Source organism: Rhodoblastus acidophilus (assembly GCF_009720655.1).
GTDB lineage: Bacteria > Pseudomonadota > Alphaproteobacteria > Rhizobiales > Beijerinckiaceae > Rhodoblastus > Rhodoblastus acidophilus_A.
In genome coordinates, this window is sequence record NZ_WNKS01000018.1 from 1 (window position 1) to 55,789 (window position 55,789).

General features: G+C 64.5%; 52 protein-coding genes and 1 riboswitch (1 of these 53 cut by a window edge). Of the genes, 21 read left to right on the forward strand and 31 right to left on the reverse strand.

Going from position 1 to position 55,789, the window contains the following annotated elements:
• Both GJ654_RS21700 and GJ654_RS16120 read left to right on the forward strand, forming a co-directional pair.
• Window positions 1-60: light-harvesting protein (locus GJ654_RS21700; protein WP_155447274.1), on the forward strand; the 60-nt coding region annotated here is incomplete at its 5' end.
• A gap of 12 nt (window positions 61-72) precedes the next feature.
• Window positions 73-255, forward strand: coding sequence for a light-harvesting protein (locus GJ654_RS16120; RefSeq protein WP_155447205.1), 183 nt, complete (start codon window positions 73-75; stop codon window positions 253-255).
• Between the two features lie 453 nt (window positions 256-708).
• Here GJ654_RS16120 and GJ654_RS16125 read toward each other — a convergent pair whose 3' ends face one another.
• A complete protein-coding gene (locus GJ654_RS16125) occupies window positions 709-1,983 on the reverse strand; it encodes a DUF2336 domain-containing protein (RefSeq protein WP_155447206.1) in 1,275 nt (424 codons plus the stop codon).
• A 111-nt stretch (window positions 1,984-2,094) separates the two neighbouring features.
• On the opposite strand from GJ654_RS16125, the gene GJ654_RS16130 reads away from it, so the two are divergent.
• Both GJ654_RS16130 and GJ654_RS16135 read left to right on the forward strand, forming a co-directional pair.
• On the forward strand, window positions 2,095-2,742 hold the full coding sequence (locus tag GJ654_RS16130) for an aldolase (RefSeq protein ID WP_155447207.1): 648 nt from the start codon (window positions 2,095-2,097) through the stop codon (window positions 2,740-2,742).
• Window positions 2,743-2,849: 107 nt separating this feature from the next.
• Complete coding sequence (locus GJ654_RS16135; RefSeq protein WP_196305587.1) at window positions 2,850-3,479, forward strand: outer membrane protein; 630 nt, start codon at window positions 2,850-2,852, stop codon at window positions 3,477-3,479.
• 4 nt (window positions 3,480-3,483) lie between these two features.
• On the opposite strand, the gene GJ654_RS16140 is transcribed toward GJ654_RS16135, so the two are convergent.
• The 5 genes from GJ654_RS16140 to GJ654_RS16160 all read right to left on the reverse strand — a co-directional run bounded on the left by GJ654_RS16140 (window position 3,484) and on the right by GJ654_RS16160 (window position 8,042).
• A complete protein-coding gene (locus GJ654_RS16140; protein WP_155447209.1) occupies window positions 3,484-3,909 on the reverse strand; it encodes an HIT family protein in 426 nt (141 codons plus the stop codon).
• Between the two features lie 71 nt (window positions 3,910-3,980).
• A complete protein-coding gene (locus GJ654_RS16145) occupies window positions 3,981-5,153 on the reverse strand; it encodes a GNAT family N-acetyltransferase (RefSeq protein WP_155447210.1) in 1,173 nt (390 codons plus the stop codon).
• An 80-nt stretch (window positions 5,154-5,233) separates the two neighbouring features.
• Complete coding sequence (locus tag GJ654_RS16150; protein ID WP_155447211.1) at window positions 5,234-5,782, reverse strand: hypothetical protein; 549 nt, start codon at window positions 5,780-5,782, stop codon at window positions 5,234-5,236.
• 17 nt (window positions 5,783-5,799) lie between these two features.
• Window positions 5,800-6,600 carry a DUF2092 domain-containing protein gene (locus tag GJ654_RS16155; protein ID WP_196305588.1) on the reverse strand — a complete coding sequence of 267 codons (801 nt, stop codon included), beginning with the start codon at window positions 6,598-6,600 and terminating at the stop codon, window positions 5,800-5,802.
• 773 nt (window positions 6,601-7,373) lie between these two features.
• Complete coding sequence (locus GJ654_RS16160; RefSeq protein WP_155447213.1) at window positions 7,374-8,042, reverse strand: hypothetical protein; 669 nt, start codon at window positions 8,040-8,042, stop codon at window positions 7,374-7,376.
• A gap of 405 nt (window positions 8,043-8,447) precedes the next feature.
• Here GJ654_RS16160 and GJ654_RS16165 point away from each other — a divergent pair, with 405 nt between their 5' ends.
• Window positions 8,448-9,524 (forward strand): helix-turn-helix transcriptional regulator, encoded by a 1,077-nt coding sequence (locus GJ654_RS16165; protein ID WP_155447214.1) that lies wholly within the window; start codon window positions 8,448-8,450, stop codon window positions 9,522-9,524.
• Between the two features lie 104 nt (window positions 9,525-9,628).
• Here the strand turns inward: GJ654_RS16165 and GJ654_RS16170 are convergent, their stop codons facing one another.
• Window positions 9,629-11,011, reverse strand: coding sequence for a PleD family two-component system response regulator (locus tag GJ654_RS16170; RefSeq protein ID WP_155447215.1), 1,383 nt, complete (start codon window positions 11,009-11,011; stop codon window positions 9,629-9,631).
• A 4-nt stretch (window positions 11,012-11,015) separates the two neighbouring features.
• A complete protein-coding gene (locus GJ654_RS16175; RefSeq protein WP_155447216.1) occupies window positions 11,016-11,384 on the reverse strand; it encodes a response regulator in 369 nt (122 codons plus the stop codon).
• Between the two features lie 165 nt (window positions 11,385-11,549).
• On the opposite strand from GJ654_RS16175, the gene GJ654_RS16180 reads away from it, so the two are divergent.
• Complete coding sequence (locus tag GJ654_RS16180; RefSeq protein ID WP_155447217.1) at window positions 11,550-11,819, forward strand: DUF3572 domain-containing protein; 270 nt, start codon at window positions 11,550-11,552, stop codon at window positions 11,817-11,819.
• A 66-nt stretch (window positions 11,820-11,885) separates the two neighbouring features.
• Complete coding sequence (locus tag GJ654_RS16185; RefSeq protein WP_155447218.1) at window positions 11,886-12,206, forward strand: 2Fe-2S iron-sulfur cluster-binding protein; 321 nt, start codon at window positions 11,886-11,888, stop codon at window positions 12,204-12,206.
• A gap of 137 nt (window positions 12,207-12,343) precedes the next feature.
• Here GJ654_RS16185 and GJ654_RS20860 read toward each other — a convergent pair whose 3' ends face one another.
• Window positions 12,344-12,835: a hypothetical protein gene (locus GJ654_RS20860; RefSeq protein WP_196305589.1), complete on the reverse strand. Its 492-nt coding sequence runs from the start codon at window positions 12,833-12,835 to the stop codon at window positions 12,344-12,346.
• Between the two features lie 246 nt (window positions 12,836-13,081).
• Window positions 13,082-14,476, reverse strand: a complete 1,395-nt coding sequence (locus tag GJ654_RS16195; protein ID WP_155447220.1) for a hypothetical protein — start codon at window positions 14,474-14,476, stop codon at window positions 13,082-13,084.
• On the opposite strand from GJ654_RS16195, the gene GJ654_RS16200 reads away from it, so the two are divergent.
• Window positions 14,466-15,497 carry a linear amide C-N hydrolase gene (locus GJ654_RS16200; protein WP_155447275.1) on the forward strand — a complete coding sequence of 344 codons (1,032 nt, stop codon included), beginning with the start codon at window positions 14,466-14,468 and terminating at the stop codon, window positions 15,495-15,497. The two genes, GJ654_RS16195 and GJ654_RS16200, sit on opposite strands and share 11 nt — an antisense overlap.
• Before the next feature lie 19 nt (window positions 15,498-15,516).
• On the opposite strand, the gene GJ654_RS16205 is transcribed toward GJ654_RS16200, so the two are convergent.
• Entirely contained in the window at window positions 15,517-15,729 is a 213-nt protein-coding gene (locus GJ654_RS16205; RefSeq protein WP_155447221.1) for a hypothetical protein, read from the reverse strand.
• Between the two features lie 183 nt (window positions 15,730-15,912).
• Here GJ654_RS16205 and GJ654_RS16210 point away from each other — a divergent pair, with 183 nt between their 5' ends.
• Window positions 15,913-16,332, forward strand: coding sequence for a hypothetical protein (locus GJ654_RS16210; RefSeq protein WP_155447222.1), 420 nt, complete (start codon window positions 15,913-15,915; stop codon window positions 16,330-16,332).
• 376 nt (window positions 16,333-16,708) lie between these two features.
• On the opposite strand, the gene GJ654_RS16215 is transcribed toward GJ654_RS16210, so the two are convergent.
• The 3 genes from GJ654_RS16215 to GJ654_RS16225 are packed head-to-tail and all read right to left on the reverse strand — an operon-like array spanning window position 16,709 to window position 19,792.
• Window positions 16,709-17,788: a YcjF family protein gene (locus GJ654_RS16215; protein WP_155447223.1), complete on the reverse strand. Its 1,080-nt coding sequence runs from the start codon at window positions 17,786-17,788 to the stop codon at window positions 16,709-16,711.
• Window positions 17,785-19,242 (reverse strand): YcjX family protein, encoded by a 1,458-nt coding sequence (locus GJ654_RS16220; RefSeq protein WP_155447224.1) that lies wholly within the window; start codon window positions 19,240-19,242, stop codon window positions 17,785-17,787. Before GJ654_RS16220 ends, GJ654_RS16215 begins: the two co-directional genes overlap by 4 nt.
• A 55-nt stretch (window positions 19,243-19,297) precedes the next feature.
• A complete protein-coding gene (locus GJ654_RS16225) occupies window positions 19,298-19,792 on the reverse strand; it encodes a SixA phosphatase family protein (protein WP_155447225.1) in 495 nt (164 codons plus the stop codon).
• Window positions 19,793-20,077: 285 nt separating this feature from the next.
• On the opposite strand from GJ654_RS16225, the gene GJ654_RS16230 reads away from it, so the two are divergent.
• Entirely contained in the window at window positions 20,078-20,980 is a 903-nt protein-coding gene (locus GJ654_RS16230) for a hypothetical protein (RefSeq protein ID WP_155447226.1), read from the forward strand.
• 86 nt (window positions 20,981-21,066) lie between these two features.
• Here the strand turns inward: GJ654_RS16230 and GJ654_RS16235 are convergent, their stop codons facing one another.
• The 4 genes from GJ654_RS16235 to GJ654_RS16250 are packed head-to-tail and all read right to left on the reverse strand — an operon-like array spanning window position 21,067 to window position 22,813.
• Window positions 21,067-21,288, reverse strand: coding sequence for a helix-turn-helix domain-containing protein (locus tag GJ654_RS16235; RefSeq protein ID WP_155447227.1), 222 nt, complete (start codon window positions 21,286-21,288; stop codon window positions 21,067-21,069).
• 3 nt (window positions 21,289-21,291) lie between these two features.
• Entirely contained in the window at window positions 21,292-21,573 is a 282-nt protein-coding gene (locus GJ654_RS16240) for a hypothetical protein (protein WP_155447228.1), read from the reverse strand.
• Between the two features lie 15 nt (window positions 21,574-21,588).
• Window positions 21,589-22,137: a DUF2975 domain-containing protein gene (locus GJ654_RS16245; RefSeq protein ID WP_196305591.1), complete on the reverse strand. Its 549-nt coding sequence runs from the start codon at window positions 22,135-22,137 to the stop codon at window positions 21,589-21,591.
• Window position 22,138: 1 nt separating this feature from the next.
• Window positions 22,139-22,813, reverse strand: coding sequence for a hypothetical protein (locus GJ654_RS16250; protein ID WP_155447230.1), 675 nt, complete (start codon window positions 22,811-22,813; stop codon window positions 22,139-22,141).
• Window positions 22,814-22,902: 89 nt separating this feature from the next.
• Here GJ654_RS16250 and GJ654_RS20865 point away from each other — a divergent pair, with 89 nt between their 5' ends.
• The 3 genes from GJ654_RS20865 to GJ654_RS16265 all read left to right on the forward strand — a co-directional run bounded on the left by GJ654_RS20865 (window position 22,903) and on the right by GJ654_RS16265 (window position 25,246).
• Window positions 22,903-23,493, forward strand: a complete 591-nt coding sequence (locus GJ654_RS20865; RefSeq protein WP_196305592.1) for a hypothetical protein — start codon at window positions 22,903-22,905, stop codon at window positions 23,491-23,493.
• A 178-nt stretch (window positions 23,494-23,671) separates the two neighbouring features.
• Window positions 23,672-24,796 (forward strand): tetratricopeptide repeat protein, encoded by a 1,125-nt coding sequence (locus GJ654_RS16260; protein ID WP_196305593.1) that lies wholly within the window; start codon window positions 23,672-23,674, stop codon window positions 24,794-24,796.
• Between the two features lie 252 nt (window positions 24,797-25,048).
• Window positions 25,049-25,246 carry a hypothetical protein gene (locus tag GJ654_RS16265; RefSeq protein WP_155447233.1) on the forward strand — a complete coding sequence of 66 codons (198 nt, stop codon included), beginning with the start codon at window positions 25,049-25,051 and terminating at the stop codon, window positions 25,244-25,246.
• Window positions 25,247-25,291: 45 nt separating this feature from the next.
• On the opposite strand, the gene GJ654_RS16270 is transcribed toward GJ654_RS16265, so the two are convergent.
• The 4 genes from GJ654_RS16270 to GJ654_RS16285 are packed head-to-tail and all read right to left on the reverse strand — an operon-like array spanning window position 25,292 to window position 30,506.
• A complete protein-coding gene (locus GJ654_RS16270; protein ID WP_246664790.1) occupies window positions 25,292-26,725 on the reverse strand; it encodes a DegQ family serine endoprotease in 1,434 nt (477 codons plus the stop codon).
• A gap of 8 nt (window positions 26,726-26,733) precedes the next feature.
• Window positions 26,734-27,624 (reverse strand): protease modulator HflC, encoded by an 891-nt coding sequence (gene hflC, locus GJ654_RS16275; RefSeq protein WP_155447235.1) that lies wholly within the window; start codon window positions 27,622-27,624, stop codon window positions 26,734-26,736.
• The gene (gene hflK / locus GJ654_RS16280; RefSeq protein ID WP_155447236.1) at window positions 27,624-28,838 is read right to left on the reverse strand and encodes an FtsH protease activity modulator HflK; all 1,215 of its coding nucleotides are present in this window, start codon (window positions 28,836-28,838) and stop codon (window positions 27,624-27,626) included. The genes hflC and hflK overlap by 1 nt, the downstream gene beginning before the upstream one ends.
• Before the next feature lie 60 nt (window positions 28,839-28,898).
• Window positions 28,899-30,506: a long-chain fatty acid--CoA ligase gene (locus GJ654_RS16285; RefSeq protein WP_155447237.1), complete on the reverse strand. Its 1,608-nt coding sequence runs from the start codon at window positions 30,504-30,506 to the stop codon at window positions 28,899-28,901.
• Between the two features lie 303 nt (window positions 30,507-30,809).
• On the opposite strand from GJ654_RS16285, the gene GJ654_RS16290 reads away from it, so the two are divergent.
• Complete coding sequence (locus GJ654_RS16290) at window positions 30,810-32,687, forward strand: alpha amylase C-terminal domain-containing protein (RefSeq protein ID WP_155447238.1); 1,878 nt, start codon at window positions 30,810-30,812, stop codon at window positions 32,685-32,687.
• A 22-nt stretch (window positions 32,688-32,709) separates the two neighbouring features.
• On the opposite strand, the gene uvrB is transcribed toward GJ654_RS16290, so the two are convergent.
• From uvrB to thrS, 3 genes are all read right to left on the reverse strand, one after another.
• The gene (uvrB, locus tag GJ654_RS16295) at window positions 32,710-35,259 is read right to left on the reverse strand and encodes an excinuclease ABC subunit UvrB (protein ID WP_155447239.1); all 2,550 of its coding nucleotides are present in this window, start codon (window positions 35,257-35,259) and stop codon (window positions 32,710-32,712) included.
• 54 nt (window positions 35,260-35,313) lie between these two features.
• Window positions 35,314-35,604, reverse strand: a complete 291-nt coding sequence (locus GJ654_RS16300) for a TM2 domain-containing protein (RefSeq protein ID WP_155447240.1) — start codon at window positions 35,602-35,604, stop codon at window positions 35,314-35,316.
• A gap of 187 nt (window positions 35,605-35,791) precedes the next feature.
• Window positions 35,792-37,720, reverse strand: coding sequence for a threonine--tRNA ligase (thrS, locus tag GJ654_RS16305; RefSeq protein ID WP_155447241.1), 1,929 nt, complete (start codon window positions 37,718-37,720; stop codon window positions 35,792-35,794).
• Between the two features lie 161 nt (window positions 37,721-37,881).
• Between thrS and GJ654_RS16310 the strand changes: the two genes are divergently transcribed.
• Entirely contained in the window at window positions 37,882-38,778 is an 897-nt protein-coding gene (locus GJ654_RS16310) for a hypothetical protein (RefSeq protein WP_155447242.1), read from the forward strand.
• Here GJ654_RS16310 and yidD read toward each other — a convergent pair.
• Entirely contained in the window at window positions 38,769-39,095 is a 327-nt protein-coding gene (gene yidD / locus GJ654_RS16315) for a membrane protein insertion efficiency factor YidD (RefSeq protein ID WP_155447243.1), read from the reverse strand. The two genes, GJ654_RS16310 and yidD, sit on opposite strands and share 10 nt — an antisense overlap.
• Before the next feature lie 124 nt (window positions 39,096-39,219).
• Here yidD and GJ654_RS16320 point away from each other — a divergent pair, with 124 nt between their 5' ends.
• Both GJ654_RS16320 and GJ654_RS16325 read left to right on the forward strand, forming a co-directional pair.
• Window positions 39,220-40,077, forward strand: coding sequence for a MipA/OmpV family protein (locus GJ654_RS16320; RefSeq protein ID WP_196305594.1), 858 nt, complete (start codon window positions 39,220-39,222; stop codon window positions 40,075-40,077).
• 390 nt (window positions 40,078-40,467) lie between these two features.
• Window positions 40,468-41,952 (forward strand): methyl-accepting chemotaxis protein, encoded by a 1,485-nt coding sequence (locus GJ654_RS16325; RefSeq protein ID WP_155447245.1) that lies wholly within the window; start codon window positions 40,468-40,470, stop codon window positions 41,950-41,952.
• Window positions 41,953-41,980: 28 nt separating this feature from the next.
• Here GJ654_RS16325 and GJ654_RS16330 read toward each other — a convergent pair whose 3' ends face one another.
• From GJ654_RS16330 to GJ654_RS16340, 3 genes are all read right to left on the reverse strand, one after another.
• Entirely contained in the window at window positions 41,981-42,829 is an 849-nt protein-coding gene (locus tag GJ654_RS16330; RefSeq protein WP_155447246.1) for a tetratricopeptide repeat protein, read from the reverse strand.
• 114 nt (window positions 42,830-42,943) lie between these two features.
• Window positions 42,944-43,504, reverse strand: a complete 561-nt coding sequence (locus GJ654_RS16335; RefSeq protein WP_281406415.1) for an EAL domain-containing protein — start codon at window positions 43,502-43,504, stop codon at window positions 42,944-42,946.
• Window positions 43,501-45,402: a sensor histidine kinase gene (locus tag GJ654_RS16340; protein ID WP_155447248.1), complete on the reverse strand. Its 1,902-nt coding sequence runs from the start codon at window positions 45,400-45,402 to the stop codon at window positions 43,501-43,503. Before GJ654_RS16340 ends, GJ654_RS16335 begins: the two co-directional genes overlap by 4 nt.
• 159 nt (window positions 45,403-45,561) lie before the next feature.
• Here GJ654_RS16340 and GJ654_RS16345 point away from each other — a divergent pair, with 159 nt between their 5' ends.
• Complete coding sequence (locus tag GJ654_RS16345; RefSeq protein WP_155447249.1) at window positions 45,562-46,041, forward strand: response regulator; 480 nt, start codon at window positions 45,562-45,564, stop codon at window positions 46,039-46,041.
• 7 nt (window positions 46,042-46,048) lie between these two features.
• Here the strand turns inward: GJ654_RS16345 and GJ654_RS16350 are convergent, their stop codons facing one another.
• On the reverse strand, window positions 46,049-48,823 hold the full coding sequence (locus tag GJ654_RS16350; RefSeq protein ID WP_155447250.1) for a valine--tRNA ligase: 2,775 nt from the start codon (window positions 48,821-48,823) through the stop codon (window positions 46,049-46,051).
• 177 nt (window positions 48,824-49,000) lie between these two features.
• Between GJ654_RS16350 and GJ654_RS16355 the strand changes: the two genes are divergently transcribed.
• From GJ654_RS16355 to metH, 3 genes are all read left to right on the forward strand, one after another.
• The gene (locus GJ654_RS16355; RefSeq protein ID WP_155447251.1) at window positions 49,001-49,960 is read left to right on the forward strand and encodes an ArsR/SmtB family transcription factor; all 960 of its coding nucleotides are present in this window, start codon (window positions 49,001-49,003) and stop codon (window positions 49,958-49,960) included.
• A 9-nt stretch (window positions 49,961-49,969) separates the two neighbouring features.
• Window positions 49,970-50,851: a methylenetetrahydrofolate reductase [NAD(P)H] gene (metF, locus tag GJ654_RS16360; RefSeq protein WP_155447252.1), complete on the forward strand. Its 882-nt coding sequence runs from the start codon at window positions 49,970-49,972 to the stop codon at window positions 50,849-50,851.
• A 139-nt stretch (window positions 50,852-50,990) separates the two neighbouring features.
• A complete protein-coding gene (gene metH / locus GJ654_RS16365) occupies window positions 50,991-54,704 on the forward strand; it encodes a methionine synthase (RefSeq protein WP_155447253.1) in 3,714 nt (1,237 codons plus the stop codon).
• 284 nt (window positions 54,705-54,988) lie between these two features.
• On the opposite strand, the gene bluB is transcribed toward metH, so the two are convergent.
• Window positions 54,989-55,729, reverse strand: coding sequence for a 5,6-dimethylbenzimidazole synthase (gene bluB, locus GJ654_RS16370; RefSeq protein ID WP_155447254.1), 741 nt, complete (start codon window positions 55,727-55,729; stop codon window positions 54,989-54,991).
• Between the two features lie 41 nt (window positions 55,730-55,770).
• Window positions 55,771-55,789: riboswitch (cobalamin riboswitch) on the reverse strand; it runs 168 nt beyond the window's last position.

The window sequence follows — 55,789 nt, forward strand, 5'->3', positions numbered from 1 at the left end:
CTCGGCATCGCCCTGGTCGCGCACTTCCTCGCTTTCTCGATGACCCCCTGGATGCACTAAGGAGCTCCGGTTATGAATCAAGGCAAAATCTGGACCGTCGTCAACCCGGCCATCGGCCTTCCGCTGATGCTCGGCGCTGTCGCCATCACCGCTCTGCTGGTGCACCTCGCCGTTCTGACCCACACCACCTGGTTCCCGGCTTATATGCAGGGCGGCCTCAAGAAGGCGGCGTCGATCGAGCACGTCGTCGGCTGATTGCGTAAAGCCGCTCGGCAGGCATGAGCGTGTGGGACGTCGGGCTCAAGGCCCGGCAGCGACCAGCTCCGAACGCGGACTGTCCACCCCGCAGCCAGGAGCCTGTCGAACGCATGGCTTCGCCATCCGGCGACGCTTCACCTCTTGACTGACGATGACAGGCGCCGGTCAAGACAGTGAAACGTAAGACGCGGCCCGTATCGTAACGATACCGGCCGCGTTTTTTTGCGCGTACCCTCGCCTTTGCGGTTAGAACTTTTTCACGTTTCATGGAGACAGAAAAAGCTCTAGAGTCTTGTTTTGACACATTGTCTTCGCGCAAACCGGCGTCCGCTTCGCTTGAAAATGCTCGAAGCAGGATATCCGAAAAGTGGCCCCCGGTTTTCGGATGAAAATCTTGCGAAAACAAAGGAACCTAAGCAAACATTCGTTGGGCGACCAACGAATGTTTGCTTAGGCCGCCAGCAGCTCCCGCTCCAGCGCGGCGAGGTCCACCACCACGCCGGTGTCTTCAGATCCCTCGGCGCGCGGCGTCAGCGTGGTCGGCAAGCCGAACAACATTGGCGAATCGTCCGCCGCCTGGCTGCGCACTTGGGCGGTCCGCACTTCGGCGATCTGGCGTCGCGCCTGCTCGCGCGTCGCGTCGAGTTCAAACCGGCGCAGCAGGGACATCACATTGCCCAAAGCGGGATCGCCGCTGGCGCAATCGGCGAGCACCGCCTGGATCAGCGGCAGGCGCAGCGCGCCCTCGTCCTCGTTCCCTGGCTTGAGCCGCGCCAGCGCCGCCAGCGCGGAACGAAAAACGATCAGCAGCCCTGCGGGAAAGCCGGCCTTGGCGTAGGCCGCCGCGAAGGCGTCGGACCAGGGTTCGCGCACCACGCCCGCGATCCGCTTGGCGCTCAAGCCCGTGAGTTCGGCAAGCGTCGCCTCGAACAGGCCCTTTTGCCCGCACAGCAGCGCGCGCAGGGCGACGCCGGGGGTGATCTGGCCGGCGACGCGCAGATAGGCGGCCAGCGCCGCCGTCTCTTCCGAATAGTCGGCGCAGCCCGAGGCGATGATCATGGTGGCGCGGTCGCGGTTATCCAGGGCGATCCGCGCGCCGCGCGGCGCGCTGAGCCATTGCCGGGAGACGACAAAGTCGGCCAGCGCCCGCGCGGTGACGTCGGCCAGATGCGCGCGCACCGTGGCCGGCAGCCAGGCGCGTCCGAGCAGGGCTTCGCGCACCTCGCCGTCGTCGCCGAAACGCTCGACCATGCGGCGCAGGGCGAAATCGGGAATGTTGGCGGATTCGTTGACCGCCAGCGCAATGGCCGCCTCGCGGCCGGCGATTTCGGCGAGCGAGGCGCAGACGGCGGGCGACAGATCGGCCCGCAGCGCGATGGCCGCCTGGGCGGCGCTGTCGCCGACCGCGGCGCAGTCGATCAGGTCGGCGTCGGCGAGCAGCGGCGAGCGGGTCAGCACCAGGGCCGAAACTTCGGACTGATCGCGGGCGAGCCCGTGAATCAGGGCGGGCGGCGCATCCGGCGACCCGGCGAAACATTCGGCCATGGCGCGGCGCGGCAGCGGCGAGGGGTCGTCGAGCAGGGCGTAAAGCGCGCTTTCGGCCTCGCGGCGTTCCTCTGGCGCCATTTCGCTGTAAAGATAGGCGCGGGCCAGCGCCGCGACGCCGTCGGCGCGCGCGGTGGCGGAGGTGCCCTGGGACCACTGGATGAACTTGCGGACGAGCATGCGCGAACCTGACTGAAGAGGGCGCCGTTTGGTTAAGGAATGATCTGAAATCAGGGTAAACACTGGCTTAACACGAAGGGTTGGCGCGCGAAAAATGGCGCCGGAGGCAAAATGCGATCGATTTTTCTCGTGCCGGCGGGGAACGCCGCGCTGTTCGACGAGGCCCTGGGAAGCGTCGCCCAGGCCGTCGCCATCGATGTGACCAGGGGCGCCGCTGCGGAGGCCGCGCCCATGCTTAAGATCTTGCGGGAGCGCGGCCGGCGGTCGCTGGCGCGCATCCACGCGCTGACCTCCGGCCTCGCCGATTCCGATCTGGACGCGGTGATGGCCAGCGCGCCCTGCGGGATCATTCTGCCGCAGGCCTGCGGCGGGCGCGACGTGCAGCATCTCGGCGCCAAGCTCGCGGTGCGCGAAGCCGAAAACGGGCTGGAAGACGGGTCCACACGCATTCTCGCCTCCGCCGCCGACCTCCCCGAAGCCATTTTCGCTTTGGGCTCCCTGGCCGGGGCGACCCGGCGGCTGCTCGGCCTGCTTTGGGACAGCGCCGCGCTGGCGGGGGCGCTTGGCGTCGGCGAGGACGCCGAAGTCCTGGCTGTTGCGCGTGCGCAAATCGTGTTCGCCGCCGCCGCCGCCGGCGCGCCGGCGCTGGCGGACGCCGCCACCGTGGGTGATTTTTCGAAGGCGCGGCGCGACGGCTTTGGCGGCGCGCTGGTGACCAGTCGCGCGGCGGCGGAGGCTTGCGAACGGATTTTTTCCTGAACCGAACCGCGTAACTCTTCATTCACCATGATCAATTAGGTTTTGCTTGTGTTTGTGAGGGATCGCGCAAGTCTTTGCGCGAGTCTTCTCTGTGCGAGGAAAGCCAATTGCGTTTTTTTCTTGCCATTGCGGCGGTCTTGCTCGCCGCTGGCGGCGGCGCTGGGGCCGCCGAGTTCGTGTCGACCAAGGCGGGCGGCCTTGTCGATCATGATTTTGGCGGCGCTTACGGCGGCCTGCAGGTCGGCGGCGCCTGGGGCGGGCTTCAGATCGACGCGCCCCCCTCGCTCTCTGTCGCGACCAACGCCGTCTTCGGCGGCGCTCATCTCGGCTATAACGTCGTTTCGGGGCATGTGGTCGCCGGCGTGGAGGCGGAGGTCAACGGCTCCAGCGCCTCCGGACGTTTTGTCTATGGCGCGCTGCCCGGCTCATACGCGCAAAACCTGTTCGGCTCCGCCGACGCCCGGCTGGGCTGGGTGTCCGGGCAGGCCATGGTCTTCGCGCTCGCGGGCTACGCCTGGTCCACGCTGGAGGGCCGCTATGCCGGCGCCGGCGTCAGCGCCAGCCGCAGCGGATATGACGTCGGCGGCGGCCTCGAATATGCGCTCACCGAACACTTCAGCTGGCGCGTCGAATACCGCTATTACGATTTTGGCCGCCAGGATTTCGGCCCCTTCGCCGCGCGCATCACCGACAATGTCGTGCGCGCCGGCGTGAGCTACAGGTTCGGCGGAATCTGAACCGTCAGTCCAGCGCCGCGCGGATTTTTGCCGCATGGGTCTCCAGCACGGCGGCCTCGGCCATGGCGCCGCCGTGCGGGCGCAGCGGTATCCCTTCCCAGCGCGGGATCACATGGAAATGCATGTGGAACACGCTCTGGCCGCCGGCGGGCTCGTTGAACTGGTGAATGGTCACCCCGTCCGCGCCGGTTCCGGTTTTGACCGCGCGGGCGATTTTTTGCACGCGCAGGATCAGGTCGGACAGGGCCTCTTCCGGCAGATCAAAAATGTTGCGCCCCGGGGTTTTGGAGACCACCAGCACATGGCCGTCGGCCCTGGGCATCACGTCCATGAAGGCGAAGGTTTTGTCGTCCTCGCGCACTTTTACGCACGGGATTTCGCCACGTAAAATTTTGGCGAAAATGTTTTGGGGATCATAAGCGACGGTCATTTCGGCCTCCGGTTTGGCGCGGAGAGTGGCGAAGTGAAAGGGTTGGGTCAATAGAGGCGCCCTCGTCGGGCTCAAGCTTGCGCCTTGCGGAACGGCGCCTGCGCCGCATATTCGGCGATCACTTCGTCCACCGCCTCGCCCTCGCGCGCGAAAAAATCTTCCGCCGCTACGGCCAGCCTGGGATCGCGGAATTCGTGCGCTGAAAAGGTGGCTACGGGTTCGTAGCCGCGCGCCAGCTTGTGCTCACCCTGCGCGCCGGCCTCCACGCGCTTCAGGCCCCGCGAAAGCGCGAAATCGATGGCTTGGTAATAACACAGTTCGAAATGCAGGCAGGGATGGTCCTCAACGCAGCCCCAGTTGCGGCCGTAGAGCGCGTCGTCGCCGATCAGATTCAGCGCGCCGGCGATCGGACGGCCGTTGCGCTTCGCCAGCACCAGCAGGACGCGGTCTGCGAGCTTTTCGCCAAGCACCGAGAAGAACGCGCGCGAAAGGTAGGGGCGGCCCCATTTGCGGTTGCCTGTGTCGATGTAGAAGGCGAAAAACGCGTCCCAATGCGCCTCCTTGATGTCGGCGCCGGTGAGCCATTCCACCTCGATCCCCGCCGAAAGCGCCTGTTCGCGCTCCTTGCGGATGCTTTTGCGCTTGCGCGAGGCGAGGGCGCCCAAAAAATCGTCGAACGTGGCGTAGCCGCGATTGAAAAAGTGGAACTGCTGGCCTTTTCGCGCGGAAAGATTTTGGGCGCGCAAAAAATCCATGTCGGGCGCATCGGCGAAATTGACGTGCAGCGACGACGACTCGGTTTTTGCCGCGAGCTGGCGCAGGCCGGCGAGCACAGCTTCGCGGGCGCCTTGCGGGGCGTCGGACGACACCAACAGGCGGCGGCCGTTCACTGGCGTGAACGGCGTGGCGCATAAAAGTTTGGGGTAATAGCGGCCGCCCGCCCGCGAAAAGGCGTCGGCGAGGGCGTGATCGAACACATATTCGCCCTGCGAATGACTTTTGAAATAGGCGGGGGCGCAGGCGAGCAGCTTTTTGTCGTCGCTCTCGATCAGGACATGGGCGGGGCTCCAGCCGGTGCGGCCGCCCACGCAGCCCGTCGTCTCCAGCGCGTGCAAAAAAGCGTGGGTGATGAACGGGTTGAAGCGCTCTCCGCCGTTGGCTCCCGGAGGATTGGCGCAGGCGTCCCAGGCTTCGGGCGCGATTTCGGCGAGGGTTGGCGCGATGCGCAGGCGGAATGTTGTCATGCCGCCAACATGGGAGCAAAAGCCGCGCCATTCCAGAGCGCGTGACGGACGACCGGTGGCGGTCGCCCGTCGCGTGTCGGTCAGAGCGGGGGAATGACGACGTAATGCACGCCGCTGCCGCCGTACTGCGGTTGCAGCCATTGGCCGCCGCAGACGTAATAGCCGGCGCCGTTGACGACCCGGTAGGCGCAGGCGGGCGGCAAGGTGGCGATCGTGGCGCCGATCGTCAGCGCGGCCGCGCCGACGGCGACTGCGCCAACGGCCGCCGCGCCGCAGCCGTAGCAGCCGCCGCCGTAATAGCTGTTGACCACCGCCGGGCCGTGATAGCCGTAGCCGCCGCCCCAGGCGCCGCCGGCATGGTAGCCGTCGGCGTGCCAGGTGCCGCCATTGCCGCTCACGCCCGCCGCGTGCCAGCCGCCCTCCGGGCCTCTGACGGCTGCGGCTTCGCCGCCGTCCGGGCCTCTGACGGCTGCGGCTCCGCCGCCATCGGGCCCCCGGAACCCGCCGCCCTCAAAACCGCCGCCGTGAAAACCGCCAAAACCGCCGCCGCGCCAGGCCAGGGCCGGGGTCAGGGCCATGGCCGACACCGAGGACGCGAGAATGACTGCCAAAAATTGACGCTTGATCATGGTCTTCCCCTTGCCGTTCACTTGCCCGAGGACGCTTCGGCGCCGGCGGGTTTGGCGAATTTGATCTTTCCGGCCTTGTCCGCCGCCGCCGGCCTGAACGATTCGGCGGCGACCGGCGCGTTCAGCCGCCAGTTGGAGAATTCGATCATGCTGCGCGGCTTTGCAGCGCCCTTGACCGGGTTGAGCCAGACCAGGCGCGGCAGCTTGTCCTGCGAGCCGATCCAGATCTGCGCCTGGATGTCCTTGCTGGCGATGGCGACGATGTCGGTCTCGACGCCGCCGACGACTTTCGATTTGCCCATCACGAAAGCCGATTTCAGGCCTTCGGTGATCGCGGCATAGGGATCCGCGACGATGAAATCGACGAAGGGAAAGTAAAGGCCGGCCTTGGTGTAGGCGGCTTCGAGCATGTCGTCGAGTTTCGGCGGCGCGATCTCGACCGCCAGAAGATTGGCGTCCGGCAGGAACACCGCCATTTCCTTGCCGTCGTAATAGAATTCGGACGCCGGTCCGTCACCCGGCGTAATGATTCTCAGCTTGTCGGGGCGGTGCAAGTCCACGTTGGACTGGATCGTGTAAAACAGCGGCTGGCCGTTCGCGGCGGGTTCATCGAAGGCGCGGCGCACGGTGAAGGAGATCGCGTTCGCCTTGGCCAGGGTCTCGCTCATGTCCTTGAGCAGAGTCAGGGCCTTGGGTTCGATCGTCGCCGCGGCGGTCTTGGCCGCGTGCTCCTCGGCGACCGCGGGCGCGACGGCGCACACGCCCGCGAGCGCCAGCGCCGACACGCAAACAGTTAAAAATCTCAATTTCTTGGCCATTCCAGATTCTCCAGGACTACAGCTCATAGAAGCTAAACCCATGCGGTTGAACACCAGGTCTCACAGGTCTGCGGAAAGGGGGGCGCGACGGCCTCGGTTAAAGGCGGATTGCCGAATCGCAAGCCTCGGCGCCCCTGGTGGGCCCGGCTTCCAGACGACATGTTCGTGGGGCAGGCGGTTGATTCGGTCGCTGCATCCGACTTCCCGAAAAATTTCAAATAAAGCCAATATCGCTCGTTCCCGCCGACTGCATATAGCTCTGGTTGCAAACCCGCGTGCGCTCTTATAGCGGAGGTTGAGGCAAGCCGGTGAATCTTTTGCGACGGCGGCGTTCACAATAATTTGATCCCTGAATCGCAGCGGGCGCGATGCAGAATCGCCAGCCCTTGCTCGCAGCCAATGATACGGTTTTCGCAAGATCGCTTCGCGATCCGCGAAAACGAAATGGCGCGGAAATCCTTCAGGCGAAGGGCGGATTTCCGCGCGAATGGAACACGATTTCCGAACGGATCGTTCGGAAATCGTATGACGGGAACTTGCAGCCATCCGGCCTAAGCAAACATTCGTTGGTCGCCCAACGAATGTTTGCTTAGGTTCCTTTGTTTTCGCAGGATTTTCATCCGAAAACCGGGGGCTGCTTTTCGGAAATCCTGCTTGAATTTCACGGCCGCGCCAGAGCATGCGCGCGGGCGAAACGAAGGAAGCCGCGCGCGGCGTGGGAGTCGTCGCGCGCGGCAATACCCGCTGGGGCGGGCGGTCCTGGCTCCTCCGATTCAGGTTCGCAGTTCGGAGCGCAGGGAGTGTTGCAGGAGCCCGCTCGCGGCGCTGGCCAGCGCGTCCCTCAAGGCCGGGCTCGCCGTCTGCTTCGCGCCAAGGTCCAGGGTGATGGCGATGACGGCGATATCCTCGCACGTCAGCTTGCCAAAGGGCCAGGGAAACGGCGGCTTTGGCGGAGGCGGGCACAGGTCGTCGGTCACGTCAAGGACAAAGCGTTTGACGGCGCCATGGTCGGCTTTTCCGGCGGTCACATCGATGACCGTCTGGATCAGTTGCGCCCGCGCGACGATTTCCTCGCCAATCGCGTGCATCAAGCCCGCGCGGCGCTCCGCCACGCGGGAGACCGGACCCAGGGGGCCGCCGCCGATCACCTCCCAAATTTCCGGATGTTGCCGCAACAGCGCCGCGAGCAACTCCCGCCACGGCTCCGGACGAGGGCCGAAGGCGCTCCCCGAAGGCGAATCCAGGTAGTCCGCCAGCCTCGTCCGCCATGGCTCCGGGGTCGGCTGGCCGAAGACGCTCACACGGTCGAGCGCGGCGCGGATCACCGGACCGGCAGGGCCGTACGGAATATGCGGATCGTCGTCGGAGGGGCGTTCAATTCCGGAAACGGCGTGGAGCAGGGCGAGGAGGCGTTCGGGCGAGAGGGCGGCAATATCGTCCATCTGTGATCTCCAGAAGCTGAAGGGTGCGCCGGGTCTCGTCGAGGCTCGCGGCGGGGAAAATGCAACGCTGGGAAGGGGCGATAATGTAACCCCGGCAGCCTGCGCGCCTTTTCGCGGCTGGTCGTCATGCGAATGATGGAGCGCCGGAGCAATTTGAGTTGGCCGACTTTGCGTCATTGCAATCGTTCAGGCTTCCAGTTCCGGCCGCGATCTTGGTCAAGACTTTTAAATGCGAGGTTTTTTGGCTGGCGGTCTTGCCGCGCGCCGCCGCGCTTTCGCCATCCGGCGGCGCGTCGAGGCGGGTTTGACCGAATTGAAAATATCAACACAATGACGCGTCGCTGTTTTCGATATTGAAATTGGTTTGATCCTGGCTTGGAAAGCCGCGCTTTCGGGGAGAAAGGCGTGACATCCGGTCTCTTGCCCAAATTGCTGGACTGCATCCATGCCGCCAGCCTCGACGTGACCCGCTGGCCGGACGCCCTTGGCGCCATCGCCGACGCGCTCGGCGCCCGCAGCGTTGGTCTGGCCGGCCTGAGCCAAAAACCCTCGGACTGCTGGGGCGTCATGGTCGGCGTCGATGCGGCGACGGTCGACGCCTACACGGGCTATTATCATGCCCGCAACCCCGCGTGGCTGGCTTCGGTCAACGCGCCTGTCGGCGTCATCCAGACGGACGGAATGGTCGTTCCGTCGCATGAGTTCGAGAAAACCGAATTCTACAACGACTTCCTGCTGCCCCAGGGCGTGACCACGATGGCGAGCGCGGTTCTCAAGGTCGAATCCGCGCGCCAGACGGTTCTCACAGTGCAAGGCGCTCGCGCGTTCGAAAACCGACAGCTTGACCTGATGCGGCGCATCGCCCCCCACCTGATGCGCGCCCTCGACGTCAATACCCGGCTGGCTCTGGCGACACACGCGCCGGTCGCCACGCTGGCGCATTTCGAACTGACGCATCAGGCCGCGCTGTTCGTCGACCGCGACGGCGACGTGCTGGACGCCAACGGCCCGGCGCGCGCCTTGCTGCTTGATGGCCTGCCGCTCGACAGGTGCGGCGTCTCGCGCGTGTTCGACGCCGACGATTCCGAAAGATTGCGCGCGGCGATCCGGCGATGTGAAGCCAAGCCGACCACGACCGAGTCTGTCGTTCTCCGCCGCGCCGGCCGGTCCGCGCTCACGGCGCTGGTCACCTCCATCGCTGTCGATCTGCCCTGGCGGCTGCCCTCATGGCCGACGGCGCTGGTCTTGATCGAAGCGAGGCCGGAACGCGGGAACGATTTCCCCTTTGGCTTCACCGCCGCGGAAGCCGCGCTGGCCCGGGAAATGCTGCGCGGCCATGGCGTGGCCGCCGCCGCGCAGCGTCTTGGCGTCGCGCGTTCGACAACGCGCACGCATCTCGCCCGTCTGTTCCAGAAGACGCACACGCACAGCCAGGCGGAGCTTGTTCTGGCGTTGCTTGGCAAGACAGGCGACGTCCGCTGACGCTCACGCGGAGGCCTGCGCCAGCGGCGCCGCAAACATCCGCGCGATGAACGGGCAGGCCGAACGCGGCGCTCGGCAAAGCGTTGTGGGCTCTGCGCTTTCGCTTACGCCGCCGCGGCGCTGCTGCCGTCGACCGTCACGCGGTTGCGGCCGCCCGACTTGGACAGGTAGAGCGCCTGGTCGGCGCGTCTGATCAGGGCGTCGGGGCTTTCGCCGCCATGCGATTCGGCCACGCCGATCGACACCGTGATGGTCAGCGTCTCCGCGCCGCCGCGAATCGGAAACGGCGACCCCGCCACTCTGGCGCGCACCCGCTCGGCGACGAGGCGGGCGGTGGACAGCCGGGTCTCCGGCATGACGATGACGAATTCCTCGCCGCCGAACCGGCACAAAAGATCGGCGCCGCGCACCACGCGCCGCACCCGCGATGCAAATCCTTTGAGAATTTCGTCGCCGACATCGTGGCCGTGGGCGTCGTTGACTTTTTTGAAATGGTCGATGTCGAGCACCATCGCCGAGAGCGGACGGCCCTTTTGCGCGCTCTGCTCCATCAGCCCGACGACATGGGTTTGCAGGTAGCGGCGGTTGTTCAGGCCGGTGAGCGGGTCCACCACGGCCATTTCCATCGCCGCCTGCACGTTGGAGCGCAGCGAATCCGCATAGCGCTTGCGGCGCACCTGGGTGCGCACCCGCGCGATGATCTCGTTGCTGTCGATGGGGCGGACCAGATAGTCGTTGACGCCGAGGTCGAGGCCGCGCAGCACGCGGGCGCGATCCTCGATGTCGGACAGCATCAGGATCGGGGTGTGGCGGGTGCGCTCGACCGAGCGCAACTGGCTGCACAGCCGCAAGCCGTCGTAATTGGCGAGCCCAAGGCTGACCATCACCAGTTCGTACGGCGTCTCCGTGGCCCGGAACAGGGCTTCCGTCGGGTCGGGCTCGATGTCGACCTCATAGCGGTCGCGCAGGGCGGACAGGATTTTTTCGCTGGAATTGACGCGGTCGTCGACCACCAGCACCTTGCCGCCAAGCCCGCCGTCGAGCCTGTGGTCCACCGCGTCGGTCACGCCGAGCGCCACGGAGGTTTCCGCGCGCGCCCGCAATTCGTCCACCGAGGTTTTCAGACGCGCCAGCGAGCGCACCCGGGCGATCAGGGCGATCTCGTCGATCGGCTTGGTGAGAAAATCGTCGGCGCCGGCTTCGAGCCCGCGGACCCGGTCGGAGGTCTGGTCGAGCGCCGTGACGATGATCACCGGCAAGTGCAGGGTTCCCGGATTGGCCTTGAGCTTGCGGCAGACTTCAAATCCGTCCATGCCCGGCATCATCACGTCGAGCAGGACGAGGTCGCACTCGCCGCGCTCGCAGATTTTCAGAGCCTCGAACCCGTTGGTGGCCGTCACCACGTCAAAATATTCGGCCGTGAGGCGCGCTTCGAGCAACTTGATGTTGGGGAGGAGGTCGTCGACCACCAGAACGCGCGCGGTCATGCCTTCAGTCTCCGATGAATTTTCGCACCGTCTCCAGGAACTTGACCACGGAAATCGGCTTCGACAGATAGGCTTCGCAGCCGCCCTGGAGAATCTTCTCCTCATCCCCCTTCATGGCGAAGGCGGTGATGGCGACCACGGGAATGTCGGCGAGATCAGGGTCATCCTTCAGCCATTGCGTGACCTGGAGGCCCGACACTTCGGGAAGCTGGATGTCCATCAGGATCAGGTCGGGATGGTGCGCGCGCGCCAGCGACACCGCTTCCACCCCGTTCCGGGTCTGCAGAGTCTGGTAGCCGTGCGCTTCCAACAGATCGTTGAAGAGCTTCATATTGAGTTCGTTGTCTTCAACGATCAGGACTTTTTTAACCATTGGGTTCCGCTTCGGGCGCGCCCGACCTTAGGAGTCTCGCGGACAAGCTAACCAACAGACATTGACGAATTGAAAATGCGCTTCACCCCAGGGTAGAACTTTAGGCAAATCGTTCCGTTGAAAAGAGAGTCGGTCTTGGTCCTCGGCGCCCCGCGAAAACCGAAGATGAACCGTGAAGCCGCCGAAGATATGGCGATCAAGGGTTTGAGCTTCCTTGCCGGCGATGACGAGCGTCTGTCGCGCTTTTTGGCCTTGAGCGGCCTCGACGCCGTCCATCTGCGTCAGGCTGCGGCGGAGCCGGGCTTTTTGGCCGGGGTGATGGCTTATTTGGCCTCCGACGAGGGTTTGCTGCTGGCGTTTGCCGCGCAGATCGGCGCGGCGCCTGAAGAAGTCGGCGCCGCCTGCGGTCTGCTGGCTGGGCCGGGCTTCGATTGAACTGGCCATTTTCGCCGATCCGCATTACAACAGCGCAAAAATTAGGCGCCAGCTCGGAAAGCACACATGGTCAAAGTCATTTTCATCAACGCCAAGGGCGAGAAGCGCGAGTTGGAGGGCCAGCCGGGCCAGACCGCGATGGAAATCGCCCGCAACGCGGGCGTCGAGGAAATTTATGCCGAATGCGGCGGCGCCTGCGCCTGCGCCACCTGCCATGTCTATGTCGACAAGGAATGGGCGGACAAGCTGCCGAAGCCCGAACCCATGGAAAGCGACATGCTCGACTTCGCCGTCGATCCGCGCCCGACCTCGCGGCTGTCGTGTCAGATCAAGCTGAGCGACGAACTGGACGGGCTGGTGCTGGAGTTGCCGAAGTCGCAGGGATAATCGGCTGGCGCGCCGCCCGCTTTTTTTTACGCGCGGCCGACGATCTGTTCGAGCCGGTTCGTCTTGCGCCGATCGCGCCGGCTTTTGCGAGAGCGTTTTCAAGCGAAGTGGATGCCGGAAGGCGTCGCTTGCAGCCGTCAGTTCCCTTCGCCGGGATTGGTGACGCGAAACCCCGTATCGATCCAGACCTTGCGATCCGCGACGCCCTTCCTGGCCGATCCGTCCGGATTGAGGGTGTGGATGCGGCGCTGCTCATCGTAGCAAACCCCGTTGATCCCGGTGAAATTGTGCTTGAGGCATTGCTGCGCGAGCGCGCGTTCGCTGGTTTCGGTATATTGCCCGTAAAGCGTAGTTCCGATCCATCCGGCGAAGCCGATCAAGACAAGCCCGGCCAGAATGATGCGCGTGGTGTCGCTTTGGGCGCAAACGGCGGCCGATTCCAGCATGGCGCCGACGGATTTTTCGGGCGCTTGTGGGTGGGTTCGTCTGAACCGTTGCGCGCAACGTTCGACGTATTCGCGTGTAAACTTCAAGCTTTCTGCGTATTCTTTCTTTTTTTGATTGACGTGTATGCGTTGCTTTAACGAGTCGCAATCGAACTTTACGTCATCGTTGGGATAGTTTGTCACGGCGTTGCTCGCTTTTGCTGGTCGCGGCAGTGTCCGGTTGGTGTCATTAATAAAATCTTATTGCAGCATGTCGCGGCGGGGTCGCCTCGGTGAGCGCTGACACGCGAAAAATGCTTAGCGTTTGTTTTTCCACATATTCGCGTTCCAGGTCAAACCCGTATCCGTATTTGCCGCAAACCGCTGTCGCCATGCGCGGGAGCGTGAGCGGTTCCTGGGGCGCGGCCAAAACTGTCCCTGGCGATGGCGTCAACCGCACGGTTTCGCGAGGGACGGCCGGATGTGGGGCGCGAGTTCGGGCGCCGAGCCAAAATCGGCGGCGGTGAAATAACCCGCGTCCGTCACGCTCGCGATCCCCTTGAACAATTCCGTGGGGTCGTCGACGCCCACGTCATCGGCGGCGCCCGGATCCATCGCGTTCATCCGCTCGGCGAGGTCCCAGTACATCTGGTCCTGCGGCAGCGCCGGCGCCTTGCCCACCCGCTTTTTCGCGGCGACGTCCCTGCGATATTTGGCGAGATAGAACGCAACCGCTTTCGTGATCTTCGCGCGTTCCGTGGCCTTGCAGAAGCGGCGCTGGTCCTCGGTCATCAGGCAGTTGAGGGCCAGGCCCGCCACCTCATATTCGAATTTCAAAATTGTGTTCGCCTCATCGAGCCCGCGATTGGTCCAGCCGGGGTGACGCCAGGGCCGAACCGCGTTGATGCGGGCGAAGCAGCGCGCGCTGGGCGAGGCGATGATCGCGAATTCGAAGGTGCGCCCGGCCTCTCCTTGATCCAGACGTTGCCGGACGGTCTCCATGGGCGAAAAGTCGGAGGTGACGGGCGGCGCCCGTTCCACCGCGGCGTCCACGGCGGCGCCCACGCGCGGGGGCTGGCTCGGCGTCTTCTTCAAATAAATGATCAGACAGACCGCCAATGCGATGAACCCCACGCCAAACAGGATGAAATCCACCAAACCCAGCGGCTCTTCCGACGCTGTCGCCCGTGGTTGGCGGGTCATGGGGGGCTCCGGCTCCTGATCGGGAGAGGGTGTCGGAGCGTGATCCAGAGGCGTGCTACGGTTTCCGCAAGATCGCTTCGCGATCCGCGAAAACGAAATCGCGCGGAAATCCTCCAGGCGAAGGGCGGATTTCCGCGCGAGCGTTATTCGATTTCCGAACTGATCGTTCGGAAATCGAATAACGCCTCGCTTGCCGAATGACATAATGAAAAAACCTCGGGCCCGGCCAAGTCTTAGGGAATTTTCAAGCGAAGCGGATGCCGGTTCGCGTGAAGAAAATGCGTCAAAACAATAACCTAGAGCTTTTTCATGGTTCCATGAAACGTGGAAAAGCTCTAAGCAAGCATTCGTTGGCCGCCCAACGAATGCTTGCTTAGATTCCTTTGTTTTCGCAGGATTTTTATCCGAAAACCGGGGGCCACTTTGCGGAAATCCTGCTGAGCAATATGCCGCAGCGCAACCGATGTGCGTTAACGATCGGTCGCCGCCGACCCGAACAAAACCGGCCTTCCGGTCGTGATTCTTTTGCTCAACCCCGCGAAAACGCGCGCATGAGGAGGGCGTTCCTTGACAGGACGATGGCCGCTTTTCAAGATCGGCTCGGTTGTGGATCGAGAGGCGGTGGGCAATGATGAAAAGCAAGCTCTTGATCGGGCTGGCCGTCTGCGCGGTCGCGCTGGGCGCGGCGAAGGCGCAGGCTTGCACCCGCATCCTGTATCAATCGGGAACCAAAGACTTCATTGTCGGACGGACAATGGACTGGATGGTCGACCCGCACACCGATCTCTGGACCTTCCCGAAGGGCATGGAGCGAGACGGCGGGGTCGGCCCGCGCTCGATCAAGTGGACGTCGAAATACCGCTCGGTGATTTCCTCGTTTTATGACGCGGCCACGGTCGACGGGATCAACGAGGCGGGCCTTGTCGCCAACACGCTCTATCTGGTGGAGACGGAGTACGGCGACGCCAACGCCACGAAAAAACCGCTGATCTCGGTGGGGGCCTGGACCCAATACGCCCTCGACAATTTCGCCACCGTGGCCGAGGCGGTGGACGCCCTGTCCAAGGAGCCGTTCGTGATCGTCGCGCCAGACCTGCCGGGCGGGCGCAAGGCGGCCGGACATTTGTCGCTTGCGGACGCGACGGGCGACAGCGCCATTTTCGAATATATCGACGGCAAGCTGGTGATCCACCACGGCCCGAATTATACGGTCATGACCAATTCGCCGCGCTACGACAAGCAGCTGACGCTCAACGCGTACTGGCAGGGCGTGGGCGGCTCGAAATTCCTGCCGGGAACCATTCAATCGCCGGACCGCTTCGTTCGGGCGAGCTATTTTTTAGGCGCGGCCCAACGCGTGGACGATCCTGTCCTCGCCGTCGCCACGGTCTTCTCGCTCGCCCGCGCCAGTTCGGTTCCGCTCGGAATCTCGGACCCGAACCAGCCGAACATCGCTTCGACGATCTGGCGCACGGTCTCCGACGCTGGCGCCCGGCGCTATTATTTCGAGTCCGCCTACACCCCCGCGATATTCTGGGTGGATCTGGACAAGCTGAAGCACGCCAAGCCGATGAAGCTCGACCTCTCCGGCCATCCCACCATCGCCGGCGAAGCCTCGGACAGGTTCGTTCCGGCGGAGCCGTTCACGTTTCTGTCGCACTGAGGGGCGTCGCGGGGCTCGCTCAGCGCCGGGGGCGCGCCGGTGCCGCATCCCTGTCGCGCATGGAGCGCAGGGCCGTCTCCACGCCCCACTGCGACAGGCGAAGCAGGACAATGACGCTGTCGGCCTTCTCGGCGCCGCGGAGGTCTTTGGCCGGCTTGTTGGCCCTGGCCTGTTCGAACCCCGCGAGCGCGTAACAGAGTTCGTACAGCGCTCGTTCGAGATGCTGCTTCATGTTGCCTCCGGGTTGTTCTTCCTCAAGGACCGGGACAGGAACGCATTGCGCCCTCAACGTGTCGCTTTGCGCGAGATGCGCCTGGACGCAATGCGATCCAGTCCCCTTGGCGGAACCTGCCGCAACAGCATGCGTCGCGACAGGTTGTAGGGGTTACGGAAGGGTCTGGCGCGGATATCGCTCATGTTTCAGTATGTTCAGCAAGGCGAGCGCGACGGCGTCGGCTTCGCCGCCGCACGCACTGAGTTGCGGGATCGTCGCCGCCTGCCATTCGATCCACTCGCCTTGGCTGGGGTGTTCCTCTTCAAGGGCCGGGGACAGGACCGCATTGCGCCCTCAACCTGTGATACGATTTCCGAACGATCAGTTCGGAAATCGTATTCCACTCGCGCGGAAATCCGCCCTTCGCCTGGAGGATTTCCGTGCGATTTCGTTTTCGCGGATCGCGAAGCGATCTTCCGGAAACCGTATGACTTTGTCCGAGATGCGCGTGGACGCCATGCGATCCAGTCCCCTTGCGCCGCCCTTTCGGCGTGGTCGCGGCCCCTCGGATTTCGCTCTTCGGGTTGTGGCGCCCGTGTTCAAGCCCGCAAAAAGCGGTGAAAATGGATGGATTTCGGTGGAATTTCGCGAAAAAAACGCGCGATTCCTGCTCATGCACGCGGTGGGTTGTGTACGACATCTGCTCAGGCGCGCGAGGAGCGTGAAACGCGGGTCAGGGGCGTGACGGCGGTTTTTGGTGTCGATTCAGTTGCTTGGTGGGATTCATGGGAAACAAGAGGTTTCACGTGAAACAAAACAAGAACAAAATCTTGTGTTTGTCGGGTTTTCACTCTTGAAGCCAACATGAACGCGCGTTGACGGCGTTTTCGTTTCGCCGATCAAGGTTGCGAATGTCTATCCTGACGACGCCCAGGCCAATGCCCCAGCCCCTCACCCGAACCCTCTCCTCGCAGGCGGGGAGAGGGAAAGGTCGCGCTCATCCGGCCGCCTTCTCCTTGTCGCCGCGCTTCAGCAGGAACGGCGCGACATCCGAGATGGACGGCGCCTTCTCCGCGATGAACGGCATCGGCCGGCACACCGCCATGGCCGACAGGCCGATGCGGGCGGTGAGCAGGCCATTCAAGACCCCTTCGCCCAGCCGGGACGAAATGCGCGAGGCCACGCTATGGCCGACGATTTGTTGCAGCAGCGAATCGCCGATGGCGACCGCGCCAGTCAGGGTCAGGTGCGTGCCCACCGCCCGCGCCAGCCGGAAGGCGCCGAGCATGCCGGGACGTCCGCCGTAGATCTCCGAAATGCGGCGGATCAGGCGCAGGGCCTGCGCCGCGACGAAAACCACGTCGATGATCGCGCGCGGCGCGATGGCGGTCACCAGCGACACCGCCTTGGCCGCCTTGGCGATTTCCGCGCGGGCGGCGGCGTCCAGCGCCGGCATCAGCGCCTTTTCCGCGATCTCCACCCGCGCCGCGCCGTCGATGATCTCGTTGCGCAATTCCTTGAGGCGTTTGCGCGCCACATCCATCTCTGGCTTGTCCGCATAGAGCGAGATCAGCTCCGCCACTTTCGCCTTGGCCATGCCGACATCGTCGTTCTCATGGGCGATGGCGAGCGAACGATGCAGCCGCGCGATGGCGCGCTGCTTGTAGAGCACGGCGATTTCGCGGGAGACCAGCACGCCGATCGCGACCAGGATCAGGCCCGCCAGCCCAACGCCGAGCACGCCCAAAGCCTTGCTCTTGGCGAACAGATCCTCGACCAGCGTATCCAGCCACAGGCCGATCGACAGCGAAACCAGCGCGCCGAGCGCCGAAAGCAGCACGCCGCCCCAGGTCCAGCCGCCTTTTTTCGGCGCAAACCCCTCGGCCTGCGCCTCCTCGGTGAGGCGCTCCTCCTTTTCGGCGGCGGCGGCGGTTTGCGCGGCGGCCTGCGCCGCCTCGACCTCGTAATAATCGGGCTGGGGCGCCACCATGTCCTCGCCGAGCTGGTCGAGGCGGAAGGCGCGCGGACGCGGGCGCTCGGGGCGGGGGGCCTCGGAGCTGGGATCAGTTTGGCTCATGGCATCCAATCTCCGAACAGGAATTGGCAGGCGCGGTCGAGCCGGATGTGCGGCGGCGGCGCGCCCTGCGGCGTTTGCGGCGGCCGGAACCGCACGAAGCGGACATCGGCCAAGTGTTCCGGCGTCGCCAGCATGTCGCCGCGGAACGCTTGCTTCGCGTCTTCGGGCAACTGGCCGGGGAAGACCGCGGCTTCCGTCTTGCCGTCGAACTTGTGCCCGTCAAGGCATTCGCCGGCGAGTGGGGCGCCGACGATGGCGTCAAGCATCTCCTTGCCATATTTGATCTGGGCTTCGCGGGTGGCGCGCACCGCGGCGAGCGCGACCACGTCCACCTGCGCGCCAAAATCCTCGGCGCGGGCGATGGAGCGCGACGCCAGCACGCGCAGGATCGCCTCGAGCCGGTCATGGCTGAGGTGATGCAGGTGGTCGGCCTTGGTCGCGGCGATCAGAATCTTGTCGATGCGCGGCCGGAACAGGGTGTTGAACCAGCTGTTATGGCCGGAGCGGAAGGCGGCGAGCACGTCGTTGAGGCCGCGTTGCAGGTCGCGCACCGCCTCGGCGCCGGAATTGAGCGCGGCGAGCGCGTCCACCAGCACGATCTGGCGGTCGAGCCGGGCGAAATGGTTCTGGAAGAACGGCTTGACCACAAAAGTTTTGTAGGCCTCGTAGCGGCGCTCCATCATCGCGGCGAGCGTGCCCGGCGCGGCGAAAAAGCCTTCCGGCAGGGGCAGGGGCGCGAAGGTGAGGGCGGGGGAGCCGTCGAGGTCGCCGGGCATGAGGAAGCGGCCGGGCGGCAGGGTGGACAGGGCGTAGGATTCGCTGCGCGAGGCGCGCAGATAAGCGGTGAATTTTTCCGCAGCCTTGCGCGCCACGCCCTCGTCTTCGGGGCCTGCGGGATCGAGCGATCGCGAAAAGGCGCGGAATTCGGCGGCGAGCGTGGCGCGGGCGGCGCCGGCGCTGGCGTCAAAGGTTTCGCGCGACCAGTCGGCATAGGTCTTTTGCAGCAGCGGCAGGTCCAGCAGCCATTCGCCGGGATAGTCGATGATGTCGATGGTCAGCGACGATCCGCCGGCCCGAAACCCCTCGCGGCGCTCGAAGTCGAGGCGCAGGCGCAATTGCGAGATCTGGCGGGTCGATTCCGGCCAATGGCGCTCCGGGCCGGAGAGGGCGGCGAGATGGTCCTCATAGGCGAAGCGCGGCACGTTGTCGTCGGGCTGCGGTTGCAGCTTGCCGCGAATGATGCGGCCCTCCTCGGCGACGCGGAAGGCGGGCAGGGCGTTTTTGCCGGACTTGCCGAGCAGGGTCAGGTGGCGGGTGAGGGCGGTGATGAACACGGTCTTGCCGGCGCGCGACAGGCCGGTGACGCCAAGACGAAGGCCTTTTCCACGGATCAGGTCGGACAGGTTGGCCGCGCCGTTGCGGGCTTCGGCGAGGAGTGTGTCGAGGATGGGCAAGCGGGTCTCCGGGCGGTCTAGTCTCAGATGGGCGCCCGACGCGACTTATACAGGGTCATGACAGAAACGCGAGCAATTGGCCGCCCTTCCATGACAATTCGTTCCAAGGCGCCTCGACCTTGAAGACGGCGAGCGCCGCTGGCGGAAAGAATCGGTTGAGGCGGTCGATGTCCGGCGTCGGGCCGCCATTGGCGAAGGCGACCGCGAATTCGGCGACGGCGGGATTGTGGCCGACGACCAGGACGTTGCGGATGTCGTCCGGCAGCGCGCGCAACAGCGCGGCGAGCTCGTCGCATTCCGCCTGGTAGATGCCCGGCTCCAGTTGCAGCTCGGGCGTCGCTCCGCAGGTCTTGAGCACGACGTCCAGGGTTTCGCGGGTGCGGGCGGCGTCCGAGCACAGCGCGATGTCGATGATGTCGCCGCGCGCGGCCATGGCGCGGCCGATATGGGCCGCCGCCTCGCGCCCGCCGACGGTGAGGGGACGGTCGTGGTCGCGATATTTTCCTGTGGGCGCGGCATGGGCGTGCCGGAGCAGATGGAGACGGCGCATGCGGGAAAGATATCATGAATCGCGCCGGCGTCATCAGACTGGCCCGGACTGCGACACTACGAAGCCGCAGCGATTCCGCTTCCCAGGCCAAGGGACGTTGCGGCGCCAAAATGGCGGCATCCAAAAAGATTCCAAATATATTGCGAAATTATGCCAATAAGAAACCTTCAATACAATAAAAAATCAAAAAAGACCAAAACAAAAAATAGAACATGTCAAAAATACAGTTTCGCACCAGTCTCTCCATGCATCGTTACGTTGTAAACTATGCTTCAGGAGACGATCGTGACCGTTTCAAGCCTCAATTCAAATTCTTACAGCCTTGCATTGCTTCAGCAGCAGCGCCACAAGACAGCCAGCGACGCGAGCGCCTCAAGCGACGCTTCAGCGTCGTCGTCAGCGCTCCAGTCCGGTTTTGTCGCCATGATGGCGCAACCGCCGCTCGGCGCGATCTCATCTGATTTCGGTGATTCCGGCGCCTCCGGAGGCGACGGCGAATCCGCGTTTGGCGGTTACGGCTATCTCGCCGGTTCCGATACCGCCGCGTCGTCGGGCGCCGCGTCTTCAACCTCCGGTTCGTCGGCCTCCAGTTCCGATTCGAGCTTTGGCGATCAGCTCAAGACCTTGCTGACGTCGATTCTCAACGGCGACACGGCCCAAGCGCAAAGCGCGGCGACGTCGCTCTCCACCGCCCTGTCGAGTTCATCCTCGTCCAGTGCGTCCGGCTCATCCGCCGATGGCGACTCCAGCCTTCTCAGCGATCTGAAAAACCTGCTCTCCGCCGTGGAATCGGGCGACATGACCACGGCGAAAAGTCTGGCGCAAACCATGCAAGACAAGCTGGACAATCCCCCGCCGCCGCCCCCGCCGCCGGCGGCTTCCTCAGGTTCGTCGGCGTCCCAGCTGGCGAGCGATCTCGCTGCGCTGCTTTCGTCCGTGCAATCGGGCGACACCTCGACTTCGCAGACCGCGGCGCAGTCGGTGTCCAGCGATCTCGCGAGTCTGGCGTCGTCAGACACGACCTCCACAAGTTCGGAATCGTCATCGGCCAGCGCCCAGGCGACGGTGCTGAAGGATTTGCAGGATCTGATTTCCCAGGCGAAATCGGGCGCATCCGCCTCGGCGCAGCAAAGCGCGGCGCAGACGCTTTACGAAGCGCTCGCGGCTTTAGGTTCGTCGCAAGGCTGATCTCCGGGACAACGGGAGAGTTCAACGGACCAAAGCTCAGGGGAGGCGAGCGCCAATCGGCTGTCGCTTCGCGCGACCTTCCCGCGTCAACCGCCGCCCGGCTCCTCCGGCCGAAACTCCAGCAAATCGCCGGGCTGGCAGTCCAGTTCGGCGCAAATTTTTTCCAGCGTGTCGAAGCGCACCCCCTTCACCTTGCCGGATTTCAGCAAGGAAAGATTCTGCTCGGCGATCCCGATCCGCGCGGCGAGATCGCGCGAGCGCATTTTGCGTTTGGCGAGCATGACGTCGAGGTTGACGATGATGGGCATGGGTCAGACGATCTGCGCGTGGTCTTCGGCAAGCTCCGCCGCCGTCTTGAAAATATAGGCCAGCGAGAACAGGAGGGTAACGAAAATGGCGTTGAGCAGGTCGCTGGGCTGAACGAACGGGGGGTGACGGCCGCTGGCGCCATGGCCGGCGACGATCAGATAAAGAATCCACCCCGACCATAGGATCACGGCGAAGCGGATGATCTGGCGCAGCCAACCGATCTTCTTGCGCAGGGCGGCGGCGAGCGGCGAGAGCGCGACCGGCGCCGAAGTTTCGATGCTCATCAATCTCTCCAAGTCTCAAACAATGGCGGCGTGGTCTTCGGCCATCTCCGCGGCGGCGATAAACACTTCGGCCATAGCGATGGCGATGGTTCCGGCAAGCAGGCCGAAAAAGAACAGCGGTGGAAATCCGATCGCCAGCAGCCGATGGCCGACGCCCAGGTTGAGCGACAGGATGGTCGCCTCCAAACTATTGTCGAGCACGGCGCAGGCCGCCGCCGCGATCAGGAAAAAGCCGGCGCGGCGTAGCCACAGCGCCGGCTCCACCTGGAAGACGCGGCCCGACAGGAAGACCCCGAACAGCCGCCACAGGCAATAGAGCGCGCCGAGTCCCGCGCCGGCGGGCAAAAGAGCCGAAGCGAAACCGGCGGCCAGTTGCGCGGCGGAAAAGTCGCCGAAATCCGCGCCCCAGATCAAATGGGCGTTCTCCGCGACGCGCGCTGGATGCGCCCAATGCCAAAGGGTCGCGCCGACGATCCACACGGCGCAGGCGGCGGTGAGCGCGCGCGCCAAGCGCGAAATACGGGCGATCCTTGCGAATGGCCGCGTGGCCGGGGCTTGAGTCATGTCAGGCTCCTTTCCTCGCGCAGTCCCGCGCGAAATTGTCCCAAAACGCCGCGACCGGCGCGCCATAGGCGGCGCGGAACGCGTTTTTGAATTCCTGGCCGGCATACAGTCCGTCGCGCAGGACCCCAAAAGCCTTTTTTTCGCGCGCGCGCCGAAAACCGACGAACATCCCGGCTGGGCGATAGGCCATGTGCGCGCCGGGCAGAGAATTTTCCAAGAAGCCGGCGGTTTCGACCGGGTTGATGCTCTGGCCGGCGGCGATGGCGCGCCGCGCCTCCTCCGGGCTGATCTGTTGAGCGCCGCCGCCGCCGGAGACCAGCACCGCAATCCCCTCGGTGAACCAGCTCGGCAGGCTGATCACGCTCAGCGAGGAAAAATAGCTGAGCAGATGGGCATGCGAGAATTCGTGGGTCCGATCGGCGTCGAAATCGGCATAGGCGACCACGGCCACCGGCCCGCCAAAGGGACGGCCTTGCAAGGGTTCGACCCGCGCCATGGGGCCGGGCGGCAGTTTGTCCACATTCGCCGCGAGCAGCTCGGCGCCGGGTTGGGCGGGCACGCGGCAATCATCGAAGAGACAGGGTTGCGCCTTGGGGTCGTGCGGCAAGGCGGAGGCGGGGCCGCGCCCCGCCAGGACCCCCAACAGGCTCAGGGCGCTCAACATTTGAAAATTCATGGGAAGGCCTCCAATCCACGCCCAGAGATTGACACGCGAAAAATTTAATGTCAAACATTAAAAAAATCACGATATAGGATTTAGTCTTCATGAAAAAGCTCCTGGTTCCGGCGCTCGCGCTGCTGCTGTCCGGCTGTTGGCATGTCCCGGTTTCCGCTTTGTGGCGGCTGAGTAAGGTCGATACGCTCGCCGTCGATCCCGCCGGCGTCAGGTTGGCCGGGCGGATTCCAGACTGGATCGACGTGCGATCGGGGCAGGCGCATATCAAACTGGTCAGCCATGAGGGCGAGCCGGACGCGCAGGAGCGCATCCTCGATCTCGTCCGCGACGAGTCCCCCAATCCTCGCGGCCTCGCTGACGAAGCCTGGGCGAAAACCCGTTTCGTCGTGTTCCGCGCCAGCGCCGCCGACGTGGCTTGGCTGCGCGCCTTGCAGGACCGCGCCCGCGCGGAAAAGGCGGCGGGCGAAAGCCACAAGGGAAGGCTCTTGCTCACGGCGGAGCCGTGCCGGCGCGTCGATTCGCCGCCGCCGGGACCAGCCCGCGTCGATCTCTATCTGCAACTCGGCGACAACGAGGATTTCTTCAAAATCTACGACGACGTCGATCTGCGTGATCCCGCCGTTTTGCCGAATTTCGACTCGGTCATTCCGCCCTGTGGCAAGATCGCGAAGCGCGCGTGATCCCGTCCCCTCCGCCTGGCGAAAAAACGGTCACCGCTTCGGCCGGGACAGCGCAGCATTTTGTCGCGCCGCGGGCAGCCGCTTCGCCGCAAATTGGCCGTTAAGTTTAGGCTTTTGCGCTTTCGGACGATGGTCTAACCCTTCGGGGTGCATAGCGAGTCGGCGCGGGAGAATGCCAATGAGGAGAGCGGTGTGGTTTGTCGCGGGCGCGTTGCTGGCGACCGGAGCGGCGCGCGCGGAAGATCAAGCGCCCGTGACCGATTTCGGCCGGACGTTTGGACCGCGCGTGATTCCGACGCCCGCCGCGCCCGGCTCAACGGCGAACCCGGCTGAAAAACCGACGCAGTCGCCCCAGGCGCTGGCCTGCGCCAACAGCGACGGCAAGGCGTCCCCGACGCGGCGCGACGAAGCCTGCTCGTTTGTGATCGACCAGCGCAAATGGACGGGCAAGGAAATTTCCTGGGCCTACGCCAACCGCTGCGCCGCCCGCTACAAGCTCAAGCAGCTCGACCGCGCGCTCGCCGATTGTTCCGAAGCCATCGACCAGGACCCAGACCAGGCGAACGCCTATCAACTGCGCGCGGAAATCCATCGCAAGCGCGACAACCGCGCCAAGGCGCTGGAGGATTACGACAAGGCCATAGCGCTCGGCGCCAAAAGCTCCGCCGTTTTCGCCGGACGCGGACTGCTTCACCTGCTCGATGGCGACGGCGCGAAGGCGCTGGAGGATTTCAACCAGGAGGTCGCCCTGGCCGGCGGTCTGGAGGACTCCTGGATGGATCGCGGCAGCGCCCGCCTGAGCCTCGGCGACAATGCCGAGGCCGAGCACGATTTCGCCAGGGCGACGGAACTGGCGCCGAAGAGCGCGCAGGCCTGGTTGAACCGGGGCATTGCGGCGCTGGGCATGGGCGAAAAGGCCAAGGCGGCCGAATTTTTCGGCGAGGCGCTCAAGCTCGATCCGGCGCAAGCCTATGCGGCGCTGTGGCGCTTCCTGGCGAGCGACGGCTCGCCGGCGGCCAAATCGGAACTACAGGCCTGGGCCGACAAGGCGACGAGCAAGGATTGGCCCTTCGTGGTGACGCAGCTCTATCTGGGCCGCGCCGAGACCGCTGAAGCGCTCGGGGCGCCCAAGGACGACGACCAGCAATGCGAAGCGCGCTTCTACGTCGCGGAGAACCAGTTGCGGCAGGGCGCGGCGCAGGAGGCGGCGACCGGGCTGAAGCGCGCGGTTGAAAGCTGCCCGAAGAATTTCATCGAATATTTCCGCGCCGTCGCCGATCTGAAGACGATCGAGACGAAGTGAATCGGGGGCGCGCTCGCAAGGGCGCGCCCCCTCTCGGGCGCCGCCCGGAGCGCTCGATCATTGAACCTGCAACAACACAGATTGTTCATCAGCGTTGGAATTGCATCCACCCGGGATGTTCGCGATACTTGTCCACGCCCCGTGTCGACGGAGCCCCCGAAAATCAGGATCGTCGCGTATCAGCCGGCGGTTCGGACCAAAGAACGTCACGGGGTCGGCCGCCATCCGGCGGCGGCAAAAAGGGAGAAGGACATGAAGACATTTCTGTTCGCCTTGGGTGTGGTCGCGCTTCTTGCCGAACCGGCGTTCGCCGGCGTCGCGATCCCCGCCCCGTCGCCCGCCGACGCCACCGTCGGCGTCGCGCCAACGCAGGTGGTGACGCGCGCGGGCGTCGCGCATCGCTCCTCCCGCCGCACGTCCCGCCGGGTCAACCGCAGGCACAGCTACTGAAATTTCGAAAGCCGCCTCCGCTTGCGGCGGAGGCGGCGCCCGCCTTCACTCCAACGGCAGCGCCACGAAGCGCGCCTGGCCCTGGCCATTGGCCACCAGCATCAGCGCCGTCTTCTTCTTTTCCGCCTTCAAAACCTTCAGCTGCGCCTGGACATCGTCGGGCCGGGCGACCGGCGTGCGGTTGATTTCGGTGATGACGTCGCCCGGCGCCATCTTCTGCTCGGCGGCGCGGCTATCGGGATCGACCCTGATCACCAGCGCGCCGGCCACGCCCTCCTTGATCTGGAATTTTCCGCGCGCCGCGTCGTCGAGCGGGGCGAGCTCCAGCCCGAACGCCTTGACGGTCGCGGCTGCGGCCGGCGGCGCCTGCGGCTTGTTCTCGCCCACTTTGCTCGGCTTGGCGCCGCGTTCGTCGAGCCGGCCAAGCGTGACCTTTTTCGTCACCTCCTTGCCCTCGCGCATCACCACCACGTCCACTTCCTTGCCGACCGGGGTCTGCGCCACGATCTTCGGCAGGTCATGGGCGGCCGGCACCGCCTTGCCGTCGAAGGAGACGATGACATCGCCCGCCTTGAGCCCGGCGCTCGCCGAGGGCCCCTTGTCCTCGACGCCGGACACGAGCGCCCCGCGCGGCTTGCCGAGCCCTAGGCTTTCGGCGATGCCCTCGTCGATCTTTTGAATGCGCACGCCCAGCCAGCCGCGCCGGGTCTCGCCGAATTTCAGCAATTGCTCGATCACCGGCTGCGCGGTGTCGGCGGGGGTCGCGAAACCGATGCCGATCGAGCCGCCCGAGGGCGAGAGAATGGCGGTGTTGATGCCGATCACCTCGCCGGCCATGTTGAACAGTGGGCCGCCGGAATTGCCCTTGTTGATGGCGGCGTCGGTCTGGATGAAGCTGTCGTAGGGCCCGCTGTCGATGTCGCGGTTCTTCGCCGAAATGATGCCGGCCGTGACCGAGCCGCCCAACGCGAACGGATTTCCGACCGCGAGCACCCAGTCGCCGACCCGCGCCTTGTCGCTGTCGCCGAATTTGACCGCGGCCAGCGGCTTTGGCGGTTTGACCCGCAACACGGCGACATCGACCTTGGCGTCCTTGCCGACCAGTTCGGCGCGCAGTTTCGAGCCGTCGTTGAAGATGACGTCGATTTCGTTGGCGTCGGCGATCACGTGATTGTTGGTGATGACGATGCCGCTGGAGTCGATCACAAAACCCGAGCCCAGCGAGGATGAGCGGCGCGGCTTGTCGCCGTTCGGCTGGCGATGGCGTTTTAAAAATTCCTCGAACATGTCGTCGAGCTGGCCGCCGGGCGGCAGTTTTTCCGCCTTGCGGTCCTCCACCTGGGTGGCGGAAATGTTCACCACCGCCGGCGTCACCTGCTCGGACAAGTCGGCAAACGAGTCCGGGGCCCCGCGCGCGGAAACAGAAGCCGGGACGGAAAGGGCGAGCAGGCCGGCGAACGCGACGGCGAGCAATTTCATAGAGGACCTCATTTGTTCGGGCTCGGGGCTTGCGCCTTGCCGGAGGCGGAATTGAAGAAGCGGAAGAAATCGGCGTTGGGCGACAGGACGAACCGCGACCCGCCCGCCTTCAGCGCCGTCTCATAGGCTTGCATCGAGCGGTAGAAGGCGAAAAAGTCGGTGTCCTGGCCAAAAGCGTCGGCGAAGATTTTGGCGCGCTCGGCGTCGCCGTCGCCGCGCAGGGTTTCGGCCTTCTGCCGCGCCTCCGCGACAATCACCGTGGCGTCGCGCTGGGCGCTGGCGGTGATCTGCGCCGCCTCCTGCTGGCCGAAGGCGCGATATTCCGCGGCCTCGCGGGCGCGCTCGGTGCGCATGCGATCGAAAACCTTTTCGGAGATCTGGCGCGGCAGGTCCACCCGGCGGATACGGGCGTCGACCACGGTCAATCCGAATTTTTGCGCTTCCGCGTCGACCTGCTCGCGGATTTTCGCGGTCAGCTCCAGGCGCTGGTCGCGCACGATGCGGGTCTGGTCGGCGTCGCCGAGCACGCGGCGCACGGCGGAATTGAGCACGGAGGCGAGCTGGTTGCCGGCGCCGGCGACGGTCCCGACGGTCTGGTAGAATTTGAGGGGATCGCTGATGCGATAGCGCACGAACGCGTCCACCTCCAGGCGCTGGTTGTCCGAGGCCAGCACTTCCTGCTGGGGCGATTCCAGGTCGAGGATGCGGTTGTCGATATAGACGACGGTCTCGATGAACGGCAATTTGAAGTGCAGGCCGGGCTCGGTGACGAGCCCGCGTCCAGGCAGGGGTTCGCCGAATCGCAGGATCAGCGCCTGCCGGGTCTGGCGCAATTCAAAGGTCGCGGCATAGGCGAGCAGCGCCAGAACGGCGCAGACGACGAGAAGAATGCGCGACATCACTGGGCTCCCGCCGGCTTGTTTTGTGAGTGATCGCCGCCTTGCAGCGGGTTCAGCGGCAGCACCGGCAGGGCGCCGGCGCGATCGAGCAAGATCTTGTCGCCGGAGCGCAGCACGCGCTCCATGGTTTCGAGATAGAGACGTTCGCGCGTCACCTCGGGGGCCTTCTTGTATTCGCCGAAAATTTTCAGATAGCGCGCGGTCTGGCCCTTGGCCTCGGCCACGGTCTGCTCGCGATAGCCTTCGGCGTCGCGCTGGATTTTCGACGCCTCGCCGCGCGCCTGCGGCACAATCTTGTTGGCCTCCGCCTGCGCCTCGTTGACGAAGCGGCTGCGGTCCTGCTGCGCGGAGGTCACGTCGCGGAATGCGGCGATGACGGTCGGCGGTGGATCGACGGAGAGCAATTGCACCTGCAAGATGGTGACGCCGGCCTTGTAGGAATCGAGAATGCTTTGAATCGCCTTTTGCGCGGCGGGTTCGATCACCTTGCGCTCGGCGGTGAGCAGCGGCTGGATTTGCGTGCGGCCCACGATCTCGCGCATGGCGCTTTCCGACACCGCCTTGATCGTCTCGGCCTGGTTCTTGATGTTGAAGGCGAAATCCTCGGGCTTGGTCGGGTCGATCTGCCAGATCACGCGGAACTTCACGTCGGCGATATTTTCGTCGCCGGTGAGCATCAGGCTTTCCTCCGGCGCTTCGCCGACGCTGGAAATGCTGGGCACGCCGCGCGCGCCGATGTCGATGGAATTGCGGTCGGTGACGTTGAGCTTGACCACGGCGCCGATCGGACCCGGCCAGTTGTAGTTCAGGCCCGGCCCGGTCTTGCCGACATAGCGGCCAAACACCAGGTTGAGGCCGACCTGATTGGGGTCGACTGTATAAAAGCCGCTGGCGAGCCAGAGCAGGGCGACAACGCCCGCGATCATGGCGCCGATGCGCGGCGTGATGTCGCCGGGGCCGAATTTCCCGAGCTTTTCCTGGGCGCCGCGCACAAAACCTTCCAGGTCGGGGCCGGAGCCCCAAGGGTTTTTGGGCGGTCCGCCCCATGGATTGTCGTTTTTGGGCGGCCCGCCCCAGGGATTGTCGTTCCTGGGCGGATCGCCCCAGGGGTTCTTCGGTGAATCGTTCTTGGGGGCGGCGCCCCAGGGATTGTTGTCGCCCGCGCCGTTGTCCGGTTTGCGGGAGCCGTCACCGCCTTGATTTTGCCAGGGCATGAAGTCCTCGAATGGATTGCCAGACTTATATAGCGCGGCAATGGCGGAACGGAACAGGCGCTATGCCTTCGGCGCGAGATAGATCCTGCGCAGCTCGGTTTTCAAAAGCTTACCCGTGGCGCCGTGCGGCAAGGCGTCGGTGATCGCGACGCGGTCGGGAACCGCGTATTTCGCCACCTTCCCCTCGAAAAACGTACGAATCGCCTCCGGGGTCGGCGCGCGGCCCTCGCGCGGAACGACGATGACCAGCGGGCGCTCGCCCCATATCGCGTCGGGAACCGCGATGGCGGCGGCCTCGGCGACGTCGGGATGACTGGCGGCGATGTTTTCGAGTTCGATGGAGCTGATCCATTCGCCGCCGGATTTGATCAGGTCCTTGGTGCGGTCGGTCAGCTTCAGAAAGCCGTCCCGGTCGATGACGCCGACATCGCCGGTGGGCAGCCAGCCGTCCCGCGTCAGGATATTGTCCTGATGGCGGAAATAGCCGCTGGCGATCCAGTGGCCGCGACAGGAGACCTCGCCGGGGGTCTTGCCGTCCCAAGGACTTTCGCCCTCGGCGCCCATGATGCGGAGGTCCGAGCCGAACAGCACGCGGCCCTGCTTGCAGGCGTGGTCCGCGGGCGCGTCCACCGTCGCGGGCTTGGGCCGGTTGGCGGTCACCAGCGGGCTGGTTTCGGTCATGCCCCAGCCCTGCATGGCCTCGACGCCGAATTTTTCGAAGCCTTCGACAAGGGCGAGGGGCAGGGCGGCGCCGCCCGACATGATCCGCTTCAGCGTGTCGAACCGGGCGCCCGTGGCGCGGACATGGGCGAGCAGGGCGCTCCAGACGGTCGGCACGCCCACCGCCAGATCGGCGCGCTCCTCGTTCATCAGCCGCAGCACGGAGACGGGATCGAGCTGGCGGCCCGGCATCAGCAGCGTCGCGCCGACCATGGGCGCCGCATAAGGCAGCCCCCAGGCGTTGACGTGGAACATGGGAACGACCGGCAGGACGCGGTCCGTGGCGCGCAGGCCGATCCCATCGGGCATGCAAACCCCGAAGGCGTGCAGCAGGCTGGAGCGGTGCGAATAGAGCACGCCCTTGGGACGGCCCGTGGTTCCAGAGGTGTAACACAGGCCCGAGGCGGTGTTTTCGTCGAACTCGGGCCAGTCGGGCGCCGCGGCGGCCTGGGACATCAGCGTTTCGTAGGCGTACACGGCCTTGCCGTGCGGCGGGTTGCAGGTCCCGATCTCCGCCTCTTCGCCCAGCACGACGATGGCGCGCAGGCTGGGCGTCCTCACCGCCGCGCCCTTGGCCAGCGGCAGGAAGCCGGGATCGACGAACAGCACGCCGTCCTCGGCGTGGTCGAGGATGTAGCCGATGTCGTCCACCGACAGGCGCGGGTTGATGGTGTGGCAGATCGCGCCCATGCCGGAAATGGCATAGTAAAGCTCAAGATGACGGTCGCTGTTCATGGCCAGCGTGGCGACGCGGTCGCCGAACTGGACGCCAAGGTCGCGCAGCACGCCCATCAGTTTTCGCGCCCGCAACTCTATGTCCGCATAAGAGGCGCCAACCAGCGCGCCGTTTTTGCGGCGCGAAATGACTCCCGCCTCGCCATGATGGCGCGCGGCATGAACGATGATCGACGAAATCAGCAATTCGCGCCGCTGCATCAGCCCGAGCATGGCGATCCTCCCTCACTTTGTTTTGGGAGATGTTAGCGCAGATCCAGTGAAAAACGACAGAGATCGTCGCCGGAGCGCAGCCGAGTGACTGTCAAGTTGACGGTGTCCTTGAAATCATGAATGCTTGAGCACTTTTGCAAGGGCCCAGAGCCTTCCGAAAACGCAGCTGCACTCAAGTAAATGTCGGATGGAATTGCGTTTTTGCCGAGCAGGCGCTCGGGAAGGCGCGCCGGTTTCCAGTAAAAAGCCGTTCCCTCGCGGGGATCGCGGGGCGGTTGCGTTTGGGAAAAGGATGTTTGGGCCATGCTTTCGCAAGACGGAATAGACGAACACACGCCGCTCGGCGCGACCATTTCGCGCGACGGCGCGACGTTCAAGGTCTGGGCGCCGCTCGCCAAGGCGGTCTATCTGAATGGCGTCTTCGCCGGGGCCGAATTCGAAAAACAGACCGAAGCGCGGCTTCTGGCGAAGGACCCGTTTGGCTTCTGGACCGGGTTCCAGGCGGGCGCCCGCGACGGCGACCGCTACCGCTATTTTGTTGTCGGCGAGGGGGCCGCGGATTACAGGCGCGACCCGACCGCTCGCGAACTGGATCGAGCCAGTTTGCCCAACGCCTATGCGATCCTGCGCGGCGCCTCGACCTATCCCTGGCACGACGCGGAATTCGTCACGCCCGATTTTTCGTCGATGATTGTCTATCAGGCGCATATCGGCACATTCGCGACGCGCGCCGAGGGCCGATCGTCGAACCTGCTCGAAGCCGCCTGCCTCGCCCCGTATCTGGCGCGCCTCGGCGTCAACGTGCTGCAGCCCCTGCCGGCTGACGACAAGGGGAGCGGCGTCGTCGATCTTTTTTCGCCTGACTTTCCGTATCTTGCCTCCGCCGACGAGGTCGAGCGCCTCACGCCCCAGATCGACGGCGTCCTCGCGACCAAGGGTTTTGGCCCGCTGCCGCCGGGAGCGCTGAATTCCGCCCACAACCAGCTCAAGGCGCTGGTCGACTTGTGCCACATCCACGGCATTGCTGTGGTGTTCGACGTCGACGGCAACGTCGACGGCATTGCGGCGGGCGGCGACGCCAGCGACAGCCTGAATTCCACGGATAGGGACCGGAGCGGTCTCGCCTTCGCTGCGTGGAAGGAGCAGGTGCGGCGGTTCTTGCACGAGAACGCCCGGTTTTACGCGGACGAAGTGCACGCCGACGGCCTGCGCTATGACGAAATCGGTATTCTCCTGTCCGCCAAACAGGAAGATGGTTGGGTTTTCTGCCATGAATACACGAAAAGGTTGAGGTCACGCTGGCCGAGCTTCTTGCAGGATGCGCAATTCTGGACCGGCGCATCGTTCGACGCGCCGGACAGCGCGCTGCCGATCGTCGCGCCGGTCACGGCGGGCGGCGAGGGTTTGGATGTGATCCAGCATGACCTCCTGCGCAGCCGGATCCGCGACGCGATTTACGCCGCGTCCTATACCGGACACGGGCCGCTGCCGATGAGCGGCGTCGCGGCGGCGCTCAGTCCGTCCGGCCTCGATCATCCCTGGCGGACGGTGACCTGCGTGGAGAACCATGATCTGGTCCATGTCGGGCGCCAGCAGCGCATCGCCGCGCTGGCCGATTCCGCCAACCGCCGCTCCTGGTATGCGCGCAGCCGCGCCCGCGTCGCCATGGGCTTGCTGCTGACCGCGCCCGGCATCCCCCAGCTGTTCATGGGCCAGGAATTTCTGGAGGACAAGCAATGGACGCCGGATGGCCAGAACCTGCTGTGGTGGGAGGGTTTTGAAGGCGCGGACAAGGCGATGTCCGACCATTGGCGCTGCACCGCCGACCTGATCGCGCTGCGCCGCCAGTATGAGGCGCTCCGCGGAGATCAGGTCAGCGCCTATTACGTGAACGACAACGATCGCATCCTGGCGTTTCATCGCTGGATCGAGGGCGTGGGCGGGGATGTGATCGTCGTGGTCTCGCTGGCCGAGTTCACGCGCTACGACTATCGGTTGGGCATGCCCGGCGCCGGCGTCTGGCGCGAAGTTTTCAATAGCGACGCCTACGACAACCTGCCGAATCCGTGGGTCGCGGGGAACGGCGGCGCGGTCGTGGCCGATGGACCGCCGATGCACGGCTTGCCGGCGTCCGCCGCCTTTGTCATTCCGGCGAACAGCTTGCTGGTTTTGACGCGGTGATCGCGTTCCGCGCGCACGCGACTCACCGCCGTTTCTTGCCCTTGTGCTTCCAGGCGGCGCTCGCCCTCGGTTTCGCCTCCCCGCCACCAAAATTGTGCGGGCCCATGTCGGCGTCGGTCGGCTTGTGAATTTTGGAGGGCGGCAGGTTGGCGGCGACCCCATATTTGCTGGCGCCGGAAAAGCCGCCGCCGCCAGCGTCCACGTCTGCTTGCCGCGCCAGCGGGTCGTCGGCCACCGTCAACTCCACGGCGCGCAACCGCTTGATCTCGTCGCGCAGCCGCGCTGCGGTCTCGAAATCGAGATCTGCGGCCGCCGCGCGCATCTGCTTTTCCAGATCGGCGAGCGTCGCCTGGAAATTGTGGCCAATGGCGGCCGGCGTCGTGACGCCGGTGTCCACGGTGACATGGTCCTGCGCCGCCACCGACCCCAAAATGTCGGCGATGCCGCGCTTGATCGTGGCGGGCGTGATCCCATGTTCCGCGTTAAAGGCGAGCTGCTTTTCGCGGCGGCGCTGCGTCTCGCCCATCGCCCGCTCCATCGAGCCGGTGATGTGATCGGCGTAGAGAATGACCTTTCCGTCGACATTGCGCGCCGCGCGCCCAATCGTCTGCACCAGCGAGCGTTCGCTGCGCAAAAACCCTTCCTTGTCCGCGTCGAAAATCGCCACCAAAGCGCATTCCGGGATATCAAGACCTTCGCGTAAAAGGTTGATGCCGACCAGCACGTCGAAGGCGCCGAGGCGCAGGTCGCGGATGATCTCGATGCGCTCGATCGTGTCGATGTCCGAGTGCATGTAGCGCACGCGCACGCCATGCTCATGCAGATATTCGGTGAGGTCTTCCGCCATTCGCTTGGTCAGCACGGTCACCAGCGTGCGATAGCCCCGGGCCGCCATGTCGCGGATTTCGCCCAAGACATCGTCGACCTGGGTGCGGGCGCTGCGCACCTCCACCGGCGGATCGACCAGCCCGGTCGGGCGGATCACCTGCTCGACGAACACGCCCTGCGCGCGCTCCATCTCCCAATCGCCGGGCGTGGCGGAGACGTGCACGGACTGCGGCCGCATCGCGTCCCATTCTTCGAAACGCAGCGGACGGTTGTCCATGCAGGAGGGCAGGCGAAAGCCGTATTCGGCCAGCGTCGCCTTGCGCCGAAAGTCGCCGCGATACATGCCGCCGATCTGCGGCACGGTGACATGGCTTTCGTCGGTGAAGACGATGGCGTTGTCAGGCAGATATTCGAACAGGGTCGGCGGCGGCTCGCCGGGTTTTCTCCCGGTGAGATAGCGCGAATAATTTTCGATGCCGGCGCAGGAACCGGTGGCGTTGAGCATTTCAATATCGAACAGCGCGCGCTGCTCCAGCCTTTGCGCCTCCAGAAACCGCCCGGAGGCGTGCAGTTCCTCCAGCCGCTGGCGCAGCTCCGACTTGATCGAATCCACCGCCTGCAACAGGGTGGGACGCGGCGTCACATAGTGCGAGTTCGCATAAAACTTGACCTGCTCCAGCTCGTGCAATTTTTTGCCGGTGAGCGGGTCGAATTCGGCGAGCGATTCCACTTCGTCGCCGAAGAACGAAATCCGCCAGGCGCGGTCCTCATAGTGCGCCGGAAACACTTCAACCGTGTCGCCGCGCACGCGAAAATTTCCGCGCGCGAAATCCGGGGTGCGCTTGTATTGCAGGGCGACGAGGTCCTGCAGCAATTGCCGCTGGTCGAGCTTTTCGCCGACGCTGAGCGAAAAGGTCATGGCGGTATAGGTTTCGACCGAGCCGATACCGTAGATGCAGGACACGGACGCAACGATGATCACGTCATCGCGTTCGAGCAAAGCGCGGGTGGCGGCGTGGCGCATCCGGTCGATCTGCTCGTTGATCGAGGATTCTTTTTCGATGTAGGTGTCGGTGCGCGGCACATAGGCTTCGGGCTGGTAATAATCGTAATAAGAGACGAAATATTCGACCGCGTTGTTGGGAAAAAAGCTTTTGAATTCGCCGTAAAGCTGGGCGGCCAGCGTCTTGTTGGGGGCGAGGATCAGCGCAGGGCGCTGCGACCGCGCGATGACCTGCGCCATGGTAAAAGTCTTGCCGGAGCCGGTGACGCCCAGCAGAACTTGATCGCGCTCGTTCTGTTCAAGGCCTGCGATCAATTCGTCGATGGCGCGCGGCTGGTCGCCCTGCGGCTTGTAGTCCGACACCAGCTCGAAGCGGACCCCGCCTTCGGATTTTTCGGGACGCGCGGGACGGTGCGGCGCCCAAGGCTTGGCTTCCCGCAGGTTGGGGTCGCCCTTCTCCAAAAGTTCGGCGAGGCTCTCGGCCGTGGCGCCGGAGCCGGTGGCGAAAGATTCGCGCGCCGGCGCCCGCTTCTTCGGTCTCTCCCGGACCAACTCGGGTTCTTGCCCGAGACCGTAGCGCTCGGCCTCCTCGTCGTTCATCCGCTCGCCGAGGTAAGGCGAGGCGGCCTCCGCCATGCCGGAGGGAACCAGCGCGGGGTTGAGCAGGGCCGCCAAATGCTCGTCGAGCGGTTTTACGTCCGGCTTGGAGGCCCGGCTGCGCGGAGAGGGTTTTTTCGCCATGCGCCGAATATGGCGGCGAAGGGGGCAATTGGAAAGGTTTTGCGCGCGGGCGTCTTACGTCCAGAGGTTGATCCGGTTCCCCTGCTTGTCGGTGAAGTTGCCGAAAATGATCATGACGAAGTCATAGACCGTCCAGACAACAAAACCGCCGCCGGTGAGCAGTTGCAGGATGCCGGTGCCCCACTTGCCCACATAAAAACGATGGATGCCGAACAGGCCAAGGAAGAAGCACAGCAGCGCCGCAGGCAGGATGCGCTTGGGCGAGGTGGTGTTGGGCGCGCCGCAATTGGGGCAGGCGAGGGCGGATTCGTGGATTTGGTGGCCGCAGCCGCGACAGATGAGCATTGAAAAAGTCTCCAGAAAAAAACCGTGGACCGCCCTCGTGCTTCGAGACGGCTCCTGCGGAGCATCCTTAAGCGATGAGGGCGACCATAAGGTTCAAGCCAGGAACAAAAATGTCGCCCTCACCCTCACCCTGAGGCGCTTGCGCAGCAAGCATCTCGAAGGGCGAGGGCGATTCACGGACGCTGAATCAGCGCAAATCCGGCGGAGTCGCCTCCGCCGTCAAATTCTTGAGCGCCTCGTCCAGCGTCGCAAACGTCTGCGCCTGCGAGCCAAGCCGACGGATCGACACGGTCCGCTCCGCCGCCTCTTTTCGACCCACCACGATCAACACAGGGATTTTCGCCAGCGACAGCTCGCGCACCTTGTAATTGATCTTCTCGTTACGCAGGTCGGTGTCGACCCGCAGCCCGGCCTTGCGCGCCAGAGCCGCGATCTCCAGCGCGTAATCGTCGGCATCTGAGGTGATCGTGCACACCGTCGCCTGCACCGGCGACAGCCACAGCGGCAAATGCCCGGCGAAATGCTCGATCAGAATGCCGGTGAACCGCTCCAGCGAGCCGAAGACGGCGCGATGGATCATCACCGGCGTCAGCTTGTCGGATTCTGCGCTGATGTAGAAGGCGCCGAACCGGCCGGGCAGGTTGAAGTCCACCTGCGTGGTGCCGCATTGCCATTCGCGGCCGATCGCGTCACGCAACGTATATTCGAGCTTCGGACCATAAAACGCGCCTTCTCCGGGGTTGATCCCGGTCTTGACGCCCTGCGCCGCCAGTTCATCCAAAACCTTTTTCAGCGCGGCTTCCGCGCGATCCCAATTCTCGTCGGACCCAACGCGCTTTTCCGGCCGGGTCGAAAGCTTGACGACAATGTCTTCAAAACCGAAGTCTTTGTAGATGGTCATGACCATCTCGTTGACCTTCATGGCCTCCGCCATGATCTGCTCTTCGGTGCAGAAGATGTGGGCGTCGTCCTGCGTGAACGCACGCACGCGCATGACGCCATGAATGGCGCCTGACGGCTCGTAGCGATGGACGATGCCGAATTCGGCGATTTTCATCGGCAGGTCGCGATACGATTTCAAGCCGTTCTTGAAGATCTGCACGTGGCCGGGGCAGTTCATCGGCTTCAGCGCGAAAACCCTGTCGTCCTCGGTCTTGGTGAGGAACATGTTTTCGCGATAGGTCTGCCAGTGTCCAGAAGTCTCCCACAGGGCGCGGTCCAAAACCTGCGGGGTGTTGACCTCGATATAGCCGGCCGCCTGCTGGCGCCGCCGCATGAAGGAGATCAGGCACTGAAACAGGGTCCAGCCCTTCGGGTGCCAGAAAATCGTGCCGGGGCCTTCCTCCTGGAAATGGAACAGGTCCATTTCGCGTCCCAGGCGCCGGTGGTCGCGGCGCTCGGCCTCCTCCAGCCGCTTGACGTAGAGGTCGAGGTCTTCCTGCTTGGCGAAGGCGGTGGCGTAGATGCGTTGCAGCATCGGCTTTGACGAATCGCCGCGCCAATAGGCCCCGGCCACCTTCATCAGCTTGAAGGCGTTGCCGATTTTTCCCGTGGACGGCATGTGCGGGCCACGGCAAAGATCGAGCCATTCGCCCTGGCGATAAACCGAAATTTTCTGGTCCGCAGGGATCGCCTGCACCAGTTCGACCTTGAAGGCCTCGCCATGCTTCTCGAACCAGGCGATGGCCTCGTCGCGCGACCATTCCTCGCGCACGATGGGTTTGTCGGCGGCGACGATCTCGCGCATCTTCTTTTCTATTGCCGCGAAATCCTCCGGCGTGAACGGGGTCTCGCGATAGAAATCGTAATAGAACCCGTTCTCGATCACCGGGCCGATGGTGACCTGCGTTCCGGGATAGAGGGCCTGCACAGCATCGGCCAGCACATGGGCGGCGTCATGCCGGATCAGCTCCAGCGCGCGAGGGTCGTCACGATTTAAGAATTCGATCTTGGCGTCGGCCTGGATCGGCGTCGCCGCGTCGACCATCTGGCCGTCCAGCATCATGGCGACGGTCTTTTTCGCCAGCGAAGGGGAGATGGTCTTCGCAATCTCGAGGCCGGAGACGCCGGGTTCATAGGCGCGCGACGCGCCATCTGGGAAAGTCACGGAAATCATATAAAACTCCTGCTCACTCGCCGAGACGGGCCGGCGTAAGCTGTTGGCGGGCGTATGATCTAACCAATTCGCCAAAGGCGCGCAACGCTCGCAGGTGAACGCGCCGGATTGACGCGCCGGCATGCGACGGGCGACAATCGGCGTGGTCAGGAAGGTGTTGCGTGCGGCGTTACCTCAAACAGTTACAGCTTGGTTTGTTTGCTCTGGCGGCTCTGCTGGCGGGCGTGTTGGGCGTGGTGGTGCTGTCGCCGAAGCCGTCCTCGCCGCCCGTCGAACCCGCGCCGAGCCAGCCGGCGCCCGAGCCCGTGTCGCCGCCGCTTGCGGTCAAGCCGGTGACGACGCAGGCGGTCAAGCCTGAGCCCCTGCCGGCCAGCCCCCCCTTCGTGCCGCCCGATCCCGAGCTTGAATCCGCCTGGGCGGACAAGTTGCGCGAGGCGCCAGACTACAAGCCGTTCTTCGACGCGATGCGCGCGGGATTCCCCGCCGAATGGACGCAAGCCCTGCGCGACGCCGCCGCCCAGGGGGGCTTGCAAAAGCCGGAAGGGGCGGACCTGCTGATGAGCCTCGCCGTGCAGGAAGCGCGGCGCAAGAGCGGGCTGTTGGCGGCGCGGGCCGACAACGGGACGCTGAACGCCCTGTTCGCCCGGCAATTGATCGTGGCGCGCCAGCTCGCGGCGACCGATTCCGCCCTGTGCATCGACTTCCTCAATGGCGCGGCGGCGCAGCGCTTCACCCAGTTCGCCGCCACCCACAGGGCGATCATGGCGGCCCAGGCGCTGGCCGGACTGGAGGCGATCGAGAGCGGCGCCAAGGCCAGGATTCAGCGGGACCCGCCAAGCCAGACCGATTTCGACCTCCTGGAAAAGGCGTTGAGTTCGAAAGGCCTGTCAGCGGAGGCGATCGCGCTGCTCCTGGACGGGAAGCAGCCGCCGGCCCCGATTCCCGACGACCAGGCGTGCAAAAACGGCGTCGCCTATCTCGAGACCCTGGCCCAGCTCGATGAGCCCGGGCGGATGCGGCTCTACGCGCTGGCTGTGCAGCTCATGGCTCACGACTGATCTGGCGCGACCGCCTCGCACACCGGTTTCTTGCGCCAATGCCCATAGCGCCATGGATGCAGCGCGTCCGCGCCTTCGGTCCGTTTCCTGGGGACGGGATCGAAGCCGGAATCGCCCCAGGGATGGCAGCGGCATAGCCGTGACACGCCCATCCAGCCGCCGGCCCAGAGACCGTGGCGGTCCAGCGCCTCGTCCATATAGGCCGAGCAGGTCGGCAGATAGCGGCACTGCCGCCCCATCAGGCCCGACAAGGTGAGCTGGTAGACGCGGACCAGGCCGCGAGCCGCCAGGCGGGGCCAGTTTTCGGGCTTGATCATGCAAGGCTCTCCCTGGACTGTTGCAAGAAAACGACGCCGGTCACAATCCCTGTCCGGCGCGGGCGGTTGAGCTGTTCACCTTTTAGGTCTGCTGTTACACTGCACTCAATCTGGAGCAACGGTATTGAAATTTCCTCTTCGCACACTGCTCGCCGCCCTCGCGGTGGGAACCGGCGCCGCGCAGGCGGCTGACCTTTCCTCTGTCAAGGCGGAGCCCGCGCCCGCAAGTGACGACTGGTACGTCACCGTTTCCGGCACGGTCAACGCCGGCCCGTCCTATCCGGGCTCGAAGGGCTACAGCATCTTCGGATATCCCAGCATCCGCCTGCGCCGGGTGGGCGAGCGGGAGATATTCAGCGCGCCCGACGACGGCTTCAATTTCGCCTTCTACAACGACGGCCTGTTCCGCGCCGGCGTGGTCGGCCGTCTGGTCGGCGACCGCTCCGTCAGCGACAATGCGGCGCTGCGCGGCCTCGCCTATGTGCCCTACAGCTTCGAAATCGGCGGCTTCGCGGAAGTCTCTCCGGTCAGCTGGGGCCGTCTGCGCGCCGAAGTGCGCCAGGCTGTGACCGGACATTCCGGCCTTGCCGCCACGATCGGCGGCGACGTGTGGCAGAGCTGGAATCGATTCACGCTGTCGGTCGGGCCGCGCGCCTACTTCGGCAACGACCAATACGCCAAGACCTATTTCAGCGTGACGCCGACCCAGGCCGCCGTCAACAACTTCCTCGGCGGCAATCTCACCCCCTATGCCGCGGCGGGCGGGTTGACGGGCGCCGGCGGCACGGTGGCCTTGCGTTACCAAATCGACGACAATTGGCGCGCCACGGGCTACGGCAATTACCAGCGCCTGAGCAACAGCGTCGGCGCCAGCCCGATCGCCAACAGCGCGGGCGACGGCAGTCGCAACCAGTGGGCCTATGGCCTGGAACTCTCTTATAGGTTCCGGACCACCAGTCCGATCATTCCCGGCCTGTTCTGAAGCGCCGAGCCCCACCAAGAAAAAAACCCGCCGGAGACGGCGGGTTTTTTCATGTGATACGGTTTCCGCAAGATCGCTTCGCGATCCGCGAAAACGAAATCGCGCGGAAATCCTTCAGGCGAAGGGCGGATTTCCGCGCGAGCGGAATACGATTTCCGAACTGATCCTTCGGAAATCGTATGAGGACGCGAACCGGCATCCACTTCGCTTGAAAGCGCTCTAGATTACGTGCGTCATGTGATCATCGTGAGTCCTGAAAACAAAAGTAAGCATATCAATTTTCGTTCATTTTTCGTTCCCGTTGGCTTTATATTCGGTAAAACGACTTGGCAACAATTGATGTTTAATCCTTCTCCAGAAACGATTTTCTTGAATATGCATGGAGGCGATATGAAGTTATTCCGAAATGGTCGGCGCGCCGCCGAGACGCTCGAGGCTTTCGACAAGTCCCAGGCCATGATCGAGTTTACGCCGGATGGCCAGGTGACGGCGGTCAACGACAATTTCCTCAAGGCGCTCGGCTATGTGCGCTCCGAAGTTTTGGGACAGCATCATTCGCTGTTCATCGAGGCGGCGTCCCGGGAGGGCGCCGAATATCGCGATTTCTGGCCGTCGTTGGCGCGCGGCGAGTTCAAGGCGGGAGAATTCAAGCGCATCGGCAAGGACGGCCGGGAGGTCTGGATTCAGGCCTCCTACAATCCCGTGTTTTCCGGCCGCAAGGTGGTCAAGGTCGTGAAAATTGCGTCCGACATCACCCGGGAGAAGCTGCGCGCGGCCGACGCCGAGGGGCAAATCAAGGCCATCAACCGCGTCCAGGCGATCATCCACTTCAAGCTCGACGGAACCATCCTCGACGCCAACGACAATTTTCTCGAAGCGCTGGGCTACCGGCGCGACGAAATCATCGGCAAGCATCACTCCATGTTCGTGGAAGGCGCCTTCGCCGCCAGCGACGCCTATCGGCGGTTCTGGGCCGATCTGGCGTGCGGCGAGTTCAAGGCGGACGAATTCAAGCGCATCGGAAAGGGAGGCAGGGAAGTCTGGATTCAAGCCTCCTACAATCCGATCTTCGATGCGGGCGGGCAGCCGTTCAAGGTGGTGAAATTCGCCACCGACGTCACCGGCGCCGTCATCCGCCGACAGCGGGGCGCAACGACCGCGCAGGAAATCGACGTGGAGCTGGGGGAGGTCTCCAGGGCGATCCAGGAAACCGACGAGCGCGCCGCGAGCGCCGCCGCCGCCGCCACGCAGACAAGCACGACGGTGCATGCTGTCGCCGCCGGCGCCGAGCAGCTGGCGGGCTCGGTTCAGGAGATCAGCCGGCAGGTCATGACCGCGATGAACATTTCGACCGACGCGGTCACCCAGGCCGGCGAAGCCGACCGCATCGTCAACGGCCTCGCGGAGGCGGCGCAGAAGATCGGCGAGATCACCGCCCTGATTTCTGGAATCGCCACCCAGACCAATCTTCTGGCGCTCAACGCCACCATCGAGGCGGCGCGCGCGGGCGACGCCGGCCGAGGCTTCGCCGTGGTGGCGAACGAGGTCAAGGCGCTCGCGGACCAGACGGGACGCGCCACCGGCGAAATCGCGAATCAGATTCAGAGCGTGCAGACGTCCACGCGCGGCGCCGTGTCGGCGATCGGCTCGATCACGGAAACCATACAGCGGCTGAACGAAATTTCATCGGGCATAGCGGCGGCGGTTGAGGAGCAGACCGCGGTCACGCGCGAAATCGCCGAGAACATGCAGGTCGCCTCGACAGGCGTCGAGCAGATCAGCCAGAACATCACGTCGATTTCCGTGGCGACCAACCAGGTGGCTTCTTCGGCGAAGACTGTCCGCGAAATGTCGCGCGCTTCTGCGGCGGCCTGAAGAAAAGCGGCTGAGCGGCCTCGGCCTCTCAGTACCGGCGCTTGACGTGGTCTTCCAGATAGACCAGCGCCGCCTGGCGATCGTTGTCGTTTGCGGCGCCGATCGCCTTTTCGTATTGCGTCTGGATCCAGTCCTGCGTCTTGCCGGCGGCCCCTTCGCGGGCCAGCGCCATCCACATCAGGCCGCGCGCGCGTTGCGCCGGCACGCCGTCGCCGGTGAACAGCATCTGGCCGAGCAGGGCCTGGGATTCCACATGGTTCTTCTCCGCCGCGAGGTTGAGCCAGCGCGCGGCCTGCATGCGGCTCTTTGGCACGCCCGGCGCCCCGTCGTGATAGAGGCGGGCGAGCTGGTATTGCGCGTTGGAGTCGGAGAAGCGGGTGGCGGCGTAGAGGAACAGGCGCAGCGCTTCTTCCGGGTCGGCCTGAAGCTTGTCGCCGGGGATTCCCTTCAGGTTGAACAGGCCGACGGCGACGAAGGCGCTGGCGACGACGGATTTCTCGCGCCAGTTCGCGGTGTCCTCGTCGTAGGTGTCAACGATTTCGAGGAAGTACCGATAGGCTTTGTAATCGTCCCGCGGCACGCCGTCGCCGTCCGCATACATGCGGCCGAGTTTCCACCGCGCCAGCGACTCGCCGCCGGCCGCGGCGTATTTCAGGGCGTCGACGGAGGCGGGATTGCCGGCGTTATAGCTTTCCAGCGCGGATTGCAGGGCCTGGCGGGGGTTCTTGAAGATTTCGAGCGGCTTCACCGCGACCGTGGAGGCCGTGGCCTTGTCGGCGCCGTCGAAGGCGCGCGCGACTCCGCCAAGGCCAAGCGCGGAAACGAGCGTCGCGCTCGCTATGCAAGCAGCCAGGAAAACACGCGCATACGCGGCCATTCGCCCATTCCTCTGAGGATCGCTCGATCCATCCGGGCGCCAAGCCCGTCACGTTTAAATCTCGCGCCAACAAGCGTCGAGTTTATGGCCGAATCGCGGCGAAGGCGGCGCAATTCAGGGGGCGGAAAATGAATGCCCAGGCCATGTGGCGCCGCAGACACATTCGCCGCCGCGGCCAGGGTTTGAGGCGACGTTCGCCCGGAAATTCCGGGCTTTCCTTCCGTGCATCCAACGCGTGCGCATCGCCGCCGCGCCGCGATTCGGAAACCGACGCTCCCGCCCCAAAGGCGCCGGCCGCACGAAAATGTGATGCGCTGTCGCGGGGCTCACTCCGCCGCGACCGACAAGGTTGGTTTCGCGTCCAGTCGGGCTGAACAGGCCCCCCTGCGCTTCGCGGCAGCCCTCACGCTGGAGCGCCGCGAACGGGCCCTCGGTTTGCACCCCTTCCGCGACCACCGCATGTCCAGCCCGCCGCACAGGTTGGCTACGGCTTTCATGATGGCGTTGCTCTTGCCGGAGCGGTCGAGGTCGCAGGTCAAACTGCGGTCGGATCGTCACCTTGTCGAACGGGAAGGTCTGCAGATAGCTCAGCGCGGAGGAGCCGGCGCCGAAATCGTCCACGGCGATGCCCACGCCCAGGTCCTTGAGCGAGAGCAGCCTTCCCGGCCAATTCAAGCCGCTTGCCGCGCTTCGGCAGGGAGCGCGACGGAAAACGTCGTTCCCGCTCCGACCTCGCTGCGAAGCGAGATGTCCCAGCCGTGCCGGTCGCAGATGGTCCGGCAGATCGCCAGGCCGATGCCCGCGCCCTTGACCCTCTCGGCTTCGCGCAGGCGGACGAAGGGCTCGAACACCCGCGCCTGTTCGCCGTCCGCGATGCCGACGCCATTGTCGGAGAAACGATAGACGGGGCGCCCCTCATCCTGCGTCGCGGTCATGACGATTTCCGGCGCGACCCTGGGCCGGCGGTATTTTAGCGCGTTGGTGAGCAGGTTCAGGAACAATTGCTCCACGAGCGTTTCGTCCCCGCACAGCGGGGGCAGGGGAGCGATCCGCACCTGCGCGCCCGCCTCGGCAACGGCGATGGCGCAGGTCTGGAGGACGCGCGCCATCAGCGCGTCCATGTCGATAGAGGCTGTCTTCAGGGCGCGGTTGGCGGCGCGGGAGAAGTCGAGGAGGGTGTTGATCAGCACCCGCGAGCGCTCGGCGGATTCGCTGAGCACCTTGAGGTGATAGGCGGCCTCGACGCTGATCTCGTCCCCGCAATCCAGCGAGAGCAGTTCGGAAAACTGCTGGATCTTGCGCAAGGGCTCCTGAAGGTCATGCGCGGCGATATAGGAAAATTTCTTGAGGCTGTCGTTGGCGCGCTGGAGATCGCGGTTCGACGCCTCGACGGCCTCCCAGGCGGCGTGGCGCTGGCTGACGTCGAGGGAAATGCCGGACACCCGCAGCGGCGCGCCGCGCTCGTCGCGCTCGACGCGGCCAAACGTCTCCATCCAGCGCACGCCGCCATCGGGGGCGCGCACCCGGTATTCGCTATGGTAATCGGGCGCGCCTGGAGCCAGCGCGGCGCGCACGGCCTGTTCGGCCTGGGCGCGATCCTCCTCCACGACGGCCGCCAGCCAGGTGTCGAAACAGGGCGGGTGGTCCTCGGGATCGAGCCCGTGCAGGGCGAAGAAATGCTGCTCCCAGGTGGACGTCATGGCGCCGCAGTCCCAGTTCCACGCGCCGGCGCGCGCGCCCTCCAGCGCGAAACGCAACCGCTCCTCGCTGGCGCGCAGGGCGTCGCCGCGCTGCTTCTCGGCGGTGATGTCGCGCAGGATTTTCGAGGCGCCGACGAGACGCCCGCTCTCGTCGCGCAGCGGCGAAATGGTGATGGCGACATCGAGCGCCCGACCGTCGCTGGCGACGCGTCGGGTTTTGTAATGCGCGGCGCGCCCGCTGGCGCGCAGATGCGCGATGATGGCGCTTTCCTGCTCGATCTGTTCGGGCGGGAACAGGCGGGTCACCGGCTGTCCCAGCATGTCCTGCGCGTCATAGCCGAAAATGCGCGCGGCGGCGGGATTCCAGCTGGTGATGCGGCCATCGAGCGTCTTGGTGATGATCGCATCGTCGGCGGACTCGACGATCGCCGACTTCAGCTGTTCGAGCGCATGGGCGCGGGCCATGCGCGCAAGACGATCGGACCAGACGCGCACGAGCGCTTCCGCCAGCCCGACGGTTAGCGCGGAGTTCAGCATGAAAAGGGCGAGCGCCGCCATGTCGTCGCCGCCGCGCGCGGGAACGACGAACGCCAGCGCGACCGCGGCGGAGGCCAGCGCGGCGGTTGCGCCCAGCAGCGGGGGGCCGCACAGGGCGGCGAGGCTCACCAGCGGATAGAAGGCGGCGTAGGGACTCTGGGCCGAATCACCGAAAAGGGCGATTCGCGCCGCCCAGGCCAGTCCCGCCAGGGCGAGGCCGGCCAGGATGCAGAGCCACGCGGGGACCGCTGCGCGCCAGCGGATCAGCGCTGGGAGCGCCGGCCCCGGCGGCTTCACTGCAACGGCCTGTTCCATCAAGTGAAAATGCGCGTTCATGCCGTCATCCCATGTCGAATTCACGAAGCGGCTGTTGTGATGCATGACGTTACGTCAGTATACTTGCGTACGGCCTGTACCTAACGTAGTATTCACAATAACATAAATTATTCCGCGATCACTGGAAAACAAAGGCATTCGTCGCGGGGAGGGGCGGGAATGACGTTGATTGAGGTGATTCCGGGCCGTCGACTGCTTGCCGATGAGCCGCCGCCCGTAAAAGTGCTCGTCGTCGATGATGACGAGGAAGATATTTATTTGCTCAAGCGCCTGCTTCGGCGCTCGAAGACGCTGGCTTACGAAGTTGTCGCCTGCCAAAGCCTGGACGAGGGCGCGATGATCGCCGCCGCCGAGACCATCGATGTCCTGCTCGTCGATTTCTTTCTCGGGATTGATCTTTCCATCGACAGCGACCGCCCGAACCATGCCGTGCTGTCGCTGCCGTTCATCCTGCTCTCGGGACTCGACGCTCCCGACCTCGAGGAGGTCGCGCGCGGGGCCGGGGCGGTCGGTTTCCTCTGCAAGGGCGGCCTGACCGTGGAGACGGTGGATGCGCTCACGCTGCAGGTCTTGAACGCGGCCCGCGCCGGTCTGGCGGCGAGGCGCAGTCCGGACGCGCTTTTGACGCTCCCGGACTGAGAAGGGCTCAGCCCAGCAGTTTCAGCGCCGCCTGCATCTTCTCCAGGCGCGCCACGGCTTCGGCGCGGCGCTCGTTGTTCTCCTCGACCACCTCTTCCGGCGCGCGGCGCAAAAAGTCGGCGTTGCCGAGCTTGGCGTCGATCTTGCCGATCTCCTTCTGCTCGGCGGCGATGCCCTTTTCCAGACGCGCGCGCTCGGCGGCGAAGTCGATGACCCCTTCCAGCGGCAGGGCCAGCACGGTTCCTCGCGAAACGACCTGAACCGCCTGCGCCGGCGCCGCGGTGGAAAAACTGATTTCGGAAAGCCGGGCAAGCCGTTTCAGCGTTTCCTCCCAACGGCGGGCGTGGGCCTCGTCGGCCTCGGAAGCGGCGACCAGCACCAGGGGAATCTGCGCGCCGGCGGGCACGTTCATTTCCGCACGGACCGAGCGCACCTGCGAGATCAGATCGACCACCCAGCCGACTTCGGCCTCGGCGGGCGCATTCTCCAGCCCCTTGAGGTCGGGCCAGAGCGCCAGCGCCAGCACGCTCTCGCGCGGAGAATGCTCGCCGGCGATCGCCCAAAGCTCTTCGGTGAGGAAGGGCATGAAGGGATGCAGCAATTTCGCCGCCTGATCGAGCACGAAGGCGATGGTTTCACGCGCTTCCTGCTTGGCCGGGCCGTCCTCGCCTTGCAACAAGGGTTTGGCGAGCTCCAGGTGCCAATCGCACAAAATATTCCAGACGAAGCGGTAGGCGGCCTGCGCGGCGTCGTTGAATTTGTAGGCGACCAGCGCCGCCTCGACCTCGGCCACGGCGCGCGCGGTCTCGCCGAGAATCCAAGCGTTGAGCGTCTCCTTCACCCGGGTCGGATCGTAGCCCGCGCGCGCAAAACACTGGTTCATCTCGGCGAAGCGCGCGGCGTTCCAAAGTTTTGTTGCGAAATTGCGATAGCCCTCGACCCGCGTGGGCGCGAGCTTGATGTCGCGCCCCTGCGCCGCCATGGCCGCCAGCGTAAAGCGCAGGGCGTCGGCGCCGTATTTGTCGATAAGTTGCAAGGGATCGATGACGTTCCCCTTGGACTTCGACATTTTGGCGCCCTTCTCGTCGCGCACCAGCGCGTGGAGATAGACGGTCCGGAACGGCACATGCTTTGTAAAATGCAGGCCGAACATCATCATCCGGGCCACCCAGAAGAAGATGATGTCGAAACCGGTGACCAGCACGTCGGTCGGATAGCGCGCGGAGAGGTCGTTGGGTTCGTCGGGCCAGCCGAGCGTCGACATCGGCCACAGGCCAGATGAGAACCAGGTGTCGAGCACGTCGCCGTCGCGGGTGAGCAGGTCGGCGGTGGCGTCGGGATCGTTGGCGAGAGCGTCGGCCTGCGCGTCGGTATAGACCCCGCGCTTCACCGCATCGGCGAGCGCGTCGGCCAGCGCCTCCTCCTCGGTTTCGGCGACATAGACCGCGCCCCAAGGCGCGTACCAGGCGGGAATCTGGTGGCCCCACCACAGCTGGCGCGAGATGCACCAGGGCTGGATGTTTTCGAGCCAGTCGAAATAGGTCTTTTCCCAGTTCTTCGGCACGAAAACCGTGTCGCCTTTTCGAACTGCGGCGAGCGCGTCCACGGCCAGCGCCTTGGCGTCAACATACCACTGGTCGGTGAGCCAGGGCTCGATCACCACGCCGGAACGGTCGCCGTGTGGCACCTGATGCTCATGCGCCTCTATGGTGGCGACGAGGCCACGCGCCTCCATGGCGGCCAGCACGGTTTTGCGCGCTTCCTCGCGCGTCAGGCCGTGCAGGCTTTCAAGCGTCTCGGTGAGATCGTCGTTCTCGATCACGCCCTGCAAAAAGGCTTCGTTCTCGCGCACCAGAATGCGCGCTTCCGCATCCAGAATGTTGATCAGCGGCAGTTCGTGGCGGGCGCCGACCTCGAAATCGTTGAAATCGTGTGCCGGCGTGATTTTCACCGCGCCCGAGCCTTTTTCCGGGTCGGAATATTCGTCGGCGACGATGGGGATGAGGCGCCCGACCAGCGGGAGCACCACTTTTCGTCCGTGCAGATGCGCGTAGCGCTCATCCTCGGGATGCACGGCTACGGCCGTGTCGCCCAACAGCGTTTCGGGACGGGTGGTCGCGACCACGACATAATCGTCGGTGGGACGGCCCTGCTCGTCGGCGAGCGGATATTTGAAATGGTAGAGCTGGCCCTTCACCGTCTGCGCGACAACCTCGATGTCGGAGACGGCGGTCAAGAGCTTGGGGTCCCAGTTCACAAGGCGCTTGTCCTTGTAAATCAACCCGGCGCGGTAAAGCTCGACAAAGGCTTTCAAAACCGCCTTCGACGATCCCGGGTCCATGGTGAACCGCTCGCGCGACCAGTCGCAGGACGCGCCGAGACGCTTCAACTGGTTGACAATGGCGCCGCCCGATTCCGCCTTCCACTCCCAAACTTTTTCCAGAAATTTCTCGCGGCCCAGCGTGCGGCGGTCGGGCTCCTTGGCGGCGGCGAGGCGACGCTCCACCACCATTTGCGTGGCGATGCCGGCGTGATCCGTGCCCGGCTGCCACAGCACGTCGCGGCCGCGCATGCGCTCGAAGCGGCACAAAATGTCCTGCAAGGTGTTGTTGAGCGCATGGCCCATGTGCAGGGAGCCGGTGACGTTCGGCGGCGGAATGACAATGGTGTAGGGCTTGGCGCCGGCGCGCTCACGGCGTCCGGCGCGAAAAGCGCCGACGCGCTCCCATTCCGCCGCGATGCGGGTTTCGACTGCGGCGGGATTGAACGTCTTTTCCATCATCTTGGCGAACCGGTCTCTATTTCAGGCGTGTCGCGCACAAAAACCGAGCGGGCAGGCTAAGTCAACGGACTCGTCGGCGCAGGGGCGGACTTGTCGCCGCGTGGCGGCGCGATATTCATGATGGACATCGCTCTCCACCACGTATAAGGATATCTTTATATCTTTCATGCGAGTCCGATGATCCAGTCCAGAGCCTCCTTGAGCGCGACGCTCGCCACACTCGACGCCATCGGCGAAGAGACGCGGCTGCGCCTGTGCGCGCTGCTGGGAGAAGCGGAGCTCGCCGTTTCCGAACTGGTGCAGATTCTCGGCCAGTCGCAGCCGCGCGTGTCGCGCCATTTGAAGCTGCTGCTGGAGGCCGGGCTGGTCGAGCGCCATCGCGAAGGCGCCTGGGCCTTTTTTCATCTCGCGGCGAAGGGCCCGGCCGCGCTGGCGCGCACCGTGTTGGCCGGCGTCGATCGCAACGATCCCCGCCTGATCGCGGACCGCGCCCGTCTCGACGAGGTGCGCGCCGTCAGGGCGGCGCGCGCGCAAGACTATTTTGCGACGCAGGCGCCGGTCTGGAAGGAAACCCGCCGCCTGCATGCGCCGGAAGCCGAAGTGGAGGCGGCGATTATTGACGCCGCCGGAACCGGTTTTGCGCGCCTGCTCGACATTGGTTGCGGCGCCGGCCGAATACTTGAACTCCTCGCCCCTCGCGCCGAAACGGCGGTGGGGGTTGACCTGTCGCCGGCCATGCTTGGCGTGGCCCGCGCGCAGATCGAACAGGCGGGCCTGAGAAACGTCCAATTGCGCCAGGGCGATATTTACGCGCTGCCGGTCGAGGGCGGCGGCTTCGATCTCGCCGTGGTTCATCAGGTGCTGCACTATCTCGACACGCCGGCGCGCGCCCTACGCGAGGCGGCCCGCGCCCTGGCGCCGGGCGGCCGGCTGATCGTGGTGGATTTCGCCCCCCACCAATGCGAACTGCTGCGCGAACGCCACGAGCACCGCCGCCTCGGCTTTTCCCGCCGCGAGGTCGAGGATTATCTCGTCGGCGCGGGCCTTACCCCGCTCGCGCATCGCGATCTCGCCCCCGCCGGCGCGGCGGGTGAGGAAAAACTCACCGTTTCCCTTTGGCTGGCCAAGAAGAATTAAGGATCGCCCATGGATGCCAACAGACCCAGCCGCAAGCGGCACAAGCCTTGCCAAGTTTCGTTCGAGTTCTTTCCGCCGAAGACCGACGACATGGAGGCCAACCTTTGGGAGGCCATCGGCCGCCTCGCGCCCCTAAAACCCAAATTCGTGTCGGTGACCTATGGCGCCGGCGGCTCCACCCGCGAGCGCACGCACGCGACGGTCGCCCGCATTGTGCGCGAGACCAATATCGCGCCGGCCGCCCATCTCACCTGCGTCGGCGCCACGCGCGAAGAAGTGGATGAGGTTGCGCGCGCCTATTGGGAGGCGGGTGTCCGCCACATCGTCGCTCTTCGCGGCGATCCGCAGGGCGGGCTCGGCGGCGAATACACGCCGACGCCTGGAGGCTACGCCCATTCCACCGATCTGGTCGCCGGGCTGAAGCGCCTGCACGATTTCGAGATCACGGTGTCCGCCTATTGCGAAAAACATCCGGAGAGCGCCAGCTACGACCAGGATCTGGATGTGCTCAAGCGCAAGATCGACGCCGGGGCGACGCGTGCGATCACGCAATTCTTCTTCGACAACGACATCTACTTCCGCTTTCTGGAAAAGGCGCGCAAGGCGGGCATCGACATTCCCATCGTGCCCGGGGTGACGGCGGTTCAGAATTTCAAGCAGACCGCCAATTTCGCCAAAAAGGCCGGTGCGAGCGTGCCCGACTGGCTGGCGGAGCGTTTCGAAGGTCTCGACGACGATCCGGCGACGCGCCGGCTGATCGCGGCGGCGGTGGCGGCGGAACAGGTTTTTGACTTGCTCGACCGGGGCGTGGAGCAGTTCCATTTTTATACGATGAACCGCGCGGATCTGGTCTTCGCGGTTTGTCACCTGCTGGGCGTGCGCGCCGCTTAATCCAACGCCGTCATTGCGAGGAGCGAAGCGACGAAGCAATCCAGGGCTCTCGAAGTCGCAGGATTTCTGGATTGCTTCGCGTCGCTCGCAATGACGATATCAAGTTCACGGCGTAATGCCGATGGTTCGGGATGATACGATGACAACGCAAAATCGCTTCGGCGGCAAAACGTCCTTCGAGGCCCTCAACGACGCGGCGCGCGAAAGAATCCTCGTGCTCGACGGCGCCATGGGCACGATGATCCAGCGCCACACGTTTACCGAAGAGGATTTTCGTGGGCAGCGGTTCAAGGACTGGCCGAAGGATCTGCGCGGCAACAACGACCTCTTGACCCTCACCCAGCCGGACGCCATCCGCGCCATCCATCTGCAGTATTTTGACGCCGGCGCCGACATTGTCGAGACCAACACCTTTTCCTGCACCACCATCGCCCAGGCCGATTACGGCATGGAGGCGCTGGCGCGCGAACTGAACGTCGAAGGGACGCGCCTCGCCGTGCAGGCGGCCATCGAGGCCGAGAAGAAGGACGGCAGAAAACGCTTTGTCGCCGGCGCGCTCGGGCCGACCAACCGCACCGCCTCGATTTCGCCAGACGTCTCCAATCCCGGCTTTCGCGCTGTCACCTTCGACGACCTGCGCATCGCCTACAAGGAAGCCGCGAGCGGCCTGATCGAGGGCGGCGCCGACATCCTTCTCGTCGAAACCATTTTCGATACGCTGAATGCAAAAGCCGCGCTGTTCGGCATCGACGAGGCGTTTGAGGAATCCGGGGTCGTGCTGCCGGTGATGATCTCCGGCACGATCACCGACTTGTCGGGACGCACGCTGTCGGGCCAGACCACGGGCGCGTTCTGGAACTCGCTGCGCCATTCCAAGCCGTTTTCCATCGGCCTCAATTGCGCGCTCGGCGCGCGCGAAATGCGCGCCCATATCGCGGAGCTGTCGCGCATCGCCGACACGCGCATCTGCGCCTATCCCAACGCCGGCCTGCCCAACGAATTCGGCCTTTACGACGAGAGCCCGGAGGCCATGGCGGACCTCGTCGGCGAGTTCGCCGAAAGCGGTCTGGTGAATGTCGTCGGCGGCTGCTGCGGCACCACGCCCGATCATATCGCCGCGATTGCAAAACGCGTTTCGGGCGTCGCGCCGCGAAACATTCCGCAGATCGCGCCGCAGTTGCGGCTGTCGGGCCTGGAGCCGTTCGCGCTCACGCCCGACATTCGCTTCGTCAATGTCGGCGAGCGCTCCAACGTCACCGGCTCCGCGAAATTCCGCAAACTGATTCAGGCCGGCGACTACGCCGCCGCCCTCGATGTGGCGCGCGATCAGGTCGCCAACGGCGCCCAGATCATCGACGTCAACATGGACGAAGGCCTCCTGGATTCGCAGAAGGTCATGGTGGAATTCCTCAACCTCGTCGCCGCCGAGCCCGACATCGCGCGCGTGCCGGTGATGGTGGATTCGTCCAAATTCGAGGTAATCGAGGCCGGCTTGAAATGCATCCAGGGCAAGCCGGTGGTGAACTCGATCTCGCTGAAGGAAGGCGAGCAAAAGTTCATTGAACAGGCGAAGATCGTCCGCCGCCACGGCGCCGCCGCCGTGGTGATGGCGTTCGACGAGCAGGGCCAGGCCGACACCCAGGCGCGAAAGATCGAAATTTGTTCGCGCGCGTATAAAATCCTCACGGAGAAGGTGGGCTTTCCGGCCGAGGACATCATTTTCGATCCCAACGTTTTCGCGGTGGCGACGGGCATCGAGGAACACGACAATTACGGCGTCGATTTCATCGAGGCCACGCGCGAAATTCGCAAACAGATGCCGCTCGCCCATGTGTCCGGCGGCGTATCCAATCTGTCGTTCTCGTTCCGGGGCAACGAGCCGGTGCGCGAGGCCATGCACAGCGTGTTCCTCTATCACGCGATCCAGGCCGGCATGGACATGGGCATCGTCAACGCGGGACAGCTTGGCGTCTACGAAAAAATCGATCCGGAGTTGCGCGAAGCCTGCGAAGACGTGGTGTTGAATCGTCGGAAGGACTCCACCGAACGCCTGCTGACGCTGGCGGAAAAATATCGTGGCAAGACCACCGAGCGCGCTGAGAAGGACGCGGCCTGGCGCGAGGAGCCGGTCGAGGCCCGTCTTGAATATGCGCTGATCAACGGCATCACCGAATATATCGACGCCGATGTCGAGGAAGCCCGGCAAAAATCTTCGCGCGCGCTCGATGTGATCGAGGGGCCGCTGATGGCCGGCATGAACACGGTCGGCGATCTGTTCGGCGCGGGAAAAATGTTTCTGCCGCAGGTGGTGAAGTCCGCGCGCGTGATGAAGGCGGCGGTGGCCTATCTGCTGCCTTACATCGAATCCGGCAAGGAGGGCGGGCGCCAGAGCGCCGGCAAAATCCTGCTGGCGACGGTCAAGGGCGACGTGCACGACATCGGCAAGAACATCGTTGGCGTGGTGCTGGCCTGCAACAATTACGAGATCATCGACATCGGCGTGATGATTCCGGCCGCGAAGATTCTCGAAGAAGCGAAAAGGCACCATGTCGACGCCATCGGCCTGTCCGGCCTGATCACGCCCTCGCTCGACGAGATGAGTTTTGTGGCTTCCGAAATGCAGCGCGAGGGTTTTGATATCCCGCTGCTGATCGGCGGCGCTACGACCTCACGCGTCCACACCGCTGTCAAGATTGCGCCGAACTATTCCGCGAATGTGGCGGTGCACGTCAATGACGCCAGCCGTGCGGTTGGCGTGGTGCAGGGCCTGCTCGGCTCGGGCGCCGCGGCGCAGGCGGAAAAAATTCGCGTGGAATACGCGCATGTCGCCGAGGTTCACGCCAAGGCCGAAAGCGCCAAGAAGCGCGTCACGCTCGCTCAGGCGCGCGGCAACATCGAGCGCATCGACTGGAGCGCTTACGCGCCGCCGAAGCCGACGTTCATGGGCACACGCGTCCTGTCGCTGATCGACATGAAGGCGCTGCTGCCCTACATCGACTGGACGCCCTTCTTCCATAGCTGGGAGATGAAGGGGCGCTACCCGAAAATCCTCGAAGACGAGAAGCAGGGCGAGGCGGCGCGCGCGCTGTTCGCCGACGCGCAAAAAATGCTGAAGCACATTGTCGACGAGCATTGGTTCACGCCCAAAGCCGTCCTGGGCTTCTGGCCGGCGAACTCGGTTGGAGACGACATCGCGCTTTACACCGGCGAGTCGCGGAGCGAACGCCTCGCAACTTTCTACACTTTGCGCCAGCAACTCGCGCGTCCCGACGGCAAGCCGAACTTCGCCTTGGCCGATTTCGTCGCGCCGGAGGGAAGCAAACCGGACTATGTCGGCGCCTTCGCCGTCACCGCCGGTCCGGAAGAGAAACGCATCGCGGAGAAATTCGCGCAGAAGAACGATGACTACGATTCCATTCTGGTGAAGGCCATCGCCGATCGCGTCGCCGAAGCGGCGGCGGAATATCTCCACGCGCGCGTGCGAAAAGAATTCTGGGGTTACGCGCCCGATGAAAGTGTCAGCCTCGACGATCTCATCCACGATAAATATCAGGGCATCCGCCCGGCGCCGGGCTACCCGGCCCAGCCCGACCATACGGAAAAGCAGACGATTTTTGACCTGCTCGGCGCGACCAAAAACCTTGGGGTGACGCTCACGGAGAATTTTGCGATGACTCCGAGTTCGTCGGTGTGCGGCCTCTATCTGTCGCATCCGCAGGCGCATTATTTCGGCGTCGCCAAGGTCGAGCGCGACCAGGTCGAAGATTATGCGAAGCGCAAAGGCATGAACGTTGCCGATGTGGAGCATTGGCTGGCGCCGGTGCTCAACTACGATCGCGGCGCGAAACAATAACAACAGATGCGGTCGGGAGCCTTCCGACCGCATTCAGTTCGTTCTGATGGCGATGGTTCGAGACGGCCTCTTCGGGGCCTCCTCACCATGAGGGTATTCCCTATTTATTTCATTAGCCCTCATGGTGAGGAGCAGGCGGAGCCTCCGTCTCGAACCACGAGGGCGGTCCACGCGTTTGCAGCCTTAGAGCGTGATGCGTTTCCACGGAAACGCATCACGCTCTAAAGTTCTTGTTTAAGCATGATCTTTTCCGAAAACCGGTTTCCACTTTTCGGGATCATGCTCTAGACGATGTCCCCGCCGCCAGCCGCGCGTCCCTCGACCTCGCGCAGACGCTCCAGCAAATCGGGGTCGGCGTCTTGCCTGCCCCAATGGTCGAAATGGACCAGCTCATTCAGCGGCAGGCGCGGGCGCCAGCCCGCGGCTTCCAGCTCCGGGCGGGGGTGATAAAATTTCACTTTGCCGACGCAGAGATAGGCGACGGGGACAATGCGCTCAGGGATTTCGAGGGCGTGCTGCACCACCTCATTGTCGAAAATGCTCACCCAGCCGACGCCCAGCCCTTCCGCGCGCGCCGCGAGCCAAAGATTTTGGACCGCGCAAACCGAGCTGAACAGGTCCATGGCGGGGATGTGCGTGCGCCCGATCACCACCGGGCCCGCGCGGTCGCGGTCGCAGGTGATGCAAATGTTGATCGGCGCCTCCATGATCCCTTCGAGTTTTAACGACCGATAGGTGTCGCGTTTCTCCTCGGGGAACATCAGGGCGGCCTCGGCATGGGCCTTGAGAAAGGCGTCATGCACCCGCTGTTTGACCGCGCGGTCGCGGATGACGACAAAACTCCAGGGCTGCATGAAGCCGACCGAAGGCGCGTGATGCGCGGCGAGCAGCAGTCGGGCAAGGGTTTCATCGGAAACGGGGTCCGGCAAAAACTCGCCGCGCGTGTCGCGCCGGGTCATGATGGCGCGGTAGACCCCGGCGCGTTCGGCGTCCGGCAGCGGCAGGGCAGGCACTTTTTGATCCATCTATAGTCCCCTTGATGGCGTCTTCCGCGCTGTCCATGCGCGCAAAACCATTCCCGTCGG

Excerpts from the sequence above, each read along its gene's own strand:
- GJ654_RS16120 (WP_155447205.1), top strand. The coding sequence starts at position 73 with ATGAATCAAGGCAAAATCTGGACCGTCGTCAACCCGGCCATCGGCCTT.
- GJ654_RS16125 (WP_155447206.1), bottom strand. The coding sequence starts at position 1,983 with ATGCTCGTCCGCAAGTTCATCCAGTGGTCCCAGGGCACCTCCGCCACC.
- GJ654_RS16130 (WP_155447207.1), top strand. The coding sequence starts at position 2,095 with ATGCGATCGATTTTTCTCGTGCCGGCGGGGAACGCCGCGCTGTTCGAC.
- GJ654_RS16140 (WP_155447209.1), bottom strand. The coding sequence starts at position 3,909 with ATGACCGTCGCTTATGATCCCCAAAACATTTTCGCCAAAATTTTACGT.
- GJ654_RS16145 (WP_155447210.1), bottom strand. The coding sequence starts at position 5,153 with ATGACAACATTCCGCCTGCGCATCGCGCCAACCCTCGCCGAAATCGCG.
- GJ654_RS16150 (WP_155447211.1), bottom strand. The coding sequence starts at position 5,782 with ATGATCAAGCGTCAATTTTTGGCAGTCATTCTCGCGTCCTCGGTGTCG.
- GJ654_RS16155 (WP_196305588.1), bottom strand. The coding sequence starts at position 6,600 with ATGGCCAAGAAATTGAGATTTTTAACTGTTTGCGTGTCGGCGCTGGCG.
- GJ654_RS16160 (WP_155447213.1), bottom strand. The coding sequence starts at position 8,042 with ATGGACGATATTGCCGCCCTCTCGCCCGAACGCCTCCTCGCCCTGCTC.
- GJ654_RS16170 (WP_155447215.1), bottom strand. The coding sequence starts at position 11,011 with ATGACCGCGCGCGTTCTGGTGGTCGACGACCTCCTCCCCAACATCAAG.
- GJ654_RS16175 (WP_155447216.1), bottom strand. The coding sequence starts at position 11,384 with ATGGTTAAAAAAGTCCTGATCGTTGAAGACAACGAACTCAATATGAAG.
- GJ654_RS16180 (WP_155447217.1), top strand. The coding sequence starts at position 11,550 with ATGAACCGTGAAGCCGCCGAAGATATGGCGATCAAGGGTTTGAGCTTC.
- GJ654_RS16185 (WP_155447218.1), top strand. The coding sequence starts at position 11,886 with ATGGTCAAAGTCATTTTCATCAACGCCAAGGGCGAGAAGCGCGAGTTG.
- GJ654_RS16200 (WP_155447275.1), top strand. The coding sequence starts at position 14,466 with ATGAAAAGCAAGCTCTTGATCGGGCTGGCCGTCTGCGCGGTCGCGCTG.
- GJ654_RS16205 (WP_155447221.1), bottom strand. The coding sequence starts at position 15,729 with ATGAAGCAGCATCTCGAACGAGCGCTGTACGAACTCTGTTACGCGCTC.
- GJ654_RS16210 (WP_155447222.1), top strand. The coding sequence starts at position 15,913 with ATGTTTCAGTATGTTCAGCAAGGCGAGCGCGACGGCGTCGGCTTCGCC.
- GJ654_RS16215 (WP_155447223.1), bottom strand. The coding sequence starts at position 17,788 with ATGAGCCAAACTGATCCCAGCTCCGAGGCCCCCCGCCCCGAGCGCCCG.
- GJ654_RS16225 (WP_155447225.1), bottom strand. The coding sequence starts at position 19,792 with ATGCGCCGTCTCCATCTGCTCCGGCACGCCCATGCCGCGCCCACAGGA.
- GJ654_RS16235 (WP_155447227.1), bottom strand. The coding sequence starts at position 21,288 with ATGCCCATCATCGTCAACCTCGACGTCATGCTCGCCAAACGCAAAATG.
- GJ654_RS16240 (WP_155447228.1), bottom strand. The coding sequence starts at position 21,573 with ATGAGCATCGAAACTTCGGCGCCGGTCGCGCTCTCGCCGCTCGCCGCC.
- GJ654_RS16245 (WP_196305591.1), bottom strand. The coding sequence starts at position 22,137 with ATGACTCAAGCCCCGGCCACGCGGCCATTCGCAAGGATCGCCCGTATT.
- GJ654_RS16250 (WP_155447230.1), bottom strand. The coding sequence starts at position 22,813 with ATGAATTTTCAAATGTTGAGCGCCCTGAGCCTGTTGGGGGTCCTGGCG.
- GJ654_RS20865 (WP_196305592.1), top strand. The coding sequence starts at position 22,903 with ATGAAAAAGCTCCTGGTTCCGGCGCTCGCGCTGCTGCTGTCCGGCTGT.
- GJ654_RS16260 (WP_196305593.1), top strand. The coding sequence starts at position 23,672 with ATGAGGAGAGCGGTGTGGTTTGTCGCGGGCGCGTTGCTGGCGACCGGA.
- GJ654_RS16265 (WP_155447233.1), top strand. The coding sequence starts at position 25,049 with ATGAAGACATTTCTGTTCGCCTTGGGTGTGGTCGCGCTTCTTGCCGAA.
- GJ654_RS16270 (WP_246664790.1), bottom strand. The coding sequence starts at position 26,725 with ATGAAATTGCTCGCCGTCGCGTTCGCCGGCCTGCTCGCCCTTTCCGTC.
- hflC (WP_155447235.1), bottom strand. The coding sequence starts at position 27,624 with ATGTCGCGCATTCTTCTCGTCGTCTGCGCCGTTCTGGCGCTGCTCGCC.
- hflK (WP_155447236.1), bottom strand. The coding sequence starts at position 28,838 with ATGCCCTGGCAAAATCAAGGCGGTGACGGCTCCCGCAAACCGGACAAC.
- GJ654_RS16285 (WP_155447237.1), bottom strand. The coding sequence starts at position 30,506 with ATGCTCGGGCTGATGCAGCGGCGCGAATTGCTGATTTCGTCGATCATC.
- GJ654_RS16290 (WP_155447238.1), top strand. The coding sequence starts at position 30,810 with ATGCTTTCGCAAGACGGAATAGACGAACACACGCCGCTCGGCGCGACC.
- uvrB (WP_155447239.1), bottom strand. The coding sequence starts at position 35,259 with ATGGCGAAAAAACCCTCTCCGCGCAGCCGGGCCTCCAAGCCGGACGTA.
- GJ654_RS16300 (WP_155447240.1), bottom strand. The coding sequence starts at position 35,604 with ATGCTCATCTGTCGCGGCTGCGGCCACCAAATCCACGAATCCGCCCTC.
- thrS (WP_155447241.1), bottom strand. The coding sequence starts at position 37,720 with ATGATTTCCGTGACTTTCCCAGATGGCGCGTCGCGCGCCTATGAACCC.
- yidD (WP_155447243.1), bottom strand. The coding sequence starts at position 39,095 with ATGATCAAGCCCGAAAACTGGCCCCGCCTGGCGGCTCGCGGCCTGGTC.
- GJ654_RS16325 (WP_155447245.1), top strand. The coding sequence starts at position 40,468 with ATGAAGTTATTCCGAAATGGTCGGCGCGCCGCCGAGACGCTCGAGGCT.
- GJ654_RS16330 (WP_155447246.1), bottom strand. The coding sequence starts at position 42,829 with ATGGCCGCGTATGCGCGTGTTTTCCTGGCTGCTTGCATAGCGAGCGCG.
- GJ654_RS16340 (WP_155447248.1), bottom strand. The coding sequence starts at position 45,402 with ATGAACGCGCATTTTCACTTGATGGAACAGGCCGTTGCAGTGAAGCCG.
- GJ654_RS16345 (WP_155447249.1), top strand. The coding sequence starts at position 45,562 with ATGACGTTGATTGAGGTGATTCCGGGCCGTCGACTGCTTGCCGATGAG.
- GJ654_RS16350 (WP_155447250.1), bottom strand. The coding sequence starts at position 48,823 with ATGATGGAAAAGACGTTCAATCCCGCCGCAGTCGAAACCCGCATCGCG.
- GJ654_RS16355 (WP_155447251.1), top strand. The coding sequence starts at position 49,001 with ATGATCCAGTCCAGAGCCTCCTTGAGCGCGACGCTCGCCACACTCGAC.
- metF (WP_155447252.1), top strand. The coding sequence starts at position 49,970 with ATGGATGCCAACAGACCCAGCCGCAAGCGGCACAAGCCTTGCCAAGTT.
- metH (WP_155447253.1), top strand. The coding sequence starts at position 50,991 with ATGACAACGCAAAATCGCTTCGGCGGCAAAACGTCCTTCGAGGCCCTC.
- bluB (WP_155447254.1), bottom strand. The coding sequence starts at position 55,729 with ATGGATCAAAAAGTGCCTGCCCTGCCGCTGCCGGACGCCGAACGCGCC.